Annotated in this window: 48 protein-coding genes and 4 tRNA genes; 25 read left to right on the top strand and 27 right to left on the bottom strand. The window is 66.5% G+C overall.

What is annotated here, in order from left to right:
- From VHL31_RS14550 to VHL31_RS14540, 3 genes are all read right to left on the bottom strand, one after another.
- The coding region (locus VHL31_RS14550) for a GTP-binding protein (RefSeq protein WP_329661944.1) at positions 1 to 90 on the bottom strand (90 nt) is incomplete at its 3' end.
- 50 nt (positions 91 to 140) lie between these two features.
- Positions 141 to 214: transfer RNA gene (locus VHL31_RS14545), tRNA-Gly, on the bottom strand.
- Positions 215 to 245: 31 nt separating this feature from the next.
- A tRNA-Tyr gene (locus tag VHL31_RS14540) sits at positions 246 to 331 on the bottom strand.
- 101 nt (positions 332 to 432) lie between these two features.
- On the opposite strand from VHL31_RS14540, the gene rlmB reads away from it, so the two are divergent.
- From rlmB to VHL31_RS14500, 8 genes are all read left to right on the top strand, one after another.
- On the top strand, positions 433 to 1,179 hold the full coding sequence (rlmB, locus tag VHL31_RS14535; RefSeq protein ID WP_329661940.1) for a 23S rRNA (guanosine(2251)-2'-O)-methyltransferase RlmB: 747 nt from the start codon (positions 433 to 435) through the stop codon (positions 1,177 to 1,179).
- 3 nt (positions 1,180 to 1,182) lie between these two features.
- The gene (locus VHL31_RS14530; RefSeq protein WP_329661939.1) at positions 1,183 to 2,067 is read left to right on the top strand and encodes an alpha/beta hydrolase; all 885 of its coding nucleotides are present in this window, start codon (positions 1,183 to 1,185) and stop codon (positions 2,065 to 2,067) included.
- 69 nt (positions 2,068 to 2,136) lie between these two features.
- A tRNA-Thr gene (locus VHL31_RS14525) sits at positions 2,137 to 2,212 on the top strand.
- Between the two features lie 178 nt (positions 2,213 to 2,390).
- The gene (locus VHL31_RS14520; RefSeq protein ID WP_329661938.1) at positions 2,391 to 3,623 is read left to right on the top strand and encodes a M23 family metallopeptidase; all 1,233 of its coding nucleotides are present in this window, start codon (positions 2,391 to 2,393) and stop codon (positions 3,621 to 3,623) included.
- Complete coding sequence (locus VHL31_RS14515) at positions 3,604 to 4,092, top strand: polymer-forming cytoskeletal protein (protein ID WP_329661937.1); 489 nt, start codon at positions 3,604 to 3,606, stop codon at positions 4,090 to 4,092. Before VHL31_RS14520 ends, VHL31_RS14515 begins: the two co-directional genes overlap by 20 nt.
- A gap of 34 nt (positions 4,093 to 4,126) precedes the next feature.
- Positions 4,127 to 5,086, top strand: a complete 960-nt coding sequence (locus VHL31_RS14510; protein ID WP_329661936.1) for a YeeE/YedE thiosulfate transporter family protein — start codon at positions 4,127 to 4,129, stop codon at positions 5,084 to 5,086.
- A 73-nt stretch (positions 5,087 to 5,159) separates the two neighbouring features.
- On the top strand, positions 5,160 to 5,909 hold the full coding sequence (locus tag VHL31_RS14505) for a TIGR02186 family protein (RefSeq protein WP_329661935.1): 750 nt from the start codon (positions 5,160 to 5,162) through the stop codon (positions 5,907 to 5,909).
- 5 nt (positions 5,910 to 5,914) lie between these two features.
- Entirely contained in the window at positions 5,915 to 6,418 is a 504-nt protein-coding gene (locus tag VHL31_RS14500; protein ID WP_329661934.1) for a universal stress protein, read from the top strand.
- On the opposite strand, the gene VHL31_RS14495 is transcribed toward VHL31_RS14500, so the two are convergent.
- Positions 6,411 to 7,040: a class I SAM-dependent methyltransferase gene (locus tag VHL31_RS14495; RefSeq protein ID WP_329661933.1), complete on the bottom strand. Its 630-nt coding sequence runs from the start codon at positions 7,038 to 7,040 to the stop codon at positions 6,411 to 6,413. The two genes, VHL31_RS14500 and VHL31_RS14495, sit on opposite strands and share 8 nt — an antisense overlap.
- A 221-nt stretch (positions 7,041 to 7,261) precedes the next feature.
- Between VHL31_RS14495 and VHL31_RS14490 the strand changes: the two genes are divergently transcribed.
- Positions 7,262 to 8,491: an MFS transporter gene (locus VHL31_RS14490; RefSeq protein ID WP_329661932.1), complete on the top strand. Its 1,230-nt coding sequence runs from the start codon at positions 7,262 to 7,264 to the stop codon at positions 8,489 to 8,491.
- Between the two features lie 22 nt (positions 8,492 to 8,513).
- Here VHL31_RS14490 and ndk read toward each other — a convergent pair whose 3' ends face one another.
- From ndk to VHL31_RS14475, 3 genes are all read right to left on the bottom strand, one after another.
- The gene (gene ndk / locus VHL31_RS14485) at positions 8,514 to 8,936 is read right to left on the bottom strand and encodes a nucleoside-diphosphate kinase (protein ID WP_329661931.1); all 423 of its coding nucleotides are present in this window, start codon (positions 8,934 to 8,936) and stop codon (positions 8,514 to 8,516) included.
- Positions 8,937 to 9,012: 76 nt separating this feature from the next.
- Positions 9,013 to 9,471 (bottom strand): DNA polymerase III subunit chi, encoded by a 459-nt coding sequence (locus VHL31_RS14480; RefSeq protein WP_329661943.1) that lies wholly within the window; start codon positions 9,469 to 9,471, stop codon positions 9,013 to 9,015.
- Entirely contained in the window at positions 9,468 to 10,964 is a 1,497-nt protein-coding gene (locus tag VHL31_RS14475; protein ID WP_329661930.1) for a leucyl aminopeptidase, read from the bottom strand. Before VHL31_RS14475 ends, VHL31_RS14480 begins: the two co-directional genes overlap by 4 nt.
- Before the next feature lie 93 nt (positions 10,965 to 11,057).
- Here VHL31_RS14475 and lptF point away from each other — a divergent pair, with 93 nt between their 5' ends.
- Genes lptF through rsmA form a run of 5 tightly spaced genes read left to right on the top strand, consistent with a single transcriptional unit; the run spans position 11,058 to position 17,802 of the window.
- Positions 11,058 to 12,206: an LPS export ABC transporter permease LptF gene (gene lptF, locus VHL31_RS14470; RefSeq protein ID WP_329661929.1), complete on the top strand. Its 1,149-nt coding sequence runs from the start codon at positions 11,058 to 11,060 to the stop codon at positions 12,204 to 12,206.
- On the top strand, positions 12,193 to 13,347 hold the full coding sequence (lptG, locus tag VHL31_RS14465; protein WP_329661928.1) for an LPS export ABC transporter permease LptG: 1,155 nt from the start codon (positions 12,193 to 12,195) through the stop codon (positions 13,345 to 13,347). The genes lptF and lptG overlap by 14 nt, the downstream gene beginning before the upstream one ends.
- 7 nt (positions 13,348 to 13,354) lie before the next feature.
- Positions 13,355 to 15,541, top strand: a complete 2,187-nt coding sequence (locus tag VHL31_RS14460) for an LPS-assembly protein LptD (RefSeq protein ID WP_329661927.1) — start codon at positions 13,355 to 13,357, stop codon at positions 15,539 to 15,541.
- 36 nt (positions 15,542 to 15,577) lie between these two features.
- A complete protein-coding gene (locus VHL31_RS14455) occupies positions 15,578 to 16,957 on the top strand; it encodes a peptidylprolyl isomerase (RefSeq protein WP_329661926.1) in 1,380 nt (459 codons plus the stop codon).
- Positions 16,954 to 17,802: a 16S rRNA (adenine(1518)-N(6)/adenine(1519)-N(6))-dimethyltransferase RsmA gene (rsmA, locus tag VHL31_RS14450; protein WP_329661925.1), complete on the top strand. Its 849-nt coding sequence runs from the start codon at positions 16,954 to 16,956 to the stop codon at positions 17,800 to 17,802. The genes VHL31_RS14455 and rsmA overlap by 4 nt, the downstream gene beginning before the upstream one ends.
- Here rsmA and gmk read toward each other — a convergent pair.
- The gene (gene gmk, locus VHL31_RS14445; protein ID WP_329661924.1) at positions 17,774 to 18,433 is read right to left on the bottom strand and encodes a guanylate kinase; all 660 of its coding nucleotides are present in this window, start codon (positions 18,431 to 18,433) and stop codon (positions 17,774 to 17,776) included. The genes rsmA and gmk overlap by 29 nt on opposite strands.
- Before the next feature lie 71 nt (positions 18,434 to 18,504).
- Here gmk and VHL31_RS14440 point away from each other — a divergent pair, with 71 nt between their 5' ends.
- A complete protein-coding gene (locus tag VHL31_RS14440) occupies positions 18,505 to 19,236 on the top strand; it encodes an SDR family NAD(P)-dependent oxidoreductase (RefSeq protein ID WP_329661923.1) in 732 nt (243 codons plus the stop codon).
- Between the two features lie 3 nt (positions 19,237 to 19,239).
- Here the strand turns inward: VHL31_RS14440 and mltG are convergent, their stop codons facing one another.
- The 5 genes from mltG to fabD form a co-directional block, all read right to left on the bottom strand.
- Positions 19,240 to 20,211 carry an endolytic transglycosylase MltG gene (gene mltG / locus VHL31_RS14435; protein WP_329661922.1) on the bottom strand — a complete coding sequence of 324 codons (972 nt, stop codon included), beginning with the start codon at positions 20,209 to 20,211 and terminating at the stop codon, positions 19,240 to 19,242.
- 31 nt (positions 20,212 to 20,242) lie between these two features.
- Positions 20,243 to 21,505, bottom strand: coding sequence for a beta-ketoacyl-ACP synthase II (gene fabF, locus VHL31_RS14430; RefSeq protein WP_329661921.1), 1,263 nt, complete (start codon positions 21,503 to 21,505; stop codon positions 20,243 to 20,245).
- Positions 21,506 to 21,553: 48 nt separating this feature from the next.
- The gene (locus tag VHL31_RS14425) at positions 21,554 to 21,787 is read right to left on the bottom strand and encodes an acyl carrier protein (RefSeq protein ID WP_329661920.1); all 234 of its coding nucleotides are present in this window, start codon (positions 21,785 to 21,787) and stop codon (positions 21,554 to 21,556) included.
- 194 nt (positions 21,788 to 21,981) lie between these two features.
- Complete coding sequence (gene fabG / locus VHL31_RS14420) at positions 21,982 to 22,716, bottom strand: 3-oxoacyl-[acyl-carrier-protein] reductase (RefSeq protein ID WP_329661919.1); 735 nt, start codon at positions 22,714 to 22,716, stop codon at positions 21,982 to 21,984.
- Between the two features lie 11 nt (positions 22,717 to 22,727).
- Positions 22,728 to 23,672: an ACP S-malonyltransferase gene (gene fabD / locus VHL31_RS14415; protein WP_329661918.1), complete on the bottom strand. Its 945-nt coding sequence runs from the start codon at positions 23,670 to 23,672 to the stop codon at positions 22,728 to 22,730.
- A gap of 245 nt (positions 23,673 to 23,917) precedes the next feature.
- Here fabD and rpsF point away from each other — a divergent pair, with 245 nt between their 5' ends.
- From rpsF to VHL31_RS14375, 8 genes are all read left to right on the top strand, one after another.
- Complete coding sequence (gene rpsF / locus VHL31_RS14410) at positions 23,918 to 24,382, top strand: 30S ribosomal protein S6 (RefSeq protein ID WP_329661917.1); 465 nt, start codon at positions 23,918 to 23,920, stop codon at positions 24,380 to 24,382.
- Positions 24,379 to 24,660 (top strand): 30S ribosomal protein S18, encoded by a 282-nt coding sequence (gene rpsR / locus VHL31_RS14405; protein WP_414653737.1) that lies wholly within the window; start codon positions 24,379 to 24,381, stop codon positions 24,658 to 24,660. Before rpsF ends, rpsR begins: the two co-directional genes overlap by 4 nt.
- An 11-nt stretch (positions 24,661 to 24,671) precedes the next feature.
- Entirely contained in the window at positions 24,672 to 25,232 is a 561-nt protein-coding gene (gene rplI, locus VHL31_RS14400) for a 50S ribosomal protein L9 (protein WP_329661916.1), read from the top strand.
- Between the two features lie 166 nt (positions 25,233 to 25,398).
- Positions 25,399 to 26,010, top strand: a complete 612-nt coding sequence (phaR, locus tag VHL31_RS14395; protein WP_329661915.1) for a polyhydroxyalkanoate synthesis repressor PhaR — start codon at positions 25,399 to 25,401, stop codon at positions 26,008 to 26,010.
- Between the two features lie 4 nt (positions 26,011 to 26,014).
- Complete coding sequence (locus tag VHL31_RS14390) at positions 26,015 to 27,394, top strand: leucyl aminopeptidase family protein (protein WP_329661914.1); 1,380 nt, start codon at positions 26,015 to 26,017, stop codon at positions 27,392 to 27,394.
- Positions 27,391 to 27,837 carry a thioesterase family protein gene (locus VHL31_RS14385; RefSeq protein WP_329661913.1) on the top strand — a complete coding sequence of 149 codons (447 nt, stop codon included), beginning with the start codon at positions 27,391 to 27,393 and terminating at the stop codon, positions 27,835 to 27,837. Before VHL31_RS14390 ends, VHL31_RS14385 begins: the two co-directional genes overlap by 4 nt.
- Before the next feature lie 57 nt (positions 27,838 to 27,894).
- Positions 27,895 to 28,377 carry a hypothetical protein gene (locus VHL31_RS14380; RefSeq protein WP_329661912.1) on the top strand — a complete coding sequence of 161 codons (483 nt, stop codon included), beginning with the start codon at positions 27,895 to 27,897 and terminating at the stop codon, positions 28,375 to 28,377.
- A 7-nt stretch (positions 28,378 to 28,384) separates the two neighbouring features.
- Positions 28,385 to 28,993, top strand: coding sequence for a hypothetical protein (locus VHL31_RS14375; RefSeq protein WP_329661911.1), 609 nt, complete (start codon positions 28,385 to 28,387; stop codon positions 28,991 to 28,993).
- A 21-nt stretch (positions 28,994 to 29,014) separates the two neighbouring features.
- On the opposite strand, the gene VHL31_RS14370 is transcribed toward VHL31_RS14375, so the two are convergent.
- The 10 genes from VHL31_RS14370 to dcd all read right to left on the bottom strand — a co-directional run bounded on the left by VHL31_RS14370 (position 29,015) and on the right by dcd (position 36,159).
- A complete protein-coding gene (locus tag VHL31_RS14370; protein WP_329661910.1) occupies positions 29,015 to 29,218 on the bottom strand; it encodes a DNA gyrase inhibitor YacG in 204 nt (67 codons plus the stop codon).
- Positions 29,215 to 30,588, bottom strand: coding sequence for a ribonuclease E/G (locus VHL31_RS14365; RefSeq protein WP_329661909.1), 1,374 nt, complete (start codon positions 30,586 to 30,588; stop codon positions 29,215 to 29,217). Before VHL31_RS14365 ends, VHL31_RS14370 begins: the two co-directional genes overlap by 4 nt.
- Positions 30,585 to 31,169 carry a Maf family protein gene (locus VHL31_RS14360; RefSeq protein ID WP_329661908.1) on the bottom strand — a complete coding sequence of 195 codons (585 nt, stop codon included), beginning with the start codon at positions 31,167 to 31,169 and terminating at the stop codon, positions 30,585 to 30,587. Before VHL31_RS14360 ends, VHL31_RS14365 begins: the two co-directional genes overlap by 4 nt.
- Positions 31,169 to 31,387: a translation initiation factor IF-1 gene (gene infA, locus VHL31_RS14355; RefSeq protein WP_027134740.1), complete on the bottom strand. Its 219-nt coding sequence runs from the start codon at positions 31,385 to 31,387 to the stop codon at positions 31,169 to 31,171. The genes VHL31_RS14360 and infA overlap by 1 nt, the downstream gene beginning before the upstream one ends.
- Before the next feature lie 183 nt (positions 31,388 to 31,570).
- Positions 31,571 to 32,005 (bottom strand): low molecular weight phosphatase family protein, encoded by a 435-nt coding sequence (locus VHL31_RS14350; protein WP_329661907.1) that lies wholly within the window; start codon positions 32,003 to 32,005, stop codon positions 31,571 to 31,573.
- Between the two features lie 32 nt (positions 32,006 to 32,037).
- Entirely contained in the window at positions 32,038 to 32,523 is a 486-nt protein-coding gene (locus tag VHL31_RS14345) for a UPF0262 family protein (protein ID WP_329661906.1), read from the bottom strand.
- Positions 32,520 to 33,809, bottom strand: a complete 1,290-nt coding sequence (gene hisD / locus VHL31_RS14340) for a histidinol dehydrogenase (protein ID WP_329661905.1) — start codon at positions 33,807 to 33,809, stop codon at positions 32,520 to 32,522. Before hisD ends, VHL31_RS14345 begins: the two co-directional genes overlap by 4 nt.
- Positions 33,810 to 33,863: 54 nt before the next feature.
- Entirely contained in the window at positions 33,864 to 34,313 is a 450-nt protein-coding gene (locus VHL31_RS14335) for a DUF2948 family protein (RefSeq protein ID WP_329661904.1), read from the bottom strand.
- Positions 34,314 to 34,327: 14 nt separating this feature from the next.
- Complete coding sequence (murA, locus tag VHL31_RS14330; protein WP_329661903.1) at positions 34,328 to 35,593, bottom strand: UDP-N-acetylglucosamine 1-carboxyvinyltransferase; 1,266 nt, start codon at positions 35,591 to 35,593, stop codon at positions 34,328 to 34,330.
- Positions 35,593 to 36,159, bottom strand: a complete 567-nt coding sequence (dcd, locus tag VHL31_RS14325) for a dCTP deaminase (RefSeq protein ID WP_329661941.1) — start codon at positions 36,157 to 36,159, stop codon at positions 35,593 to 35,595. Before dcd ends, murA begins: the two co-directional genes overlap by 1 nt.
- Before the next feature lie 352 nt (positions 36,160 to 36,511).
- On the opposite strand from dcd, the gene VHL31_RS14320 reads away from it, so the two are divergent.
- A tRNA-Thr gene (locus tag VHL31_RS14320) sits at positions 36,512 to 36,587 on the top strand.
- A gap of 188 nt (positions 36,588 to 36,775) precedes the next feature.
- On the opposite strand, the gene VHL31_RS14315 is transcribed toward VHL31_RS14320, so the two are convergent.
- The 4 genes from VHL31_RS14315 to VHL31_RS14300 form a co-directional block, all read right to left on the bottom strand.
- On the bottom strand, positions 36,776 to 37,567 hold the full coding sequence (locus tag VHL31_RS14315; protein WP_329661902.1) for a hypothetical protein: 792 nt from the start codon (positions 37,565 to 37,567) through the stop codon (positions 36,776 to 36,778).
- Between the two features lie 68 nt (positions 37,568 to 37,635).
- Positions 37,636 to 39,111 (bottom strand): arylsulfatase, encoded by a 1,476-nt coding sequence (locus VHL31_RS14310; RefSeq protein ID WP_329661901.1) that lies wholly within the window; start codon positions 39,109 to 39,111, stop codon positions 37,636 to 37,638.
- Positions 39,112 to 39,124: 13 nt separating this feature from the next.
- Positions 39,125 to 40,042: a formylglycine-generating enzyme family protein gene (locus VHL31_RS14305; RefSeq protein WP_414653738.1), complete on the bottom strand. Its 918-nt coding sequence runs from the start codon at positions 40,040 to 40,042 to the stop codon at positions 39,125 to 39,127.
- A gap of 196 nt (positions 40,043 to 40,238) precedes the next feature.
- A complete protein-coding gene (locus tag VHL31_RS14300) occupies positions 40,239 to 41,306 on the bottom strand; it encodes an AraC family transcriptional regulator (protein ID WP_329661899.1) in 1,068 nt (355 codons plus the stop codon).
- A gap of 652 nt (positions 41,307 to 41,958) precedes the next feature.
- On the opposite strand from VHL31_RS14300, the gene VHL31_RS14295 reads away from it, so the two are divergent.
- Positions 41,959 to 42,722: nucleoside hydrolase-like domain-containing protein (locus VHL31_RS14295; protein WP_329661898.1), on the top strand; the 764-nt coding region annotated here is incomplete at its 3' end.

Here is a 42,722-nt window from a genome sequence, read left to right as displayed (position 1 = left end):
CGCCGTCAACGTGGTCTTGCCATGATCCACGTGACCAATCGTTCCAATGTTCGCGTGCGGCTTCGTCCGCTTGAACGTCTCTTTGGCCATGGCGCTGCGCAGTCCGGGCTAGCTGGTTTTGATCAGGTACGGTGCTCGCGTGGAGCGGGCGACGGGGATCGAACCCGCACAACCAGCTTGGAAGGCTGGGACTCTACCATTGAGCTACGCCCGCGACACGAAGAAGCGCTCGCTCTCGGGCGGGATGGTGGAGGGGGTTGGATTTGAACCAACGTAGGCTGACGCCGGCAGATTTACAGTCTGCTGCCATTGACCACTCGGCCACCCCTCCGGTAGCCCTGCCCGGAAGCGAGAGCGGCCGGGTGGTAGACGTCCAAGTGACGGGTTGTCAATCGAATGGACCCGCTGATCGCCATAAATCGCGAGAATCCCTTGAAACGACGCCCCGCCGCCAAGAGTCCGACCATCCTGCTGTTCGGCCGCCATGCGGTCCTGGCGGCACTGGCCAACCCGGCACGGCGCGTCCGCCGGCTGCATGCGAGCGACAACGCGCTGCGGGCGCTGGACATCGCGGCAAGCCGCAAGGGCCTGGAAGTCCGCCGGAGCGACGACCGCGGCTTCGAGTTGCTCCTCGGGCGCGGTGTGGTCCATCAGGGGCTGGCCCTGGAGGTCGAGGCGCTGGAGCCGATCGACCTTGTCCGCTTCCTGGAGCAGAACCCGCAGGCCCGGCGCGCGGTCGCCGTGGACCAGGTGACCGATCCGCGCAATCTGGGCGCGATCCTGCGCTCGGCCGCGGCGTTCGGCGTGGACCTGGTGATCCTGCCGGAGCGGCATGCGGCACCGATGGACGGGGTCTGCGCCCGTGCCGCGGCAGGTGCTCTCGACATCGTTCCGGTAGCCGAGGTCGTGAATCTGGCCCGCACCCTGGTGGAGCTGCGCGAACGAGGCTTCATCGCCGTCGGCCTCGATGGGGAGGCGGACACCGCGCTCGATGCCCAGCCGCCCGCCGAGCCCTGGGTGCTGGTGCTCGGCAGCGAGGGCGAAGGCATGCGTCGCCTGGTGCGCGAGCGCTGCGACCGGCTGGCCTCCTTGCCGATCGATCCGCGCATCGAGAGCCTGAACGTATCGGTCGCAGCCGGGATCGCTCTTTGGACGCTGACCCGCAGCCGGGCGGACTGACCGGTGCCGGACGGGGTCGACGAGCTGAAGAAGCTGTTCACCGCCAAGCCCCGACCCGTGGGCTGGACGGAGCGACGCCAGCGTCTCGACGAGGTGGCGGCCATCGATCCTCCGCCCCGTGCCGCCGTCTTCACGCCGATCCGCATCGGACAGGTCCCTGCCGAATGGTCGCTCGCCGCGGGAAGCGATTCCGACCGCGTGCTCCTCTACCTCCATGGCGGAGGCTATTGCTCCGGCTCCATCCAGAGCCATCGCGGCCTCGTCGCCTCCATGGGGATCGCAGCCGGCCTGCGGACCCTGGCGCTGGGCTATCGCCTGGCGCCCGAGCATCCATTCCCGGCCGCCCTGCAGGATGCGGTGGCGGCCTACCGCTTCCTGCTCGGCCAGGGCATTGCGCCGGACCACCTGGCCATCGGCGGCGACAGTGCCGGCGCCGGCCTCGCCCTGGCACTCATGCTGGCCCTGCGCGATGCGGGCGAGCCATTGCCCGCCGGCGGCTGGCTCGTGTCGCCCTGGGTGGACCTGCAGATGACCGGCGAGAGCCTCGCCTCCAAGGCTGCCGTCGATCCCCTCATCCAGCACAGCTACCTCCAGGAGCTGGCCGAGGCCTATCTGGCGGGTGCGGATGCGAGCGGACCGCTGGTTTCGCCCCTCCTTGCCGCCCTGTCCGGACTGCCGCCGATGCTGATCCAGGTTGGATCGGCCGAGACCCTTCTCGACGATGCGGTGAGGCTGGCACGGGCATTGGCCGCGGCCGACATCGCCGTGCGGCTGGAGGTGTGGCCACGGATGATCCACGCCTGGCATCTCTGGGCGGCACGCCTTCCCGCAGGTGCCCAGGCGATGGAGGCAGCCGCCGGCTTCCTGCGGAGCCGGTTGGGCGGCTGAAGCATCCCTGCAGCCTGCGGTCGCTCGGCACTTAACCCGAACCCCCGATGCTGCTAGGAGCAGACCAGCGCCGGCGTAGCTCAGTTGGTAGAGCATCCGCCTTGTAAGCGGGAGGTCACGGGTTCGAATCCTGTCGCCGGCACCACCGCCCGCTCCCCTCCGTCTTCGGCACCGCCAGGGTTGCCGTAGGTTGTTTTCTCACCCATGTTGCCATCCATCGTCCGCCGGGCGAGTTGGGGGAACAGCCAAGAGTCATCTCGCACGAAGCGAGCTGGCCGACGTAATGGAGTGGCGCGATGCGTCCGTCGGATGCACACGCACCAATGACAAGACGCTCCAAGGCCGGCAGGCAGATTCTGCTGGGCACGGTCGCTGCCGCAGCCTCGATCGCCGTCGTGGGCCTGGGTGCCTGGTCCTGGCAGCTCAAGGGTGAGCTGGGACAGCGCGACCTGGAGCTTCGGCGTCTGGCTGCGGAAAACATCGAGCTCGAGCGCGCCCGCGACGAGGCTCAGGAACTTCAGGCGACGCTGGTCTCGCTCGACAGCACCAGGGAAGTGCAGCGCAGCACCATCGGCCGGCTGATCAAGCTGCACAGCACCACGAGCTCGGAGCTCAGCACGCTGCGTGAGCAGCTCGCCGACGCCGACCGTCGTCGCCTTCAGGCGATGGCGGTGGTCGATCGGCTGATGGCGGAGCGGAAGCAGCCGGGTGGCATGGAGCCGGTCGATCTTCGTCCGTCCGAAGACGAGGTCGAGCGCCTGACCGCGGCGCTGGACCGTGCGCTGGCGGACCGGACGGCCACCGAGCTGGAAGCCAAGGCGCTCCATGCGAAGACCGCCTCGCTCGAAGCGACGATCGATGGGCTGAACCAGGAACTCGACGCCACGAAGGAACATTTCCAGGCCTGGGTGTCCGAGCATTACGGCGCACTCAGGGCCGTGCTGAAGAGCTCCGGCGTGCGGGTCGAGCCTCTGGTCCAGCAGGCCAAGGAAAAGCTGGATGCCGAGGGCGGCCCGTTCGTGCCGGCACCGCTGCGCGACGACCGGGCAGCCTTGTCCACCCTGGTGCCGCTGCCGCCGGAGCTGGGTGTGGACGTGCGTGCGGTCGACGCGCTCCGCCAGCTGCTGACGGCCCTTCCCCTGGGCGTGCCGGTGGTTGATGCGGAGACGCGCAGTGGCTTCGGCCTCCGGCGCGACCCTTTCACCCGCCGCCGCGCCATGCATACCGGGCTCGACTTCACGCCGGGTTCGCTCGGCAAGGCCTTTGCGGCCGGGCCCGGGGTGGTGGTATGGGCAGCTCGCGAGGGTGCCTACGGGAAGCTGGTCGAGATCGACCATGGCTTCGGCCTGACGACCCGTTATGCTCATCTCTCGCGAATCGACGTACGGCCGGGCGACCATGCCGCCGCTGGGCAGGAGATCGGGGTGATCGGTTCGACCGGCCGGAGTACCGGCCGTCATCTGCACTATGAAATCAGGGTGGACGGCAAGGCGGTCGACCCGGCTGATTTCCTGGAGGCGCGCAAGCGCTTGGCCAATGTTCTTTCGGAAGAATAAGCGCGGCGAAGCCGAGGCTCCCGGCAAGGCGCTGGTCGCCACCGGCAGCCGTTCCGGCCCACCGGCCATCTCGGGCGATCGGCGCGGAGGAGCCCCGACGATCCTGGGTTCCGACCTCATGATCACAGGCGACGTCACGGCAGACGGCCACCTTCTGATCGACGGACGCATCCAGGGCAGCGTGGAAGCCCGGCTGGTCACACTCGGCCGTGACGGGGAGATCAACGGGCGCATTGAGGCGGACGAGGTGGTGCTCCACGGCCTGGTCCGCGGGTCGGTCCATGCCCGCCGCGTCCATCTGATCCGTGGCTGCCGGGTGTTTGCCGACATCCATCACGACGTGCTGCAGATCGACGAAGGCGCCTATCTCGAAGGTGCCATCAAGCGGCTGACGTCGAGCGAGCCTGTCGCCGCCGCTCTCGCCGAGCCTCCGCTCCCCGCCTTCCCGGGCGGTGGCACCGACCGCTGATCCGTCCCGGCCGCACATCCCCGAGGTGCCGAAGATGCCGCTGTTCGCGGCGCTCCTGATCGGTCTGGCCTTTGGCGCCATCGCCGCCCGCAGCCATTTCTGCACGATGGGGGCGCTCTCCGACTATTTCCTGTTCGGAAGCAGGCGACGGCTGCGCGGGCTGGCGATGGCCGCGGCCGTGGCCCTGCTGGGAACGTCCCTGCTGGGCCTGACGGGACGGGCCGTCTTCCCGAACATGGTGGCCCTGCCCTGGCTCGCGGTGATCGTCGGCGCCTTCGCCTTCGGGGTCGGCATGACGCTTGCCGGGGGCTGCATCACCCGCAATCTCGTGCGCGCCGGCCTCGGCAGCTTCCGGGCGGCAGTGACGATGCTGGCAGCAGCATTGGTGGCGGCGTGCGTCACCACAGGCCTGCTCGCATGGCCGCTCCAAGGCCTGGATACCCTTGCGATCCACCTGACGCTCCCTCGCGCTTGGCTTCCGCTGGCCGGAGCCGTGATCGGCACGGCGCTGATCGGCTGGTGCCTGGCACCTGCCAAGGAGCGTAGCCGGGCACGCGGCGACCTGATCGCCGGTGCGGGACTGGGCCTCCTGGTGCCGCTGTGGCGCCTCACCGTCTCGGCCGAGCCGCTGCCGATCAGCCCGGCCCTGCTCTTGCCGCTTGGTGACCTCTTGCGCCTGCTGGTCGCCGCCACCCCAGCGCGCGCGGACGTGCCGCTGGTGGTGGGCGTGGTCATGGGAGCTGCCGTCACCGGCCGGCTTGCCGGCACCGGTCGGTTCGAGACGTTCGCGGACCGTGCGGATCTGGGCCGCCACCTCGCAGGCGCCGTGCTGATGGGGGCCGGCGGCGGGCTCGCGGGCACGTGCAGTTTCGGGCTGATCGTCAGTGGAATCGGCGCGTTGCTACCGGCTGCGATTCTGGGCACCATCGCGCTGGCACTCGGCTGCCGGCAGACGCTGCGGGTCCTGGAAGGCCGCTCGTTCTTCAGCTGGTAGGCAGGGGCGAGCTCGGCGGGGGATCCATGTGGACCAGCTTGTGGCCGGACCCGCATCCGGTCGGGACAGGACCATGAGCAGACGGCTCCGCTGCGGCCTGCTGGCGCTGGTCGTGATCCTCGGGCTCGGCGTGTCGGTACGGGCGGCCGGGCTGGTGGCCGATCTTTCCCATCATCTCATCGCCATCACCACCGCCTTCACCGGCAGCGACGTGCTGCTGTTCGGCGCCCTCGAGGAGACCGGTGGCGATGTCGTCGTGGTCGTCACGGGTCCGCGTACGACACAGACGGTGCGGGCACGGGAGCGGACGCTGGGCTTCTGGATGCCGGGGGCCGAGATGAGCTTCACGGGCGTGCCGAGCTTCTATGCGGTCGCAGCTACCCGGCCCTTGGCCGCCTTCACCAACCCTGCCCTGCGTGCACGCCATGAGCTGGGGGTCGATTCGCTGCGCCTCCAGCCGGTCTCGGCCTTCAATCCCGAACGGATCGCCCGGTTCAGGACCGCCTTGATCGGCCTGCAGCAACTGCGCGGCCTCTACCCGGTGGAACTCGGGGAGGTCTCGATGCTGGGCGACAGGCTGTTCCGGACCACCCTGCCCTTCCCGGCCAATGTCACCTCGGGGCCTTATCAGGTCCAGGTCCTGCGCATCGTCGCCAATCAGGTCGTCGAAGCGCAGGCCAGCGTGCTCACCGTGTCGAAGGTGGGGCTGGAAGCCGACCTGACGGATTTTGCCTTGCGCCATGGAGCTTGGTACGGCCTCGCAGCCTTGTTGCTTGCCATCTCCGCCGGATGGCTCGCGAATATGGCGTTCCGAAGGAGCTGATCGACATGGCCGAGGAAGACAACGCGCCTTCGCCGCCCGCACCAGCCATCCCCGAACGTGTCTTCCTGGTGGTAGCGGACGAATCCGAAGAGATGAGGAACGCGCTGCGCTTCGCCTGCCGCCGCGCCCAGCATAGTGGCGGGCGCGTGGCACTGCTGGCCGTCATCGAGCCGGCCGACCTCGGCAACTGGCTGGGGGTGGGCCAGGTCATCGAGGACGACGAGCGGCGCGATGCCGAGGCGCGTCTGCATCGCTTCGCCGACGAAGCATACCGCATGACCGGCAAGATGCCGACGTTGCACCTGCGCGAGGGCGACAGGCGGGAGGAGTTGGTCAAGCTCCTGCAGGAGGAGCAGGGCATCTCGCTCCTGGTGCTTGGCACCGCCCGAGGCGGTTCGCCCGGACCAATCGTCACGCATCTGATGTCGAACCTGGGCAAGCATGTCCGCATCCCGCTCACCCTCGTCCCCGGCGAGCTGACGCCGGAGGAGATCGACTCGGTCACCTGATCGTCGCCACGCCAAGCTGATGCCAGGCGAGCACGGCGGGGTCCGGGATCAGCCGCTCGGCCCGCAGGCGCGCGATCCTGAAGCCGGCCGCCTCGATCAACCGGTCGTGGGCACTGTCCAGACGGCATCCCCCGGCTAGGCATTTCCAGCAGGGTGTCAGCCGGCGCTGCCATGTGGCCGTTGCCGGATCGGGGCTGAGCCCATGCTCGCAAAAGCAGAACAAGCCGTCCGGCACCAGCACGCGCCGCACTTCCTCCAGGACCTTGGCAGGATCCGCGACCGAGCACAGCGTCCATGTCGACACCACCACATCGACCGACTGGTCCGCGATCGGCAGGCGCTCCGCCCAGCCCTGGCACAGATGGACGGGAAACGCCATCCAGGCTGCCCGCCGGTGCGCCCGCTGCAGGAGCGGCAGGGAAGGATCGACGCCGACGACGCTGTGAAGCGAGCGCGGGTAGTGCCCGAGGTTCAGGCCGGAGCCGATCCCGATCTCGAGCACCCTCCCCTGTGCCAGCGCCGTCGCCTCCGCCCGCAGCGGTGCGAAGATGGCGCGCGACATGACGCGGTCGAGCACGGGCGGCAGCAGGGATCGTTGCCAGAGCTGTGGAATGGAGGCCAAGGGCGACACTTCCCGGCAGGTCCGCCACAGGCAGCCATGAATGGATCCCTCACGTCCAGAACTTGTTTGACCCAAGGAGACGAGGTGGGTGATCCTTGTGTCCGAGCGTGCCCGCCGGCCGTCCGGTCCGGCCTCTTGGCGGCTCAGAACAAGTTTTTGCATGAACGAACCCGAGCGGCCGAATCGTGCTTCTAAATCAGTGACTTGGTGGTGATTCTGCAATGGCTTCGGCTGCGGTTCGGCAACCCTCCTCCGACCTCAAGGTCATCGGGCTGATCGGCGCGGCGCATTTTGCGTCGCATTTCTACCATCTGGCGCTGCCGCCGCTCTTCCCGATCCTGAAGGGCGAGCTGGGCGTGTCCTGGGCGGAGCTAGGCGTCCTCACCTCCGTCTTCTTCGCAGCCTCCGGTCTGTGCCAGGCGCCGGCCGGCTTCCTCGTCGACAGGTTCGGCGCCCACTGGGTGCTGATCGCGGGATTGACGCTGCTCGCCACCGCGACGGGCCTCAGCGCGCTTGCACCCGGTTGGGCAACACTGATCCCGCTCTCCGCCCTGGCCGGCATCGGCAACAGCGTGTTCCATCCGGCCGACTACGCCATCCTCGGCCGGCGGATACGCCCGGACCGGATGGCCCGCGCATTCTCCGTGCACACGATCGGCGGCACACTGGGATGGGCCGTGGCCCCGATCTTCATCGTCACGGCAGCAGAATTCCTGGGCTGGCGTGCCGCGTTGCTCGGTGCCGCCGTGCCGGGACTGCTGATCGCGGCAATCCTGTTCGTCTCGCGCCCGGACATCGCCATTCCGACCACGGTGGAGCTTGCGAAGGATACCCGCGTCGTTGCCGGCCGTGAGCTGATGCGGGCACTGTTCAGCACCGCGATCATCGGCTGCTTCGCGTTCTTCGCCCTCCAGGCAATCTCAATGATCACCCTGCAGAGCTTTCTTCCTTCGGTGCTCGTCCAGCTGAGGGACATGCCGCTGGTGGTCGGCACCACGGCGGTGGCCGCCTTCATGATCGGCAGCGCGGTTGGAACAGGCATCGGGGGCGTGATTGCCGACCGTGGCGTACCACCCGATCGGTTGATGACGATGGGCCTGGGTGCCAGCGCCCTGTGCATCCTGGCGGTCAGCCAGTTCCCGATGCCGCAATCCCTGCTGCTGACCCTGATTGCACTGTCCGGCGCGCTTGCCGGTGCCACCACGCCGGCGCGCGACCTGATGGTGCGTGCAGCTGCGCCCATCGGCTCGGCCGGCAAGGTCTTCGGCTTCGCCTATTCAGGGCTGGACCTGGGGGCCACGCTGGCGCCGACCTTCGTCGGCATGCTGCTCGACCGTGGGCAGCCGAGGCTCGTGCTGCTGATCACGGCAGCGGCGACGGCGCTGTCGATCCTGGCTGCCCGCGTGGTCGGCTCGGCGACAGCAGGCAAACGGAGCGGCACGCCCCGTTAGGCATGCCGCTCCTGTTCGATCCTCAGCCGACGATCTCGATGCCGGCGAAGAAGAACGCGATCTCGATGGCTGCGTTCTCGGGGCTGTCGGAACCGTGGGCCGAGTTCGCCTCGATCGATTCGGCGAACAGCTTGCGGATGGTGCCCTCGGCCGCATTGGCCGGGTTAGTGGCACCCATCACCTCGCGGTAGCGGGCCACGGCGTTCTCGCCTTCCAGCACCTGCACGACCACAGGACCGCTGGTCATGAACTCCACCAGCGAGCCGAAGAACGGACGCTCCCTGTGGACACCGTAGAAGGCCTCGGCCTGCGCCTTGGACAGCTGCAGGCGCTTTTGGGCGACGATTCGCAGTCCGCCCTTCTCGATCACGGCGTTGATCGCACCGGTGAGGTTGCGGCGGGTGGCATCCGGCTTGATGATGGAGAAGGTGCGCTCGAGAGCCATGAGAATTCTCATCCGTGCGGGAAATGGTTTCGGGCCGCGCCTTTAGCAGTACCGCCGCCGTCTGGCCACCAGCGGCTCAGCCTTCCTCGCGCGCCTTCTCCCAGCCCCCCCGCTCCGTTTGCTTCCAATAGACAAGCCTGTGGCCGGCGGCGCGGCGCTGGCGCCAGCGCTCCCGGGCCGCTTCCACGGCCGCTTCATCGGCACCGTCGAACAGGTCGAGCACCCGGGGGAAGGCCGCCATATCATCGTCGGCCGCCTGGTCCACCAGCACCAGGAGCGTCGCCTCGTTCGGATTCTCGACCTGGTCGGTCAGCCAGACGGGCTGCATGTCCGGGTTGCCGTCGGCGCGAGTCCCGTGCGGCAGCCAGGAGTCGGCCTCGAACACCCAGAGATGGCGGTCCAGCGCCTCGACCCGCTCCCGCGACGACGCCCGCAGGAGGACCCGCATCGGTGCCGCCAACGCCTTGGCCAGCAGCCGCGGCAGGGCCTCTTCCAGGCTGGACCGGGTCAGGTGGTAGAAGCCGACCTCGCTCAGCTGGCCTCGTCCTCGTAGGAACGTGCCAGCGCGTCGAGAAGGCGCACGCCGTAGCCGGTCGCCCCCTTGGCGGACAAAGGCAGGTCCCGGCTGCTCCAGACCGTGCCGGCCACGTCCAGGTGGGCCCAAGGCAGCCCCGCCACGAAATGCTCCAGGAAGACGGCACCGGCCGTGCTGCCGGCTTGGCGCGCACGCCCGGTGTTCTTGATGTCCGCGATGTCCGACTTGATGTGCTTGGCGTACGCCTTGCCGAGCGGCATGCGCCAGAGCGTCTCGCCGACCTCTTCGCCGACCCTGGTCAACCGCGCCGCCAGCTCGTCATTGTTGCAGAACAGGCCGGCATGCTCATGCCCGAGTGCTACGATCACCGCACCCGTCAGCGTCGCCAGGTCGATCATCAGCTTTGGCCGGAAGCGGTTCTGCGTGTACCAGAGCGCGTCCGCCAGGACGAGCCGGCCCTCCGCGTCGGTATTGATCACCTCGATCGTCGTGCCCGACATGGCCCGCACCACGTCACCCGGACGCTGGGCGTTGCCGTCCGGCATGTTCTCGACAAGGCCCAGGACGCCCACCACGTCGATCTTGGCCTTGCGACGTGCCAGCGCTTCCATGGCGCCGAAGACCGCCCCGGCACCGGCCATGTCGAACTTCATGTCCTCCATGCCCGCCGCAGGCTTGATCGAGATCCCGCCCGTGTCGAAGCACACCCCCTTGCCGACGAACGCGAGCGGGTCGCTGTTCCCGCCGGCACCGTTCCATCGGATCACGACCACGCGTGGCGCCCGACGGCTGCCCTGCGCCACGCCGAGGATGGCGCCCATGTTCAGCTCGCGGATCGCCTCTTCATCGAGGACTTCCACTTCCAGGCCGAGATCGGCGAGCTTCTTCGCTTCGTCGGCGAAGCTCTCGGGATAGAGGACGTTGGCAGGTTCGGTGACGAGCGCTCGGGTGCTCTCGACGCCTTGGACCACGGCGTTCGCGTCGGCCAGGATCGGTTCGGCTTTCCCCGGCTCGATCACGGCTACCGTCAGGCGCTCCGGCCCTCGCTGCTGCTCGTCTTCTTCCGCCTTCTTGTATTTGTCGAACCGCCAGGAGCGCAGGCGAAGCCCGGTGACCAGCGCGACCTGGACCAGATCGGGATGGAGGGGAAGGTCGATGCCATCGGGCGACGCCAGCGTCACCAGGCCACCATTGACCTTCACCAGTGCATTCCAGAGGCTGCCGCCCAGCTGCTCCAGCTCCAGGCGGCTCAGGTCGTCCTTGCCCAGGCCTACCAGCCAGACCCGATCCAGCCCCGAGTGGGCGGGGAACGGCAACTCCAGCATGGAACCGTGCTTCCATCGATGCCCGGCGTCGTCGAGGACCCGGCGCACCAGGCCTTGCGTTCGGGCATCAAGTTCGGCGGCCGCCTTGCCGATATCGCCGGCGACACCCACCGGCACGACCACCTTGCCGGTCGGCGGCAGCTTCGCGCGCTCCAGGATCACGTCCATGGCTCAAGATTCCCCGTCTGAACTGGATGCAACGACCACGCATGATCGGCAGCACCATCGACCAGCGAGAACGGTAGCGTCTATGATGGCGTCATGCCTGTCTATGTACGCTACCTGCTCTCCCAGCTCGCCGTGCCGACGGTCGTGGCCGTCATTGCCGTGGCGGGCGCGGTCTGGCTGTCGCAATCGTTGCGGCTGTTCGACCTTATCGTCAACAAGGGCCTGCCGGTCACGACCTTCCTCTGGCTGACGGCGCTCTTGTTCCCATCCCTTCTGCTGGTCGTCCTGCCGCTCGCCCTGCTGGTGTCCACCATCTTCACCTATGCGCGGCTGTGGAACGACAGCGAGCTGGTGGCGCTGAAGGCATCGGGGCGGTCGGATCTGGAGCTCGCGCGGCCGGCGCTCTATCTTGCCGCCGGCGTTACGTTGGTATGCTACGTCATCTCACTCTGGCTGATGCCGGCGGGTGCCAGGGCCTTCAAGGACCTCGAGGACGAGATCCGCAACACCTACACCTTCGTGCTGCTGCAGGAAGGCGTCTTTAACACGCCAGCTCCCGGCATCACGGTGTACGTGGACAAGCGGCTGGCCGACGGTTCGCTGACCGGCCTGCTGGTGCACGATTCACGCGATCCAAAGGCAGTTTCCACCATCACCGCTGAGCGCGGTGTGCTGGTGACGATCAGCGGCGAACCCCAGCTCGTCCTGGAAAGCGGCACCCGCCAGGAAAGGGAACCGGACAGCCGTGTGTCGGCTCTGCATTTCGACGCCTATACAGTGGACCTGACCTCTCTGTCCGAGGAAGAGGCCTACCGGTGGCGCAAGCCAAAGGAACGCTACCTGGGGGAGCTGCTCTGGCCAGGCAGCGATGTCGATGACCAGAAGAACTTCAGTCGCCTCGTGTCCGCCGCCCATGACCGCCTAACCACCCCCATGGCGCCTTTTGTTCTGGTGATGATCGCCCTGGCCGTGCTCCTGCCGGCTGACCTTGAGCGCCGCGGCTATGGCAAGCGGATCGCTCTCGCGATCGCCCTCGCGACGGTCCAGCAGGTGGTCCAGCTGGCCGCCACCAGCTTTTCCATCACGTCGCTGGCATTCGTGCCCTTGTTCTACCTGGCCCAGATCGTGCCGGTGTGCATTGCCTGGCTGGTACTTTCCGGCAGGCTCGCGCACCGACGCTCGAAGAGGGCCCTGCCGCCGTTGCCTGCGACTTCCGATCGGACAGCGCGTGCGGGAGCTTGAGCTTTCGGCAACCGTGCCCGTCCGGTCGACCGCGCGCCGTCGCTGGCGCTTTTCCTCGACCTTCGCACGCTATCTCGGGCGAGGACTGCTGTATTCCGTCATGATCGTGACGGGCGGACTGGTCCTGCTCGTGGTGATCTTCGATGCTATCGAGCAGCTTCGCCGATCCGGCGGGCGCGAGGGCGGCGGACTGGGCGATGTGATCGAGTTGGCCCTGTTGCACTCGCCGGCCACCACGCAGCAGCTTCTGCCGTTCACCATGCTGTTTGCTGCGATGCTGACGTTCCGGCGGCTGTCGCGGAGCAATGAGCTCGTGGCGGCCCGTGCGGCAGGCATTTCCGTCTGGCAGCTGCTCATCCCGGTGTGGCTGCTCGCCATGATCCTGGGATCACTGACGGTGGCGATCCTGAACCCTGTCAGTGCTGCGCTCTATACCCGGTACGAGTCGCGTGTCGACTTGCTGGAGGATGGGGACATCGACCGGATGGAGCTGTCGAGCGGTGGGCTCTGGCTGCGCCAGAGCTGGGGCGATCTGCCGATCATCCTGCACGCCACGTCGGTGATGGACCAGGAGGCGATGCAGCTGGGCGACATGACCGTGTTCCTGCTTGACGCGAACGGCGGCTACGCAGGCCGGATCGATGCGCCGGTCGGCCAGCTGACGGAAGGCGCGTGGATCCTCAAGGAAGCGGTCCGCGTGGATCCGGTAGGTCGGATGGAGCACATTCCGGTCTTGCGCATCCCGACCAACCTGTCGCCCGACCGCATCCATAACGGCCTAGCGCCGCCCGAGACAATTTCGTTCTGGGACCTGCCGGAATACATCTCGACGCTGCGCTCGATCGGGCTGCCGACCCGCGGCCATGTGGTGCATTTCCAGAATCTCCTCGCGACGCCGCTCATGTTCGCGGCCATGCTGCTGATCGGTACCGTGTTCTCGCTGCGCTTCGCGAGACGTGGCGGAACGCTGATTTTCGTGGCGATGGGCATCGCTTCCGGCTTCGTTTTCTTCGTCTTTGCCAATGTCGTGCTGGCAGTGGGGCTTTCGGGTCGGCTACCAGCGGAGATGGCCGCATGGACGCCCGCGGTCGTGGCCATCCTGTTGGGCCTGGCCCTCCTGTTCCACACCGAGGACGGTTGAGCGTCGCATGATCGTTGGACTTCTCCGTCGCATCCTCCCGCTGGCGATCGTCCTGTGTCCCTATACGGCCCAGCTTTCGGCGCAGGAGCAGGAGCCGCAGGTCCTCCTGACGGCGGACAGGCTGGACTACCAGCAGGCCGGCAACCTTATCGTGGCCGAGGGGGACGTCGAGCTGACCCGGGACGGCCGGACGCTTCTTGCGCGCAAGGTCACCTGGGACCGCAGCACCGACATCGTGACTGCCGAGGGGGACGTCGTCCTGATCGGTGAGGAGGGCGAGACGCTGTTCGGTGACAAGGTGGAGCTGTCGGACAGCCTGCGTGCCGGCTTTATTCAGGAGGTGGGCCTCCTGCTGGCGGACGACAGCCGTCTGGCGGCGCGACGGGCGGTGCGCAAGGGCGGCAACATCACGGAGCTCGACCGGGCCGTCTACAGTCCCTGCCCGCTCTGCGACGACCCTGACAGCTCGCCGCTCTGGCAGATCAAGAGCCGCAAGGTGACCCACGATCAGACGACGAAGGACGTCACCTACGAGGACGCGACCTTCGACATGTTCGGCGTCCCTGTCATGTACCTGCCGCGCTTCAGCCATCCAGATCCGTCGGTCGCCCGCCGCTCCGGCTTCCTGCGGCCGAAGTTCGGGTCGCGGACCGCCCTCGGCGCGTTCATTCAGGTGCCCTACTACTACGTTATCTCGCCCAGCGAGGACGTCACCCTGGCGCCCCTGGTGACGTCGGAGCAGGGTGTGGCCCTGTTCGGCGAGTATCGGCGGATGGACCGGTTCGGGCCGACCGAGCTTACCGGCAGCGCCACCTATGCCGACCGCTACGCCGGCAGCAACGGAAACCGTACCGAGAAGGACTTCCGCGGCCACTTCAAAGGCAATGGGCGCTACGAGTTCGAGAATGGCTATGGCGGCGGCTTCGACGCCTATCTCGCGTCCGACGATACCTATCTCCGCCGCTACGACATCGACGACGAGAACCTGCTGGTGAACCGTCCCTGGGTCGACCGTGCCTGGGACACCAATTACGGCGTGCTGGACGCCTTCTACTTCCAGGGCCTCCGCCAGTCCGATGATCCTGGCCTGACCCCGTTCGTCCTGCCGCGCGGCGCCGTTCGCTGGAGCACGCCGACCGGAGGAACCTATGGTGGCTTCTATAACGTCGAGGCCTCGATGCTGGCGCTCACTCGCAGCGACGGCCTCGATACGCGCCGGCTGTCGACGACCGGCGGCTGGAGCAAGCCGATCGTCGGCCGCTTCGGCGACGTGATGCGAGTCTCGCTCTCGATGCGCACCGACGGCTACCAGACCGACGGCAATCCGGAGACGTTCGGTGACAATGGCGGCAGCAATGCCGCGGGCCGCCTCTACCCACTGGCATCGGCGGAGTGGAGCCTTCCGCTCGTCAAGATGACCGAAGGCGGCTGGCAGCACCTGATCGAGCCGGTGATCGTCGGCCACCTGTCGCCCTATGGCGGCAACCCCGACGATATCCCGAACGAAGACAGCCAGTCGCTTGATTTCGACGATACCAACGTGTTCCAGGCCAACCGCTTTCCTGGGCTGGATCGTGTGGAGGGCGGACCGCGTGGAGCCTATGGCGTGCGCTTCGGCTCCTTCTCGCCGGACATGTTCGGCGTCGCCGGCATGATCGGTCAGTCCTGGCGCTACAAGGACGACGACACCTTCCAGCCGGGCAGCGGACTGGATGACAACTTCTCGGACTATGTCGGCCGGGTCGAGATGCATCCGGCACAATGGCTGAATCTATCCTACCGCTTCCGCATCGACGACGAGCTGAGGGAGATCACGAAGAACGACCTTCTTGCGTCCTTCGGCTGGCGCAGGCTCGGGTTCGGCCTGGGCTATCTCAGCCTCGCAGACGACCCGGACCTGGAGGACGTGCAGGAACGCAAGGAGCTGACAGCGTCCGTCCGCGCCGGGGTGACCGAAGACATCTTCATCTCGGCGGGAGTTCGCCAGGATCTCGTCGCGGACGAACCGGTGACCTACGCGTTGGGATTGGTCTACAATCATCCCTGTCTTGTGCTGGTCGCCGGGCTCGAACGCGACTACACCGAGGATCGTGACGCCGGGCCAGCAACCACGCTGCTTTTCCGCGTGACGCTGAAGAATCTCGGCGAGCTGGGTGGCCGGACCAGCCTGTCTGGCATCGGAGCCAGCAGCTGAAGCGGCACCTGTTCTAGGGGCGATGATCGAAACGTCATGATCGCTAACTTCATCCGGGCTGGCCTTCTGTCCGTGGCGCTGGCATTGCCAGCCATCATGCTCCCGGGCGAGCTTCTTGCCGCGGGACGGATCGTGGCAGTGGTCGAGGACCAGGTCATCTCCACCGGCGACCTCGAGGATCGCGTCTCGCTGGCGCTGGCGTCGTCCGGCCTTTCCAATACGCAGGAGAACCGCGACCGCCTGCGCCCGCAGGTCCTGCGCCTCTACATCGACGAGACGCTGCAGCGTCTCGAGGCCCAGCGTCTCGGGCTGCGCGCGACCGTGGAGGAGGTCCAGCGTACGCTCGGGAACATCGCCCAGCGCAACAACATGACGATGGACCAGCTGGACGAGTTCCTGCGCCGGCAGGGGTCGGACCTCCTGACGCTGAAGCGACAGATCGAGACCCAGATCCTCTGGGCCAAGGTGGTGAACAGACAGCTTCGTCCGCGGGTGCGAGTTGGGCCGGACCAGGTCGATCTTGCGATCAAGGACGCCGAGCGGGCCCGCAATGAACCGCAATGGCTGATCGCGGAGATCACGCTGCCGGTCGTGGTTCCTGCCCAGGAAGACGAGGTACGGGCGGATGCCGAGGAACTGGCCCAGACGCTGCGCAATGGCGCGGCCTTTCCAGCCCTGGCGCGCGAGTTTTCCGGCTCCGCCAGCGCCCAATACGGCGGGGACCTGGGCTGGGTCCAACCGTCATCCCTGTCCGAGGACACACGCAGCGTAATTGAGGGCATGAGCGTCGGCGAGATCAAGGGGCCGGTCCGGACGAACGCTGGCTGGCAGTTGTTCATGCTGAGGGCACGCCGGGCTCCTGGCGAGAATGCCCAGGTCGAGGCACCGCCGGCCCCGCCGCCGCCGGCACCGGCCCAGCCGGCCAAGCCGCCCAGCAGGGTACGACTGGCCCAGCTCGTCATCCCCGTGCCCGAGAACGCGACCGAAGCGGACACGGAGAAGCTGATCCAACAAGCCAGCGGCTATCAGCGCCGGCTAGGCTCCTGCGACGCCCTGCGGCGCGAGGCAGCTAAGGAAGATAGTGGCTTCGACGGTGATCTAGGCTGGCTGGAGGTGGCTGACCTGCCCGAGGTGCTGCGGCAGCTGGTGACCAACCTGCCAAACAACCGGCTGAGCCCCCCGCTTACTGGCCCGGCCGGAATCCAGCTCATTATGGTCTGCGAGCGGGTCGGCGGGGCGCCAGCCCGAGCAGCCGAACCGGCGCGGCCCGTGGAGCGTACCCCGCCACCACCGCCGCTGCCGTCCATGGAGCGTGCGGCGGTTCAGGAGCGGCTGGAGAGCCAGCAGCTCGATCGCCTGGCCGAGCGCTACCTGCGCGACCTTCGCCGCGATGCCTATGTCGATCTGAGGGCATGAACCTTCCGGGCCCTGCCGAGATCCTGCAGCGGTCCGGCCACCGCGCGGACAAGCGGCTGGGGCAGCACTTCCTGCTGGATCCTTCGATCCTCGACCGGATTGTGGCCGCTGCCGGTCCGCTGGAGGGCCGGACAGTTCTGGAGATCGGGCCAGGTCCGGGCGGCCTGACCGGTGCCATCCTGCGTGCCGGCGTTGCACGTCTGGTAGCGGTGGAGCGGGACCGCCGCTGGATCGAGGCGCTGGCGCCACTGGTCGAGGCCGCCGACGGACGGCTGCAGGTGGTAGCAGGCGATGCGCTCCAGTTCGATCCAGCCACCGTTTCAGCCGAGGGCACGATCACCGTCATCGCCAACCTGCCCTATAACATCTCTACCCCCCTGCTCTTCCATCTGCTCGATCAGCGGCACCGGTTCGACCGGCTCGTGCTGATGTTCCAGAAGGAGGTAGCCGAGCGGCTGACGGCACGTCCCGGCACGGGCGGCTGGGGTCGGCTGGCTGCCATGACGCAGTGGACCTGCCAAGTCGACTACCTGTTCAAGCTGCCCAAAGGTGCCTTTACGCCCCCTCCCGAGGTGGAGTCGGCGGTTGTGCGCTTGGCTCCACGCCCCCAGCCCGCTCATCCTTGCGACGAGCACATCCTCGCCACTGTGCTGGGAGCGGCTTTTGGTCAGCGCCGCAAGATGCTCCGCCAGAGCCTGAAGCCGCTCGTACGCGAGCCCGCGGCTCTCCTCCAGTCGATCGGGATCGATCCCGCACGCCGGGCGGAGACGCTCGATCTTGCCGAGTTCGCTGGCATCGCCAATGCGCTGGCGGCAGCTAGGATGGCAGATCCGGCTGACGCCTGAACTGCTCCACGAACTCTGCCAGCCCCAGATTGCGGCGGCGTTTCATGCGCTCGGCGATGAGGATCGCGGTCAGGGCGGTCATGCTGGTTTCCAGGTCCTGGTTCACGAGCACGTAGTCGTACTCCGCCCAGTGAGTGACATCGTTGGTCACCTGCGCCAGGCGATGTTGCACCACTTCCTCCGGGTCCTGAGCGCGCGCCCGCAGCCGCCGCTCCAGTTCCGCCAGACTGGGGGGCAGGATGAAGATGCCGACGAGATCGTGTTCCGCCGCGAGCCTGAGCTGCTGCGCACCTTGCCAGTCGATGTCGAACAGGACGTCCTTGCCGTCGGCAAGCGCCGCTTCGACCGCTGACCTGGGCGTGCCGTAGCTATGCCCATAGACATGGGCGTGCTCGAGCAACTCGCCCCGCGTGATCATGCCCTGGAACTCGTCCTTGGTGATGAAGTGGTAGTGCACGCCATCGATTTCGCCGGGTCTGGCCGGACGTGTGGTCACCGAAATTGACAGGGAAACGTCGTGGTCGCGCTCCAGGAGTGTCCGCGTCAATGTCGTCTTGCCGGCGCCGGAAGGCGAAGAAACCACGAGCATCACCCCGCGCCGGCGGATCATGGGTGCAGTGGCAGTGGTCATGGCGCGGGCTCTTCGCTAGTCAGGGCGGGAGATCTACCGGCAGGCCGTGGGTGATCCAAGGGGAAGCGAAGATGCATCGGCTCCTCACTGGCGCATCCAGCGGCATCGGCAGGTCACTCGTGGCCCGCTGGGCACGACCCGGAAGCCTGCTTTCCCTTCAAGGCCGCGACTCCGCTCGTCTCGTCGAGGTCGCCGACAGAGCGCGCGCCGCCGGTGCCGAGGTGGAGACCGCTCTCCTGGACGTGCGTGACACGCAGGCGGTGCGGGCTTGGGTAGAGGCGCGCGACGACGCCGTGCCGATCGACATGGTGGTGGCCAATGCCGGCATCGCCGGCAGCCCCGGTGTTCCCGCATCCGACATCATGGCTGTGAACGTCGTCGGGAAGATCGCGACGGTGGACGCCCTGCTGCCGCGGATGCGGTCACGCCGCCGGGGCCACGTCGTGCTGGTTTCATCCCTGGCATCTTTCTTCGCGTCGCCCACTGGGCCAGCCTATGCGGCGAGCAAGGCTGCCCTGCGCTTCTATGGGGAGGGCCTGAGCCCCAGGGTCGCCAAGGACGGTGTCCTGGTAAGCGTCGTGTGCCCGGGCTTTGTCGACACCCCGCTTACACGGGTGAACCGGTTCAGGATGCCGTTCCTGATGGATGCGGAACGGGCAGCTTTCATCATTGACCGGGGCCTCCAGGCCCGGCGTAGCCGGATCGCCTTTCCGCTGCCGACCTATGTCCTCGCGCGGATCATGGGAACGCTGCCGGCAGTGCTGCGCGACGCCATCCTGATGCGCCAGCCAGCCAAGGAGTAGGCGTCAGTCCTGGCCAGCCTGCACTTTGCGCCAGTTGCGGACGTTCCGGTTGTGCTCGTCCAGGGTCGTAGCGAACGCGTGGCCACCGCTGCCATCGGCGACGAAGTAGAGATAGTCGGTATCAGCAGGATTGACCGTCGCCGCCAGGGCCGCCCGACCCGGCAATGCAATCGGCCCTGGTGGCAGGCCCGGATATCGGTAGGTGTTGTACGGGTCGTCGACCTGCAGGTCGCGCCTGCTCAAGGGACGGCCGAGCTCGGAGCGGCCCTTGGTGAGCGCGTAGATCACCGTGGGATCGGCCTGAAGCGGCATGCCCTTGCGCAGCCGGTTCACGTAGACGCCAGCGACCACGTCGTACTCGGCCGCGACCGACGTTTCCTTTTCGACGATCGAGGCGAGCGTGATGGCCTCCTCGATCGAGTCGAACGGCAGGTCATCGGCTCGCTTTGCCCAGATCTCGTCGAGCGCGCGGCGCATGGCGTCCTGCATCCGCTTCGCGATTTCCGCCCGATTCTCGCCCCGCTCGAAGAAATAGGTCTCGGGCAGGACCTTGCCCTCATCAGGCACTGGCGGCACTTCGCCTTCGAGCTTGTCCTCTGCTGCAAGAAGGTCCCAAGCCTCCCGCACCGTCCTGCCTTCGGGCACGGTGATGCGGTGGAGCAGCCGCTGGCCGTTGGCAATCATGTCCAACGCCGCCGCAGGCGTCACGTGGGGCGGAAACCGGTACTCCCCCGCCTGCAGCCGCCGATCCCGACCGGACAGGCGCGCTGCCGCCCTGAGCAGCAAGGCATCGTCGACCACGCCGGATTCCGCCAGCCGGGCGGCAATACCGGACATGCCGGTGCCCCGCGGCACCATGATGTCGGCCTGCTCGGCCAGAGGCCCCGGCGTGACCAGCCACGTCTCGAGGTAGCGCTGCAGGAAGAACGCGCCACCAACCAGGCAGGCCGCCAGAAGGAGGCCTGCCGTCAGCAATGCGAGACGGCCTCTGCTGAAGAGCCTCACCTCAGTCCGGGGCGCCGATGATCAGCGATGCATTGGTCCCGCCGAAGCCGAAGCTGTTGGACAGGGCGTTGCGCACCGGGCGCTCCTTGGCCTTGAGCGGAACGAGGTCGACGCCGTCCGCGGCTTCCTCCGGATCCTCGAGGTTCAAGGTAGGCGGGACCAGCTGGTTCTGGATCGCCAGGATGCAGAAGATCGCCTCGACCGAGCCAGCGGCACCAAGCAGGTGTCCGATCGCCGACTTCGTCGACGACATCGACATCTTGCCGACAGCATTGCCGAACAGCCGCTTCACGGCGCCCAGCTCGATCTCGTCACCCATTGGCGTGCTCGTGCCGTGGGCGTTGACATAGTCGATATCGGCCGGGGTCAAGCCTGCGTTGCGCAGGGCGGCCGCCATCGATCTGAAGCCGCCATCACCGTCGGGCAACGGCGACGTGACATGGTATGCGTCGCCGGACAGGCCGTAGCCCTTGATCTCGGCATAGATCTTGGCGCCGCGCGCTTTGGCGTGCTCGTATTCCTCCAGCACCACCACGCCGGCACCCTCGGCCATCACGAAGCCGTCGCGGCCCTTGTCCCAGGGACGGGATGCCCGCTCCGGAGTATCGTTGTAGGCGGTGGAAAGGGCGCGTGCTGCCGCGAAGCCCGCAAGTCCAAGGCGACTTACCGCCGCCTCGGTTCCGCCTGCCACCATGATGTCCGCGTCGCCCGAGCGGATGAAACGAGCTGCGTCACCGATCGCATGTGCACCGGTCGAGCAGGCTGTGACAACCGAATGGTTCGGCCCTCGCAGGCCATACTTGATGGAAACCTGGCCGCCGGCGAGATTGATGAGCGCGCTCGGGATGAAGAACGGACTGACCCGGCGAGGACCGTGTTTCTCCAGGATCAGTGCCGTTTCGGCGATGGCATTCAGGCCGCCGATCCCGGAACCGATAAGAACGCCGGCCCGATGCTTCTGCTCGTCCGTTTCGAGCGGAAATCCACTGTCCGCGACCGCTTCCGCAGCCGCCACCATCCCGAGGATGATGAAGTGGTCGTTTCGGCGCAGTTCCTTCGCATCGATGAAGTCGGCTGGTCGGAGACCGCCTGGCTCACCTTCGGGCGGGACCAGACCCGCGACCTTCGCGGGCAGGTCCGACACGTCGAAGCGCTCAATGCGCCGGATCCCGGAACGGCCCGCTACGAGGTTGTTCCAAGTGGTTTCGACACCCGTCCCGAGCGGACTAACCATGCCAAGACCGGTGACGACAACTCGCCTCATGACAACCGTTCCAACACTCTTACGCTTGATGCCTCGGCCAGTTCAGGCTCAGCTGTTGGCCTTGATGAAGTCAATGGCGTCCTTGACGGTCAGGATCTTCTCGGCAGCGTCATCCGGAATCTCGACCCCGAATTCTTCCTCGAAAGCCATGACCAGCTCGACGGTGTCGAGGCTGTCAGCGCCCAGATCGTCCACGAAGCTTGCACTCTCCTGCACCTTCGCTTCGTCGACACCGAGATGCTCGACGACGATCTTCTTAACGCGCTCAGCGATATCGCTCATCGGAAATTGTCCTCGACCCTGGACTGACCTAAACACCCGAGCGCGACGCGCCGAAAGCGGCGCAACCGACCTTTCCCCGGGCGTGGCGGGCTCTCTACACGAAGGCTCGATCCTTGACCAGCGCTCGGCCGGTCGGGGTTCGACCCTTGCAGCGAGATCGTATTGATCTGCCGGAAGGCAAGAGCACCAGGCGGTCAGATCATCGCCATGCCGCCATTTACGTGCAGCGTGTGGCCCGTGACATAGCCGGCCTCGTCGCTGGCCAAGTAGACAACCGCTGCTGCGACATCCGCACCTTGTCCGAGCCGTCCCGCCGGAATCCGCGGCATGAGCGCTTCCTTCTGCTTGTCATCCAGCTTCTGGGTCATCGCCGTGTCGATGAAGCCGGGGGCCACGCAGTTGACGGTGACGCCGCGGCTGCCGAGTTCCGCCGCCAGCGCCTTGGTCATCCCGACCAGACCGGCCTTGGCCGCGGCATAATTGGCCTGACCAGGATTGCCGGTCGTTCCGACGACCGACCCGATATTGATGATCCGGCCATGCCGCCGCTTCATCATGCCCTTCAGGCCCGCCCGCGACAGCCGGAACACGGCGGACAGGTTGGTCTCGATCACGGCTGCCCAGTCATCGTCCTTCATGCGCATCGCCAGCATGTCGCGAGTGATGCCGGCATTGTTGACGAGGATGTCCACCGGCCCGTCCGCTTCCGCTGCCTTCATCAAGGCTTCCGCGGCCGACGGATCGGCCAGGTCGGCTACCACCGGCACGACCGTCGATCCAAGCTCGCTGGCCAGCCTTTCCAGGACATCGCCGCGGCGACCGGTGATCACCAAAGACGCGCCTTGAGCATGAAGCGCCCGGGCGATGGCTTCGCCGATGCCACCCGTGGCACCGGTCACGAGCGCACGCCGCGCGGAAAGATCGAACATCACAATTCTCCTCAGGCCAGGGCGGCAGCGACGGTATCGAGATCGGCGGGCTCGGCCAGATTGAGCATCGCGGCTCCAGGCACACCCCGCTTGGCAAGCCCGGTCAGCACCTTGCCCGCCCCTAGTTCGAGCACGGTCTGCGTGCCCAGGCGGGCCATGGTCGCCATGCTTTCCCGCCAGCGTACCCGGCTGGTGGCCTGCCGGACGAGCAGATCCGCCAGCAAGGCCGGGTCCGTCACCGGCTCCGCCGTGACGTTGGCGATGAGCGGGACAGATGGTGCCGAGAACGTCGTGATGGCCAGCGCCTCGGCCAGTCTCGCGGCTGCCGGGGCCATCAATGCACAGTGGAAGGGGGCGCTTACCTGAAGAAGCAGCACGCGCTTCGCCCCCTTCTCCTTGGCGATCGTCATGGCACGCTCGACGGCGTCCTTGCTGCCGGAAAGAACGGCCTGACCATCCGCGTTGTCGTTCGCGAGTTCGCAGATCCCATGGGCGCCCGCCTCGCGAGCCACTTCGTCGGCCTTGTCGGGATCGAGCCCCAGGATGGCCGCCATGGCACCTTCACCCGGTGGTACGGCGTCCTGCATCGCCTGCCCGCGCAGGCGCAACAGTCTGGCGGCGTCTCCGATGCCGACCGCGCCTGCAGCCGCCAAGGCTGAATACTCACCCAGCGAGTGTCCTGCCACGTAACTCACCTTGGTGTCGACCGCGGCGCCAAGCCGCTCCTCCAGGGCACGCACCGCCGCCAGCGAGGTTGCCATGAGAGCGGGCTGCGCATTGGCAGTCAGGGTGAGCGTCTCGATGGGCCCCTCGAAGATCAGCGCCGAGAGCTTCTCACCTAGCGCTTCGTCGACCTCCTGAAAGACCACCCGTGCCGCCGACGAAGCATCCGCCAAGCTGCGGCCCATGCCGACGGCCTGGGATCCCTGCCCCGGAAACACCGCGACCACCGACATGTTCTCCTCCGTCAGGATTGCCTGTTGAAGCGGGTGCAGATGCGACCCTGCGGATGTTGTCAAGGCTCCGCTGCCCGGCAGGCGATCCGCTCTTGCGCCTGCGGCGATCGCTGCTATGGTCCGGCCGCTTCGCGGTCCGGGCATCCCGGACCCGAGGGTCGCGTGCTGCGCAGATTCCTGAACCCGTGCCGAGGTCGGCGCGGGGATTTGCGTTGTCCATATCGAGGAAGGCCAAAAGGAGCGTCATGCCCTTTTACGAGCACACCTTGATTGCGCGTCCCGATCTTTCGGCCCAGCAGGCGCAGACGCTCTCGGAGAGCATCTCGCAGATCATCACCGACAACGGTGGCACGGTCAGCAAGGTCGAATACTGGGGACTGCGCAATCTCACCTACCGGATCAAGAAGAACCGGAAGGGCCACTACCTGCACTTCAACCTCGAATCGCCGGCAGCGACGGTCGAGGAACTGGAGCGCCAGGAGCGTATCCATGAGGACGTTCTTCGCTACCTGACCGTGCGGGTCGAAGAGCTCGATCCCAACCCGTCGCAGGTGATGATCGCCAAGAGCAGCCGCGAGGAACGTGGCCGCCGCGACGACGGTGGTGGCTTCCGCCGCGATCGCGATGACCGCGGTCCACGCGACCGTGACGAGCGGCCGCGTGACCGTGACGAGCGTCCGCGTGAGCGTCGTGAGGAGGAAGTGGCATGATGGACAATGATGGTGGCGAACGCCGCCGCCCGGCCGAGCCGCCGGCGATCACCATTCGTCGGCCGTTCTTCCGGCGCAAGAAGGCGAGCCCGTTCGCTCATGCCGACGCGCCGGCGATCAACTACAAGGACATCAAGCTGCTGCAGCGCTTCATCAGCGAGCGCGGCAAGATCGTCCCGCGCCGCATCACCGCGGTGACCGCCAAGGAGCAGCGCGCCCTCGCCCAGGCGATCAAGCGCGCCCGCGAGCTGGCTCTGCTGCCCTACGTGGCTGGCTGAGGAGAACATCCATGGAAGTGATCCTCCTGGAGCGCATCCACAAGCTCGGCCAGATGGGCGAGGTGGTGAAGGTTCGCAACGGCTACGGCCGCAACTACCTGATCCCGCAGGGCAAGGCGCTGAACGCGAGCAAGGCGGCCCTGGCCGACTTCGAGAAGCGCCGCGTTCAGCTGGAAGCGCGCAACCTCGAGCTCAAGACCGAGGCGCAGAAGCTCGCTGCGACCGTCGATGGCCGCTCGGTGGTCCAGATCCGGCAGGCTGGTGAAGCCGGCAACCTGTTCGGCTCCGTCACGTCCCGCGACGTTGCTGCGGCTCTGACTGACGATGGGGTGTCGATCGACTACCACCAGATCCGCCTGGAACAGCCGATCAAGACGTCCGGGTTGCACGCGGTGGTTGTTGCGCTGCACCCGGAAGTCGAGGTTACCATCACGGTGAACGTCGCTCGCTCTGCAGAGGAAGCCGAGATCCAGGCCGGCAGGGCTGCGCCTGCTGCCGAAGATGACGGCACCGAGGTCGACGATTCGGACGACGACGACGATCTGGAAGCGCAGATCATGGCGATCCGCTGAGCCTAGGGCTCGAAGGTTCCGCTGCACTGCGCAACCGGATTGCAAATGCTCTTCGCGTGTGCACAACTGCGTGCAGACGGGCTAGGGTTCATCCCTTGGAAAGGGTCCCCCTCGGGACCCTTTCTTGCTTCGAGTTGGTGGTCGGGACCTGTTCGGAGGGTGCTGGATGAGCACGCGATCGGCTGAAGAGGCAGACAAGCGCAGCGACAAGGTCGCCATCGTCAAGAAGTATGCGAACCGTCGCCTCTACAATACTGCCACGTCCAGCTACGTGACGCTCGACGAACTCAGCCGCATGGTCCGGGAAGGCGACAACTTCCTCGTCTATGATGCGAAGAGCGGCGAGGACATCACCCGCTCGGTGCTGACCCAGATCATTCTCGAAGAAGACGGCAAGGGCCGGAACCTCCTGCCGATCGGCTTTCTCCGCCAGCTCATCAGCTACTACGATGACAGCCTGCAGCAGGTGCTGCCGGGCTATCTGGAGATGAGCATGGAGAGCTTTACCCGGCAGCAGGACCAGATGCGGTCCTACCTGCAAGGGACGTTCGGCCCATTCTTTCCCGTCGACCGCTTCGACGAGATGACCCGGCAGAACATGGCATTGTTCCAGAACGCAGCCAGGATGTTCAATCCGTTCGCCGCCACGGCGTCCGCGCCGGAGAAGCCTGCCGTAGCGGAGCCGGCCGCCACCGTGCGCGACGATGTCACGGAACTGAAGAACCAGCTCGCGGCCATGCAGCGGCAGATTGAAGAGCTCGGCAAGAAGCACAGCTGATCGCATGACACTACATTGCTTCGCCCACGACCGTGCCGGCGCGCGCCGGCTTGCCGTCATGGCCGCATCCGATTGGGACCAGGGCAAATCGCGGTTCGGCGCCATGGCGGCAACGTGGGCGGAAGCCAGTGGCTTCAAGCCCAGGGCCGGCGCCGTCCTGCTCGTACCTGATGCGGGCGGAGCGGCTGCACTAGCTGTCCTGCTCGTTTCCAGCCCGGCCGAAGCCTCGGATGCCGCCCAGGCTCTGGCGAGCTTGCCGCCGGGTGACTGGTTCCTCGACGACCCGGCCGGTCTGTTGCCGCTCGACAAGGCCAGCCTGGGCTGGGCCATGGCAGCTTACCGGTTCGACCGGTACAAGCGGCCAGACGATCCGATGCCTCGCCTTGTCCTGGACGATCCGGCCGCGGCAGCACGCGGCATCCGTCTGGCGACGTCGATCTGGCAGGCGCGAGACCTCATCAATTTACCAGCAAACGAGCTAGGCCCGGCCGAGTTGCTGGAGGCCATCGCCGAAACCGGCGCGCGTCATGGCGCGACCGTACGGATGATCCGCGGCGATGAGCTTCTGTCGGCTGGCTTCCCGCTGGTCCATGCGGTGGGGCGGGCATCGGTCCGTGCACCCGGTCTCGTGGACGTGCAGTGGGGCGACCCCGCTCACTCCAAGGTGACGCTGGTCGGCAAGGGGGTCTGCTTCGACACGGGTGGCCTCGACATCAAGCCGTCGTCGAACATGCTGCTCATGAAGAAGGACATGGGCGGTGCGGCCATCATGACGGGTCTGGCCGATGCCGTGATGGATGCGGGCCTGCCGGTTCGGCTGCGCCTGATCGTGCCGGCGGTCGAGAACAGCATTGCCGGCGCTGCCTTCCGACCCGGCGACGTGCTGCGCTCACGCAAGGGCCTTACCGTCGAAATCGGCAACACGGATGCGGAAGGCCGGCTGATCCTGGCCGACGGCCTGGCGCTGGCCGACGAGGAAACGCCTGACCTCCTGATCGACGCCGCGACGCTCACCGGAGCTGCGCGGGTGGCGGTGGGGCCGGAGCTGCCTGCCCTGTTCACTGCTGACGAGGACCTTGCCCAGAGCCTGCTGCGCGGTGGCATGGAGGCGGGCGACCCGATGTGGCGCCTGCCGCTGCACGCACCCTACAAGCGGCTGATCGAGAGCAGCATCGCCGACCTCAACAATGCCGGCCAGAGCCCGTTTGCCGGAGCCATCACAGCCGCCCTGTTCCTCCAGGCGTTCGTGACTCAGACCAAGCCTTATGCCCATCTCGACCTGTTCGCCTGGAACCAGGAGAGCCGGCCGGGCCGGCCCAAGGGGGGCGAAGCAACAGGGCTGCAGGCGCTCTATACGGCACTCGAGCAGCGCTATCCCCGGTGAGCGGGCGGCCAAGACGGCCGGTCCGGGCCGATTACCGCCGGTTCTTCCCCGTTCAGACGCGCTGGTCGGACAACGACATGTATGGCCACGCGAACAACGCGCTCTACTACCAATGGTTCGACCTCGCGGTGAACCTGCTGATGATCGAGGAAGGTGGCCTCGACCCGATGAACGGGCCGGTGATGGACTTCGTGGTCGAGAGCGGCTGTCGCTACCACGAGGCCGTGGGCTTTCCGGATGAGCTGGACGTCGGCGTACGCGTCAGCCGGCTCGGCACGAGCTCCGTCCGGTGGGAATGCGCGATCTTCCGGCGTGGCGGCGAACAGGCGGCGGCCGACGGCTTCTTCGTCCATGTCTTCGTCGGACGCGCGGACCAGCGCCCCACCCCGATCCCGGAGCTGCTGCGGGCGGCTCTCCTGCCGCTGGTGGTTGCCGTCGACTGAGCTTTACTGCACGGGCGATCCGTGCGAACCGGACCCTCCTTTCGCGCGGAGATCGGGGTGGACACGATCCAGGCCAAACTCAGGGTAAATCTCGCCCAGCGCGAATTCGAGGTCGCCGGCAGCGAAGAGTTCGTGCGCGCCTATGCCGAGCGCATCGAGGCGTTGCTGGACCGGCTGGCTGGCGATCCAGTGGCGATCGCTTCGCTTCCGGCGGAGGTGGCTATCCGTGATCAGGATGCGGACGCCCTGGGCGAGTTCGGCTCCTATATCCAGCGTCTGCCGGGTACCGCCACCGAGGTCGACACGATGCTGGCCGCAGGCTTCTTCGCCCAGGCCGCGTCCGCCGACGATACCTTCGCCACAGCCGAGGCCAACAAGCGCCTGCTCGAACAGGGCATCAAGCTAGGCAACCCTTCCCAGTGCGTTCGACAGTCGCTGGTGGCCAAGCGCGTATTCCTGGTCGCGCGGGGACGCTTCCGGGTCTCACAGCACGGCAGGGCTCATCTGCGGCAACTCCTTGGCCCGATGATCCCTGAATAGGACGATCATGACGCTTCGCGGACTTCTTCTGGTTGCCTTCTTCGCGATGGTTGGAGCGATGCCGGTCAAGGCGGCCATCTGTCCCGCTGTCTCGCTGCCGCCCGAGCTGGAATTGACGTGCAAGGACTACCCGGGCACGTCGAGCACGCCGCCGTCGGCCACCATTTCGCCGGCACGTTCCCTGTTCAGCGCGTTCACCGGCCTCACCATCCGGCAACTTCCGCCCGAGGAAGAGACCGATGACGTCGAGCGCTGGCTGCAGCAGCAGGTCACCTATGACCTGAGCGGAGTGGGCAGCTTTTTCTCCAGTCTCGCACGCGATCCCGATCTTCCGGTCCAGGACGACCGGCTGACGCGCAGCCTGGAGAATACTGGGCTCGCGATCGGTTCGCTGGGCGACCTGCCGCTGTCAGGGTGCCAGGAACCGGAGGTCCGGCCGGGCATGGGTGACATGGTCTGCCACTGGGACCTCGCCGGATCCGGCCTGGACATGAAGATCCGGCTGGTGACCTTCGGCAGCCAGCGCTACGGGCTGCGTGCCTGGAGCATGAACGAGCGCCGATTCCGGCAGCTGCTGGCGCTGACCAACGGCTTCGATCCGGCCAAGCTCCGCTAAGGCGAACGTTGCGATCGAGGTTCAGTCGTCGCGCTCGTCCTGCTCGGTCAATGACTGGTCGCCGTCATCCTCGGTGTTCTCGACAGCGGGAATGGCATAGCGGTCATTGGCCCAGGCCAGGAAATCACGGTCACGGCAGGCGCGCGAGCAGAACGGCCTGAACCGGTGATCGCGCGGCTTGCCACAGTTGGGGCAGCGCCCCTGGAGGGTTGGCAGTTCCGTCATGACAGCTGGAACGCACCGGACCGGAGCGACGGCTCCATCGATAGCCGTCCCTTGAACCCGCTTGCAGCCAGTGCTGCGGCACCGGCACCGTCCTGCAGGTACCTGCCGAGATCCCTTGCGACCGCCACCTGCTCGGGCAGGCGCGGCGAGCGGCGCAGAGCCCTGACCAATGCCTCTGCTCTGGAGCGCAGCGACGGCGTCGTCCCTTCCCCAAGACAATGGTTGCATGGCCGCAGCATCAACTCGTCCAGGCCGATGCCGCGGCGCGGCCGGCCGATCTCGATAAGTCCCTGCGGCGATACGTCATGGACGTGGCCCGGCACAGGGTCGGCCGCCAATGCCCTCTTGAGCGTTTCGATCACCCGGAAGCGCTCGTTCTTGCTGACCAAGTCGACGAAGTCGACGACGATGATCCCGCCAATGTTGCGCAACCTGAGCTGCCGCGCGATCTCGTGCGCCGCCGCGATGTTCACCCTAAACGAAGCCTGGCCACCGGCATCGACGTCGATCGCGGTAAGCGCCCGGGTCCGCTCGATCCAGATACGCCCGCCATCCGGCAACCTGACTTCGCTCTGCAACGCCGCGTCGATCTGCTCGGCGACCCCGGTCGCTTCGAAAGCGTCGCCATCGATCAGTTCTACCAGCGGTCCCGATCCGGCCATGTGAGCGTCCCGGAACGACCTGATCTGCGCGGCCAGGCCAGGATCGGCCACGGTGATGACTTCGACCGGGTTGCCCAGCAGGGTCCGCAGCAGCCGCTCGACCGTGTCGTCGGCGTCCAGCGGGCCGGACTTCTTCTTCGCCAAGTCCAGGTAGCCGTGCCAGCGCCGGCGCAGTTCCTCCTGTTCGGCCAGCAGCACGTCATCGGGCTGGTTCTGGGCCCCACGGCGCAGCAGCACGCCGCCTTTCGGGAACAACTCCCTGGCCCGTTCCTTCAGCTCGAACTGCTGGCGCTTGCCCAGATTGCCGGAGACCTCCACGGCCTCGGATGAGGGCCGTAGAACCAGGTGCAGGCCGATCAGCCTGATGTCGCAGGTAACCCGCGGCCCCTTCTCGTCCACGGCCTCGCGCAGGCCCATGACGACGATCCGCTGCCCCTCGGCAAGGATCCGTTCGATCGGCATCCGCGGGTCGGCGCCCGGCATGTGGCGCGCGTCCTTGACGTTCAGGAACGCGTTCTGCTCCAGGCCGATGTCCAGGAACGCGGCGCCCATCTTGGGCTCCACCCGCGTGACGCGGGCCGCGAACAGCCGGTCGGTCACCCGTGCCTGGTCATGATCCAGGTCGACGATCTCCACGAGCCGGTCGTCTTCGAGCCTCGCGGCCCGCAGGCCGAAGCCTGTCTCTTCGATCACGAGGGCATGGGTCATGCCGGTCTCCAGCCCAGGCCTTGCAGCAGCCCCAGCGTTTCGCACAAGGGCAAGCCGACTACGTTTGAATAGCTTCCCTGGATCGCCGGCACGAACGCTTCGGCAGCGCCCTGGATGGCGTAGCCGCCGGCCTTGCCGTGCCACTCGGCTGACGACAGGTAGGTGCTGCGCTCCTGCGGCGACAGCCGCTTGAAGCGGACGGCTGTCTCGACCAGCCGACCGACGAAGCGTCGGTCCGGCGTGGCAACGACGATAGCCGTCATGACCCGGTGGCGGCGCCCGGACAACAGGTCTAGGCACTCAGCGGCCGTCGTCTCGTCCAGCGCCTTCGGCAGGATGCGACGACCGCAAGCTACGACCGTATCCGCGGCGAGGACATAGGCCGCTGCCGCCTGGTTCGATGCCGCGCCGGCCTCGGCCTTGGCGCGCGCCACGCGCTGCGCATAGGCTCTCGGCAGTTCCCGAGGCAGGACACTTTCGTCCACGTCGGTCTCGATCACGTACGCCGGCTCGATGCCACAGCGACGCAGAAGGTCCAGGCGGCGCGGCGAGGCCGATGCCAGGACCAGCGGAGACGTCATCACTTGAAGCGGTAGGTGATGCGTCCGCGGCTGAGGTCGTAGGGTGTCATCTCCACGGTCACCTTGTCACCGGTGAGCACGCGGATGCGGTTCTTGCGCATCCGACCGGAGGTATGCGCCAGCACTTCGTGATCGTTCTCGAGCTTGACCCGGAACATCGCATTGGGCAGCACTTCGGCGATCACGCCACCGAACTCGATCAGATCTTCCTTCGCCATCTACACTCCGTTGGTAGTCCACGACACATCGACCGTGGGCCAATCCTCTGTTGGTGTTCATCCATAGGGATATATGGCGAGTCTTTTCGGGACCGCCATGCTGCGAGGCTTCTGCGCCCGAGACTTTTCCCGGTCAAGCGCAGCCGAGCCACAGCCAGCCGGCGCCCCTGGTTCAGGCCTATCTCAGTGTGCCGGCGCAGGTTCGATCGGGAAGCGCTTTCGGATCCGCCCAATCAACTCGTCACGAAGCGCCCGATAAGCCTCCATTTTCACCTCCCGGCTGGCCTCGATGATGGAGGGATCAGGCATGTGCCAGAACTCGATCTCCACATCCATGGTGCGGGTCAGTTCGACGGCACGATGCTGCGCTTCGGGCGAGAGCGAGATGACGACGTCGAAGAAGTCGTCCTCAAGGTCGTCGAAGGTCCTCGGCCGATGCTTGCCGATCTCGATGCCGATCTCGTCCATCACGGCGACCGCGAACGCATCGAGTTCCTGCGGCCGCACTCCGCAGCTCTGGACGTAGATCTTCCGGCCCCAGAGAAACTTGAGGATCCCTTCGGCCATGGCGGAGCGCAGGGCATTGTGGGTGCAGGCAAACAGGACGCTGCCCGGCATCGTTCCATCGGAAAGGTCGGCGCGCTCGGCCATCACCGACGGAGGGAGAGCACGCAGACCAGGGTGAACAGCCGGCGGGCCGTCAGAGCGTCCACGTCCACTTTCTCGACCAAGGCCTCGCGCAGCAGTTCCGCCCCTTCGTTGTGCAGGCCGCGCCGTGCCATGTCGATGGCCTCGATCCGCGATGGCGGAGCGCCGCGGATCGCCTGGAAATAGCTGTCGCAGATGATGAAGTAGTCCTTGATCACCCGGCGCAGCGGGCGGACCGCGAGGATCAGTTCCTTCTTGTGCTCCGCCTCCGCATGCTTGACGAGCAAGACCAGGTTCATGTCACGCAGGGAGAGGAAGACGTGGTACGGCCCGTCGAACCCATCCTTCAGCCTGAAGCAGTTATCCTCGAGCAGGTCGAAGATCGCCACGCTGCGCTCGTGCTGCACTTCCGGCGTCCAGCGAACGACGCCCCCTTGGTCGAGCTCGATCGCGACGATCCGGTCAGGGCCGCCGGACCGCCTCGTCACCTGCGACCCCGCAGCCTGATCGCATTGGCATGGCCGTCCAGGCCCTCAGCTTCCGCCAGGATTTGTGCGGCCGGCGCGATCTGGCCGAATGACGCCTCGTCGCATCCAAGCAGCGTCGTTCGCTTCATGAAGTCGTAGACCGACAGGCCGGACGAGAAACGGGCGCTACGGGCGGTCGGCAGCACGTGATTTGGCCCGCCCACATAGTCGCCGACGACTTCCGGCGTCCAATGGCCCAGGAAGATTGCGCCGGCATGCCGGATGCTGGCAGCTAGGTTGTCCGGTTCCTCGACCATCAACTCCAGATGCTCGGGCGCCAATCGATCGACCAGTCCAACTGCTTCCGCCAGCGCCGGCACCAGGATCACCGCACCCAATCGATCAAGGCTTGCCCGCGCGATCGCGGCGCGCGGCGCGGTGGCCAGCTGCCGCTCCAGTTCGACTGGCACCGCCCGTGCCAGCTCCGCATCGTCGGTGATCAGAATGCTCTGGGCCAGCACGTCATGCTCGGCCTGGGCGATCAGGTCGGCCGCCACCAGAACCGCGGACGCGCTCCGGTCGGCCACGACCACGACCTCGCTCGGGCCTGCGATCATGTCGATCCCGACCACGCCGAACACCTGCCGCTTGGCTTCGGCAACATAGGCGTTGCCCGGTCCCGTGATCTTGTCGACCCGGGCGATGCTTGCCGTGCCGTAGGCCAGCGCTGCGATCGCCTGGGCTCCCCCGACCCGGTAGACCTCGTCCACCCCCGCCAGCCGGCAGGCTGCCAGCACGAGGGCGTTGGCGCGTCCCTCCGGCGTCGGCGCCACCACCACCAGCCGGTCGCATCCAGCCACCCGGGCCGGGATCGCGTTCATCAGGACTGAGGAGGGGTAGGCCGCGGTCCCGCCAGGCACGTAGAGTCCGACTGCCTCGATCGGTGTCCAGCGCTGGCCCAATCGCACGCCCGCTTCATCGATCCAGTCGATCGGCCGGGGCTTCTGCCGGTCGTGGAAGGCTTCGATCCGCTCCGCGGCCACCTCCAGGGCCTGGATCTGCTCCGCAGGGCAGCTGTCCCACGCTCTCGCGATCTCCGCGGGGTCGACCTCGATTCCCTTGATGGCAGGATCGAAGCCGTCGAACCTGCGGGTCAGCTCGACCAGGGCCTCGTCACCGCGCGCCCTGACGTCCTGCAGGATGGTGCGCACCGCCGGACCGACATCGGCCTCGTCATCGCGACGAAGATCCACCAGTGCCGAAAAGGCACGCTCGAATTCGGCCGCGCGCGCGTCGAGGAACCGCAAATCCGTCTCTCCGGATGAGCCGTCCGGACCCCGCGGCAGCCGGGCCCGATTCAGCTACGCTGTGAAATGATCGCAGGGACTGATCTTGCAAGGAACCGGCTCGCTGAAATCGTCGAGGCGTGCCTTGGTGCCGGGGGCTTCCAGGCGAATGGTGCCCTCCCCGGCGAAGATCAGGTCGATGTAGATGGAACTACCCGGCCCGGGCTGCGTCGCGATGGTGAGCAGGTTCAGTTCCGCCAGCCGCGCCGTCTCGTCGATGCCGCGGTAGCGGACCTTGCCGACGCCGTCGAATACCAGCGCCGACGAACACTCGGTCAGGCCATCGCAGTTCAGGGGATCGCGCTGGCATTCGCGGCGATAGCGGATGAATGCCGCCATGAAGCGGTGCTGCTGCGGGTCAAAGGCCATCTCGGCGACGCAGGTACGGGCGTCCTGCAGGAAGGCCGCGATCACCGCCAGGTCTTCCACATCGGTCGCCTGCAAGCGCACGCGTTTTTCCGCCAAGATGATCTCCTCCGTCAGCCGGCCCGCTCGATCCGGGCCCCCACGCCACGCAGCTTCTCCTCGAGCCGCTCGTAGCCTCTATCCAGATGGTATACCCGGTTTACGGTTGTAGGCCCCTCCGCCGCGAGACCGGCGAGAACGAGCGAGACCGAGGCTCGGAGATCGGTCGCCATCACCGGCGCACCGGTCAGGCGGCTCTGGCCACGCACCAGCGCGGAGCCGCCATGCACGGTGATCCGCGCCCCCATGCGTGCCAGTTCGGGCACATGCATGAACCGGTTCTCGAAGATCGTTTCGGTGATCATCGAGGCACCGTTCGCCATGCACATCAGCGCCATGAACTGCGCCTGCAGGTCGGTGGCGAAGCCGGGGAATGGCCGGGTCATGACGTCGACGCCCTTAAGGCCGCCCTCCGCCACCTTGACAGACAGCCCCTCGGCCACGTCTTCCAGCACAAGGCCGGCCTCTTCCAGCCGCTCGGCCGCAACACCTAGGTGCTCCGACTTCACCCCTTCCAGGTGGAGGTGACCAGCGGTGATGCCGGCCGCCATCGCGTAGGTCCCGGCTTCGATCCGGTCGGCGATGATGCGGTGCGAGGCGCCGCCGAGGCTGGAGCGGCCGCGCACCCGCAGCACGCCTGTGCCTGCCCCCTCGATCTCGGCCCCCATGGCGGTCAGCAGAGCTGCGAGGTCGACGATCTCAGGTTCCTGGGCAGCATCCAGGATCACCGTATCGCCATCCGCGAGCGACGCGGCCATCAGGATGTTCTCGGTGGCACCCACCGATGGCTGCGGCAGCTTGATCTCGGCGCCCTTCAGCCCCTTGGGAGCCGTGGCCTTCACGTAACCCTGTTCGAGCTCGATCACCGCGCCCATGCGCTCCAGGCCCATGAGATGCAGGTCGATCGGTCTGGTTCCGATGGCACAACCGCCCGGAAGTGACACGGTCGCCTCGCCCTGCCTTGCCAGCATGGGCCCAAGCACCAGCACCGACGCCCGCATCTTCCGCACGAGGTCGTAGGGAGCCGTCGTGGACATCAGCGAGCTGGTCTGCAGTTGCAAGGTGCCCGGCGCACCTGGCTGCATCGTCGAGCCCGTGCCCAACCGTTGCAGGAGGCGCTGCATGGTCGCGACGTCGGCGACGTCGGGCACGTTGGAAAGCTCGATCGCTTGGTCCGTGAGCAAGGTCGCGGCCATCAACGGCAGGGCCGCATTCTTGGCGCCGCTCACCTGGATCCTGCCTTGGAGCGGTACCCCGCCCTGAATGATGATCCGGTCCATTACATCTTCGGCAGGGTGACGCCCCGCTGCCCCATATACTTGCCTGCACGATCCCGATAGCTGACCTCGGGCGGGCTCTCGCCCTTGAGGAACAGGAACTGGCAAATGCCTTCGTCGGCGTAGACTCGCGCAGGCAGCGGCGTGGTGTTGGAGATTTCCAGCGTCACATGGCCTTCCCATTCGGGCTCGAGCGGTGTGACGTTCACGATGATCCCGCAACGGGCGTACGTGCTCTTGCCCAGACAGATCACCAGCACGTCGCGCGGGATCCGGAAGTACTCCACCGTCCGTGCCAGGGCAAAGCTGTTCGGCGGCACCACGCAGCTGGGTCCGTCGCGCTCGACGAAGCTTTGCGCCGAGAACTCCTTGGGGTCGACAAGCGCGTTGTCGACATTCGTGAAGATCCGGAACTCCGGCGCCAGCCTGGCGTCGTAGCCATAGGAAGACAGCCCGTAGGAGATCAGCTTCTCCTTGCCGGCCTGGCGTGTCTGCCGCTCGACGAACGGCTCGATCATGCCGTGCTCCAGGCACTGCTCCCGGATCCAATGGTCGGGCATGATCCCCATATCTGAACAGTCCAGCTTGCCGTTGATCGATGGCGTGCGGCAGCCATGTGCCAGCATGGCCCGCGGTTCTAGAGCACCCGTGCTAACGGTCAACCGGGCCGGGAGCCCCGTCGGGAACCTGTTCCCGTCCTGCGGGGCCATTCCGGCCCGTCTCACGTGCCCTTTCCTGCTCCTTTCGCTTCCGGAGGTTCTCGCGCATCACGTCGGCCACCCGCCTGGCCCGCTCGGCTCGCGCCGCCTCGCCACGGTCGCCCCTCTCCCCGGTCATCGTCGGCCCTCTTGCAACCCCGCCATACCCATGGCATCTAGCGCCCGGCGCGACGGGGCACCACCTGCCCGTGCACGCCCATAGGCTGCCGTAGCTCAGTCGGTAGAGCGCGTCCTTGGTAAGGACGAGGTCGCTGGTTCGATTCCAGTCGGCAGCACCATTCTTCCTCGATACTGTGATCGATCATCGGGCGGTGGTTTCTCGCTCGCGAGGAAGACGTTCCGGTCCCTGAAAGAATGGGGGATGCCTGGTCCGGGCTGTCGGCGTTCGGTGCCGCATTGACCCGATTTTCAGCGAGGATATGGCATCCGGCCGTGGCTCGCGGCCTGATCAGGTCCGCGGTCGGCGTCAGAACCGGTAGGTCGCGCCGATGATCGGCCCCTGCATGCGGACGTCGTAGAGAACATCACCGTCTTCGTAATCCACCGACAGAGCGCGATAGCCGAGCCGCAACGCCAGATTCTCGGTGCACTGGTAGTCGAGCGTGCCAATGACCTGCCAGGTGAGTTGCGAGCCCACGCCAAATCCACCGATGTCGCCGACGAGCGTGACGTCCCAGGACCCGCCGAGCCGGCCACGGATCCGGCCAGCGAGAACGGGGTCGGCCCAGGCTTCCGAATCGCTGGAAGTGATGTCGCCCGGGACCAACCCGGAGTCGATACTGAGCTTGTTGTGAAGATACCAGAAGCGGAGGCCCGCCCCGGCATCCAGGTCTAGGGCTTCCGATCCGTAGAAATGGTAGAGCACGTCGCCTTGCAGGGTGAAGCTTCGCGTGCGCAGTTCGACATCGGCGCCGGAGGGGCCCTGGAGGGTACCGCCTGGAGAGACCTCCGTGAACATCATGTCGCCCAGCACTCTCCACTGGCCGGCGCGCATTTCTGCTGCTCCCATGATGCCGCCGTCGAGGTTCTCCAGGACGTCACCGAAGCTGAGGTCGATCTTGGCCGGCGGTAGCGACGACAACGTCGACGTCGTCCCCTCCAACGCCGCCGCCCAGAGATAGAGGCTGCCAGTGAAGACGGGCCTATCGGCATCCTTCACGGACTCCGTACGCGGGCTTGCCGTGTCAGCGACATCGGCGGCAAGGCACACAGTGTCCGTCAGGCCAAGGAGCACGGCAGGCAGAAGGATGGCGGCCATGCGACCCGCATCGTGGATCGCGCGGGCCATGCCGGGCCGACTGGCGCAGTGGCTGCGAGGATCCCGCATCAATCGTCCTTGCGGCTCATGTCGTACAGGGCTGCGCTCGGCGTCGAGAGCGATGCGGACAAGGTCGCCTTCAGTGCCGCAGAATAGAACAGCGGTGGCGCCATGGTGCGTGCGAGCGCGAGGACCCGCTCCTGGAGTTCGGCCACCTTCTCGGGATGCTCGGCCGAGACGTCCGTCGTCTCCGAGGGGTCCTTGTCGAGGTCGAACAGCTCGATCCGGGGTGGCAGCACCACCTGCCAGTGGAGCTTCCACCTGCCCTCGCGCACGGCACCCTGCGTCGGCTCGACGTTGTAGACGACCTCGTCACGTCCAGGCTCCCGTTTGGCCAGTGCCGGCCAGACGTCGGTACCATCGAGCGGCTTCGCCTTGTCGAGGCTGGTTCCGGCGAGCTTCGCCAGGGTCGGCATCATGTCCACGACGTGCATCACGCCATCGGCGGTTCCCGGAGCGATGTGTCCTGGCCAGTTGGCCAGCGCCACCACCCGGGTCCCACCCTCGTAAAGAGTTCCCTTGCCACTGCGGTACGGCAGGTTGCTGGCCGGGAGTTCGCCCGAGACCGCACCCTCACCGACGAACATCCTGTCGCGGGTGCCGCCGTTGTCGCTGTGGAACAGGATGAGCGTCTCGTCGCGCAGACCCTTCGCCTCAAGCGCGCCCACCACCTTGCCGATCTGATCATCCATCGCCGTGATCATCGCCGCGTAGGCGCGGCGCGACGGGTCTGCGACGTGGGCGTATCGCTCCAGATAGGCAACGGGCGCCTGGTAGGGAGTGTGGGGAGCCGTGAACGCGAGGTAGAGGAACAGTGGTGTCTGCGGATCGTGCCCCTGGATCAGCCGTACGGCTTCGGCACCGAACAGCTCCGTGTCGTAACCCTCCTCCTTCAGCAACTCGTTGTCGCGGTACCAGTCGTTAACGCCGTGCGCCTCGTGCTTGAAGTGGTCGATCTCGCCGACCAGTGGGCCATAGAAGCTGTCGAAGCCGCGCTGGCGGGGCCAGAAGTCGGTATCGGCATGACCCAGGTGCCACTTGCCGATCAGGGCGGTTCGATAGCCCGCGCCTTGGAGTGCCTGCGGCAACAGGAACTCGTCGGTCGCAAGGCCATAGCTCGCGCCCGAGGGAATGACACCGGTCTGCAGCCCGTAGCGCAGAGGATAGCGGCCCGTCATCAGCGCGGCGCGCGTGGGCGTGCACATGGGCTGGGCATAGAACTGGGCGAGGCGGGCACCGCCTTCGGCGAGGCGGTCCAGGTTCGGCGTCTCGATGTCCGATCCATGAAAGCCAACATCGGCGAACCCGAGGTCGTCCGCCATGATGTAGAGGATGTGGGGGCGGGGCGTGTCCATCGCGCGGGCGCGGGGAGAAACGAGCGACAACCCGGCGACCGCAGCCAGGAAGCTGGCCCCGGAGGCGAGCACGTCGCGCCTGGAAGGCCGGGCAGCGTCGGCCAACGGAGGATCAATCGAGGCATTCATGGCAGGATTCCTGTTATGTCCCGGTACGCTGGACACAGCGAAAGCCGATGTGCACCGATGCGGTGTCGATGGTTTGAGGCTGGCGTGCGGCTGGGCGGTAGCGTCGGCAGTAGTTCGGCGCGCACAGATGCGAGCCGCCCTTCAATACCTTGCGGGGAATGACCGGCCCCAGCCCGTATGGAACGGCGGATGTCGCCGCGCCGCCGACATCGGCACTGCCGGCCAGACAGCAATTCTTCACAATCCGGTCGCGATGGTCGGGCCGGTACCAGTCGTCCGTCCACTCCCATACGTTGCCGATCATATCGAACAGGCCGTACCCGTTGGCCGCAAAGGCCGTCACCGGGGACGTGGCGGCATATCCGTCCAGCGCGAGGTTCTCGTCCGGAAAGCGGCCCTGCCACAGGTTGGCGCGATGGATCCCGTCCGGAAGCAATAGAGCACCCCAGGAGAACTCGGTGCGGTCCAGGCCACCGCGCGCTGCGTACTCCCACTCCGCCTCGCTGGGCAGCGCCTTGCCATGCCACCGCGCATAGGCCATCGCATCATCGTAGGAGACATGGACCACGGGATGGTCGGCGAGCCCGTCGATGCTGCTGTCCGGCCCCTGCGGATGACGCCAGTCGGCACCGGGGACGAAGCGCCAGCAGCGCGTCCAGTCGTCGTTGTCCCCGGCCTCGCCTGGCGAAGCGAACACGAGCGAGCCGGGAACGAGTTGCTGTGGATCGGCGTCCGGATAGTTCGTGGCGCAGGGTAGCTGCTCGGCAGCGGTAACGTATCCGGTCTCGGCGACGAAGCGTGCGAAGGCGCGGTTGGTCACAGGTGTCCGGTCGATCCAGAAGCCCTGGACTGCGACCTCATGCATCGGCGCTTCTTCCGGATAATGATCGTCCGACCCCATGTGGAAGACCCCGCCGGGGATCCAGATCATCCCGGCATCGGTTGCCGGTCGCATCGCAGCCGGCTCCTGGAGCCTCTGGATGTCGCCACAAGCGTTCATGGCAGTTCCGCATTCGGCCGCCCCAACGTTTGAACGCCGCGGCTGCCGACGGAGTCGGGCGCCGGTGATCAAGATCGGAACGAGTTCGTCCGCCTCTATTTTTGCGACGCTGGCGGAATGCGCTCAATTACCATTTGATGCCATGTGATTGGCCGGTGGCAGGCCGGCTGGCAGCCTCCATTGTCCTGTAGGCCAACGGTGTCTGCCCTTCCCAGCGACGGAACGCCCGTACGAAATGAGCGGGATGCCGGTAGCCGAGTGCCCGGCCGACCGAGGCGACGGGAATGCTGGCATCGAGGAGGAAGATGCGTGCCCGCTGGTGCCGCCAGGCATCGACCTCCGCTTCGAAGGAAGTGCCGAGGCCGGCAAGGCGCCGCTGAAGGGTGCGCGGCGAGAGGCCGAGGCTGCGTGCCGTATCGACCAGGTAAAGCGACCCACTCAGCGCAGCACCTTCGAACATCCGGAAAAGTGCGGCGACGAGTGCATCGTCGTCGAGCCAAGCGACACCCGGTGCCAACCCCGACATGTCGCGAGGCCATGGGTTATTGCCAAAACGCGTGTCGCCGAACAGGAGGCTCGGTCGGTCCAGCCACTTGGCGTCGAACGTCAACGTGATCCCGCCGCTGGTGCCGAACGTCGTGCACGTGCCGAGCTTATCCTCGTAGATCCGGGCAGGAGCCCGGGCACGATGCGGCATGCTGGCGCTCAATTGCTGCGGTTCCACGCCGGCAATTGCCTTGAAGGCACCTACCATGAAACCCAGCACCCCCTCGTTGAGTACCCTGGCATGTTCGGCGTCGCTGTCGGCGAAGTGGTGGGACCAGCGAGCGACACCACCCGTTGCATCGAGCCTGAGCGCAACTCCTCCCTGGAGGGCCGGCATCTGCCGGGCGAGGGCGACCAAGCATTCCCGCAATGTGCGGCCAGCAAACAGCGCATGTCCGGCAAGGCCAAGCTGGCCAGGATCGGCCGCCGCCGCGAGGTCGAGCCCGATGGTCGGGTTGCCTGCCCGCTCCGCCAGTCCCTGCAGCAAGGCGCAGATCTGGGCCCGGGAAGCGACGCCGTCGCCGGCAAAGGTTTCGTCGGCGGGCAATCCTGCGCGGGTCAGCAGCGGCGCCAGCGGCACGCCAATCCGGTTCGCGGCACCGGGCAGCATATGCACCAGCGCGAGGCGAACCAGGCTGCGATCCCACATGAGGCGGCCTTTCCACTGGCCTGGGCAAATGGCCATCTGCCCTGGTCGACCGGCACCTTCACAAGCGATACCAGCGCTCCCTGCGCCAGCCGTCAAGAGATGCGCAAGTTCGACATGCTTCCTCCAAAACCCACGACAGGCAAGCCTCGTCCTGAAACGGGGAGAGGCGGCTTCTTCTTGGCTCGCAAGGGCCTCCTCGTTGGATGCTTCGGCTCGATCTGGCAGCACGACCATGCCAATGTCGACCGCAGGTCCGGGTATCACGGCAAGGACGTCGACGTACTGGCATACGTGTTGCGCGTGCACGGACCGATATCTTGCCGCTGGATGCGACTTCGCTGTCGTTGACGAATGTCTCTAGAGAAAACATACGTTTTCCGTCTCCAAGGAAAGTTTTCGAAAGCTACTGCGGCCTGATCTATCGACTCTTCTTTAAAGTTTCCGATTTGACGGCATGTATATCGTAGAATACGTCTTCATGCGTCATGCTTTGCCCGTTAACCGTCTCAGGCGACCCGTCGGTAACGTTCCGCAGCCTGGCGACGGCGCAGATCAGCCTGTCCAGCCCGAAGCTTCAGGAGTCCGCCCTCCACGCGGCTTGCCGCTCCGGATGCAGGCGCAGTCACTCAAGCCCTCGGAGTAAGCATCGACCGTGACCAAGGCCACCGCAGCGTTTCTTCTTGCCGCCTCGATCTCCGTCGCGTGCTCGACAATGGCCAGACCTGCCGGAGCGCAGCAGGTTCCAACGTTCCCGCTCACCTGCACCAGCACCAACTATGGCGCGCAAACCTGCCAGTTCGGCTTCGATGCTGGATCCGTCGTCCTCTCCAAGCAGTTGTCCAATACGGCCTGCGTGAAAGGCTCCACCTGGAGCAACTCGGCCCGCAGCGTCACGGTCTCCGGCGGCTGTCGGGCGGAGTTCACCGTCGCCATGAAATCGGAGCGGCCGCACGTCATCATCCTGACTGATATCGGCCAGGACCCGGATGACGAGCAGTCTCTGATCCGCACCCTGCTCTACTCCAACGACATCAGCATCCGCGGCATCGTTCCGACCTATCGGCCGGGCAAGCCGGTCGGGACCAGCATCGTCCAGTCGATCCTGAGCGCCTATGCCAAGGACCTGCCCAGGCTGCTCGAGCACGACATCCGCTACACCAACACGCCGATCCTGCTGGGGCGTGTGAAGGAAGGCCTGAGCTCCAACTCGCCAATCGGTGCAGGCCACGACACGGCCGGCTCGAACCACATCATCGCGATGGTCGACTCCGCGCCGGTCCCCGTCTGGGTGCTGGTCTGGGGCGGCAGCCGGGAGCTGGCCCAGGCACTCTACAAGGTGAAGAGCGCCCGCTCGGCCAGCGCCTATGCGGCCTTCCAGAAGAAGCTGCGCGTCTACACCATCTCCTGGAGCCAGTA

Origin of the sequence: Geminicoccus sp., assembly GCF_036263595.1 — a bacterium.
Lineage (GTDB): Bacteria > Pseudomonadota > Alphaproteobacteria > Geminicoccales > Geminicoccaceae > Geminicoccus.
The sequence above is the reverse complement of the archived record's forward strand: the minus strand, read 5'-3'. Positions and strand labels throughout refer to the sequence as shown.

Coding starts and splice junctions, on each gene's coding strand:
- VHL31_RS14490 (WP_329661932.1), top strand. CDS start 7,262: ATGGCTTCGGCTGCGGTTCGGCAACCCTCCTCCGACCTCAAGGTCATC.
- VHL31_RS14515 (WP_329661937.1), top strand. CDS start 3,604: ATGTTCTTTCGGAAGAATAAGCGCGGCGAAGCCGAGGCTCCCGGCAAG.
- dcd (WP_329661941.1), bottom strand. CDS start 36,159: ATGGGGATCATGCCCGACCATTGGATCCGGGAGCAGTGCCTGGAGCAC.
- fabG (WP_329661919.1), bottom strand. CDS start 22,716: ATGTTCGATCTTTCCGCGCGGCGTGCGCTCGTGACCGGTGCCACGGGT.
- VHL31_RS14370 (WP_329661910.1), bottom strand. CDS start 29,218: ATGACGGAACTGCCAACCCTCCAGGGGCGCTGCCCCAACTGTGGCAAG.
- VHL31_RS14310 (WP_329661901.1), bottom strand. CDS start 39,111: ATGAATGCCTCGATTGATCCTCCGTTGGCCGACGCTGCCCGGCCTTCC.
- VHL31_RS14350 (WP_329661907.1), bottom strand. CDS start 32,005: ATGCCGGGCAGCGTCCTGTTTGCCTGCACCCACAATGCCCTGCGCTCC.
- VHL31_RS14375 (WP_329661911.1), top strand. CDS start 28,385: ATGACGCTTCGCGGACTTCTTCTGGTTGCCTTCTTCGCGATGGTTGGA.
- lptF (WP_329661929.1), top strand. CDS start 11,058: ATGCCTGTCTATGTACGCTACCTGCTCTCCCAGCTCGCCGTGCCGACG.
- rpsF (WP_329661917.1), top strand. CDS start 23,918: ATGCCCTTTTACGAGCACACCTTGATTGCGCGTCCCGATCTTTCGGCC.
- VHL31_RS14305 (WP_414653738.1), bottom strand. CDS start 40,042: ATGATCTGGATCCCCGGCGGGGTCTTCCACATGGGGTCGGACGATCAT.
- VHL31_RS14390 (WP_329661914.1), top strand. CDS start 26,015: ATGACACTACATTGCTTCGCCCACGACCGTGCCGGCGCGCGCCGGCTT.
- fabD (WP_329661918.1), bottom strand. CDS start 23,672: ATGTCGGTGGTCGCGGTGTTTCCGGGGCAGGGATCCCAGGCCGTCGGC.
- VHL31_RS14425 (WP_329661920.1), bottom strand. CDS start 21,787: ATGAGCGATATCGCTGAGCGCGTTAAGAAGATCGTCGTCGAGCATCTC.
- VHL31_RS14505 (WP_329661935.1), top strand. CDS start 5,160: ATGAGCAGACGGCTCCGCTGCGGCCTGCTGGCGCTGGTCGTGATCCTC.
- gmk (WP_329661924.1), bottom strand. CDS start 18,433: ATGACCACTGCCACTGCACCCATGATCCGCCGGCGCGGGGTGATGCTC.
- VHL31_RS14455 (WP_329661926.1), top strand. CDS start 15,578: ATGATCGCTAACTTCATCCGGGCTGGCCTTCTGTCCGTGGCGCTGGCA.
- VHL31_RS14300 (WP_329661899.1), bottom strand. CDS start 41,306: ATGTGGGATCGCAGCCTGGTTCGCCTCGCGCTGGTGCATATGCTGCCC.
- rplI (WP_329661916.1), top strand. CDS start 24,672: ATGGAAGTGATCCTCCTGGAGCGCATCCACAAGCTCGGCCAGATGGGC.
- VHL31_RS14315 (WP_329661902.1), bottom strand. CDS start 37,567: ATGGCCGCCATCCTTCTGCCTGCCGTGCTCCTTGGCCTGACGGACACT.
- rsmA (WP_329661925.1), top strand. CDS start 16,954: ATGAACCTTCCGGGCCCTGCCGAGATCCTGCAGCGGTCCGGCCACCGC.
- fabF (WP_329661921.1), bottom strand. CDS start 21,505: ATGAGGCGAGTTGTCGTCACCGGTCTTGGCATGGTTAGTCCGCTCGGG.
- ndk (WP_329661931.1), bottom strand. CDS start 8,936: ATGGCTCTCGAGCGCACCTTCTCCATCATCAAGCCGGATGCCACCCGC.
- VHL31_RS14475 (WP_329661930.1), bottom strand. CDS start 10,964: ATGGACGTGATCCTGGAGCGCGCGAAGCTGCCGCCGACCGGCAAGGTG.
- phaR (WP_329661915.1), top strand. CDS start 25,399: ATGAGCACGCGATCGGCTGAAGAGGCAGACAAGCGCAGCGACAAGGTC.
- VHL31_RS14500 (WP_329661934.1), top strand. CDS start 5,915: ATGGCCGAGGAAGACAACGCGCCTTCGCCGCCCGCACCAGCCATCCCC.
- rpsR (WP_414653737.1), top strand. CDS start 24,379: ATGATGGACAATGATGGTGGCGAACGCCGCCGCCCGGCCGAGCCGCCG.
- VHL31_RS14365 (WP_329661909.1), bottom strand. CDS start 30,588: ATGACCCATGCCCTCGTGATCGAAGAGACAGGCTTCGGCCTGCGGGCC.
- VHL31_RS14460 (WP_329661927.1), top strand. CDS start 13,355: ATGATCGTTGGACTTCTCCGTCGCATCCTCCCGCTGGCGATCGTCCTG.
- VHL31_RS14360 (WP_329661908.1), bottom strand. CDS start 31,169: ATGACGTCTCCGCTGGTCCTGGCATCGGCCTCGCCGCGCCGCCTGGAC.
- infA (WP_027134740.1), bottom strand. CDS start 31,387: ATGGCGAAGGAAGATCTGATCGAGTTCGGTGGCGTGATCGCCGAAGTG.
- VHL31_RS14520 (WP_329661938.1), top strand. CDS start 2,391: ATGACAAGACGCTCCAAGGCCGGCAGGCAGATTCTGCTGGGCACGGTC.
- VHL31_RS14440 (WP_329661923.1), top strand. CDS start 18,505: ATGCATCGGCTCCTCACTGGCGCATCCAGCGGCATCGGCAGGTCACTC.
- murA (WP_329661903.1), bottom strand. CDS start 35,593: ATGGACCGGATCATCATTCAGGGCGGGGTACCGCTCCAAGGCAGGATC.
- VHL31_RS14510 (WP_329661936.1), top strand. CDS start 4,127: ATGCCGCTGTTCGCGGCGCTCCTGATCGGTCTGGCCTTTGGCGCCATC.